The organism is Anaerophaga thermohalophila str. Valhall, assembly GCF_000250735.1.
GTDB lineage: Bacteria > Bacteroidota > Bacteroidia > Bacteroidales > Marinilabiliaceae > Anaerophaga > Anaerophaga thermohalophila_A.
The window spans coordinates 1-54,018 of sequence record NZ_AHZV01000132.1 but is presented as its reverse complement, the minus strand read 5'-3'; the positions used below and the strand labels follow the sequence as shown (position 1 = coordinate 54,018).

The window sequence follows — 54,018 nt, the reverse complement described above, 5'->3', positions numbered from 1 at the left end:
CAATGGAAAATAAATTTGAAAAAGGTCGCTGACTTTTTCAGCAACCTCTAAATACATTATTCCATGCTTGCAAGAGCCATCTTATATCTTGTATCTAAAAATCTAACGATCTAACGATCTATTAGTCGTTACAATAATAAAAAAAGAAAATGAAGTGCAACGAATTCCATAACCAACTGGCATCAATCCGGGAAAAAGGTCAGCTCACCCGGGAAATGATGCAACACATGGAGACCTGTTCTTCATGCAGCGAGATGTATGCCCGGACGCAGTCTCTGTTTGATGTTATAGCAGAAGAAAAAGCCGAAAAAGTATCTCCGTTTATCAATACCCGCATTTTGGCACAAATTGAAAAACAGGAGAAAAGAGTATGGCTGGCAAGACCTGCAATTGTGTCGTTAATGTCAGTATTTATAATGGTTTTAGGCTTTTTTACCGCCGGCATCTTCAACAACCAAAATCAGGTGGCATCCGATTCGACTGAGATTATTGCATCGGAATACTATTTTTCTGACAACCCGGGTTCTCAATTAGAAGAAATATGGCTTAATTCGTACGTGTATGAATAAAAAAACAACCATAGCAACCATTATCATTCTTGTTGCAGCTTTTGCTGCAGGATGGGGTTTATTCCAATGGTTTAACACAACATCCGGGCAGAAAGAAACTATTTTCAGGCAGGAAGTAACTTATTCCGATACTTCGTCTGCAAACAATACAACACCTGGCCCGGGATTTCTCCAAATGGTTAATATTCTGGACTTTTCGGAAGAACAAGCACGCGCTTTTTCCAAAATCGAAAGCAGGTATCGCCAAAAAATGGCAAAATATACGGCTCAACTCGACAGTATTGATCTGGCCATTCTTGAAGAAGTAAAAAAAGAAAAACCCGACCGTGAAAAACTCGATTCTCTGGCAGCCCGCGCCGGAGAAATACAATACGCACTGAAAAAGGCAACCAGCGAACATTTTCTCCAGGTCAGAAATTTATGTACACCAAAGCAACAGGAGCGATTTATGCAGGTTATTTCCGATCTTGATCGTTATCGCCGCGGGCGAGGCTTCGGAAACGGGCCCGTACAAGGCCGGGGACAAAGAGGGCAGAGAAGAGGATGGAGAAACAGGTAACGGAGTCTGAAAAGCGGCCGAATTAAATCAGATATTATAAAAATCGTCCCCCCGACGATATCAAACATTTCATCAAAAATCAAATAAAACATTACTTTTTAGTGCGTGTCTATAAACCAGCAAGAATTTTCACAATATGAGTGTCTGTTCAGAAAGTGTTGGTTGCAAGGCTTGCGAAGCCGCCAAAAACGGAGTTTACTTTTCGTAAATGAGGATTTTGGCGGCGAGCGTAACACAGCAAATGGTACTTTACGGGCAGACACTTTATAAAACCTTTGCGTCATAGCGTCTCTGCGTTTAAGCATTTAGGCTTTTAACTTTTTCAGCCCTGTCTTTTATTATCTTCAGCCGTTGTTGGTATCTTTGCGTGACGATTGATATAAAATGGAACATGAAGCCTTTAATACCACCGCGATAAATCTGCCAATTAATGAAATCATTCCCGATGTCAGAAAAACACTGACAAAGGAAAACACACTCATTATCGGGGCTCCCCCCGGGGCTGGTAAGAGTACCATACTTCCGCTTGCTCTTTATAATGAGTCGTGGCTTCAGGGCAAAAAGATCATCATGCTTGAGCCGCGCCGGATGGCAGCACGTGCCATTGCGACACGGATGGCCTCTCTCCTCAACGAAAAGGTTGGCGAAACCATCGGATACCGCATTCGTTTCGAAAATAAAATAAGCCGGGAAACACGCATTGAGGTAGTCACCGAAGGCATCCTTACACGTATGCTGCAATCCGACAATGCCCTGGAAGAAACAGGAATGGTAATATTCGATGAGTTTCACGAACGCAGCCTGTTTGCCGACCTTGCCCTGGTATTGACACGAGAATCGCAACAGGTTCTTCGCCCCGATTTGCGACTGATCGTTATGTCGGCAACACTCAATATGCCACAGCTCACGAAAATTCTCAACGCGCCGGTCATTGAGAGCAAAGGTAAACAGTACCCGGTAGAAATCGTTCACACCGGCGCACGGGATATTTCTTTAATTCCCGAAAATGTAGTTCAGGCTGTATCTGCCGCGATAAAAAATGACCAGGGTGATATTCTGGCATTTCTTCCCGGTGAAGCTGAAATACGACGGTGCGAAGAACTTTTAAAAAACAATCTTACAGGCGTATCCATTCATCCGCTTTACGGTCAGCTGCCACCAAAAGCACAGCTGGCCGCCATATTACCACATCCAAAAGGAAAAAGAAAAGTAGTACTGGCCACATCCATCGCCGAAACCAGCCTTACCATTGAAGGGGTATCTGTTGTTGTTGACAGCGGCTACGGCCGTACCCTGCGCTTTGATCCGGGGACAGGACTATCGCGCCTGACAACCATAGAGATCACACGTGATGCTGCCGATCAGCGGGCAGGACGTGCCGGTCGTCTGGGACCGGGGAAATGCTATCGTCTGTGGTCGATTGCGGATGACCACAAAATGAAAGAACACCGTTTGCCGGAAATTGAAGAATCCGATCTGGCGCCTGCAATGCTCGATCTTGCCCGCTGGGGTATTACCGATCCGTATACACTAAACTGGCCTACGCCACCCCCTGAAAATCACGTGAATGAAGCCATCGAAACTTTGCAAAATCTGGGTGCAACCGAAAACAAAAGGATTACATCACATGGCAAAGAAATGGCAGCCCTCCCCTGTCATCCACGCATTGCTCACATGTTGCTGACGGCTAAAGAATCGGGACATCTGCCGCTGGCAGCCGATCTGGCGGCCATCCTCGAAGAACGCGATCCAATGCCACGCGAAACAGGAATCGACATAACCCTTCGTATTGAAGAATTACGAAGGCAACGCCGGGAAAAATTCAATAACAAACGTTGGAATCAGATCATAAAAGTGGCCGAACAGTACAACAAAATGTTCGGTAGCAAACCCGATAATACCCCTTTCAATCCTTATGAAGCAGGGCTTCTATTGGTACATGCCTATCCGGAGCGAATCGCCTCCGCCCGGCCGGGAAATGAAGCCCGATTTCAGCTTTCAAACGGACATTATGCCATAGCCTCCCACAACGACGATCTGGCACACGAACAATGGCTTTCGGTAGCTCACCTGGATGCCCGCGACGGAATGGGTAAAATTTTCCTGGCCGCTCCGTTAAATCCCGCCGATTTACAACCTCTTGTAAAAACGTCATCTACCATTACCTGGGACTACCGTAAAGGCGGTTTGCTGGCAACTGAAGATATGCGCATCGGTAGTCTCGTTCTGAAATCGAAAGATATCAAAAACCCTGATCCCGAACTGGTTATAAGGGCCGTCTGCAAAGCAATTCAGAAAGACGGTGACAAATTGCTTGATTTTAACAGCGATGTAATTCAGTGGCAAAACCGGGTAATGAGTTTGCGTAAGTGGCGTCCCAAAGAAAACTGGCCGGATGTGTCCACCGAAAATCTTTTTGACACCTGTTATGATTGGCTTTCGCCTTACCTTTTAGGAATAAAACGCAATGAGGAGCTAAAAAAAATCGACCTTCTCAGCGTGTTACATCATCACCTTTCGCCTGATAAACAAACCGCACTGGAGCGCCTCGCCCCCCAAAGAATAAAAGTACCGAGCGGCTCTCATATAAAACTCAACTATCAGCCCGACGGTTCTGCACCGGTTCTGGCCGTTCGTCTTCAGGAAATGTTCGGACTGGCCGATACGCCAAGGATCAATGACGGGACAACACCCGTGTTGCTTCATCTTCTGTCTCCGGGCTTTAAACCGGTACAGGTAACATCCGATTTACAAAGTTTCTGGAACAACACTTATTACGAAGTTAGAAAAGAACTCAAAAACCGCTATCCAAAACATGTGTGGCCGGACGATCCCTGGAAAGAGTCGGCTGTTCGCGGAACCAGGCGGAAGAATAAGTGATGTTGCGGAACGTCTTTAAAAAACAACGCATTTTTCGAATAATTCCGTTGGTACGGCTTTCTGTGTAAGAAATTACCGCTCGCCTATGCAGATTTGCTCTGCAAAGAAATCCGCATCAACGGAGTAAAGACCCCTTACAGAAGGGGTAATGACCCCTTATGGAAGGGGTAACGACCCCTTATTGGAGGGGTAACGACCCCTTATGGAAGGGGTAACGACCCCCTATGGAAGGGGTAACGACCCCCTATGGAAGGGGTAACGACCCCCTATGGAAGGGGTAATGACCCCCTTTGGAAGGGGTAACGACCCCTTATGGAAGGGGTAATGACCCCCTTTGGAACGGGTAATCACCCCTTACAGAACGGGTATGACTCAACGTTAGTGCAAATAAATGAGTAATTAGGAACCAGGCTCAATACAGCATAAAACTCGTTGTGAGCAAATCCTTATTAAACATTTCCCCTTCATTTCAGGTTAAAAGAAAAAACAACCTGAGAAAAAATAAATATGGAATTAGGTATCGGAATGTTTGGTGATCTCACCTACAACGAAAAGCAAAAAAAATTTCAACCGGCCGGTGAACGACTAAAAGAAATGGTGGAACAGGTAAAACTGGCCGACGAAGCGGGTCTTGACAGTTTTGTTTTGGGAGAGCATCATCGCCCCGATTATGCGGTATCTTCAACCGAAATAGTTTTGTCGGCCTTATCTTCCGTGACTAAAAAAATTAAACTTGCCAGTGGTGTTACGGTACTAAGCTCGGCCGATCCGGTAAAAGTTTTCCAGGATTATGTTACACTCGATTTGCTTTCTGACGGCCGGGCAGAAATCATTGCCGGACGTGGCAGTTTTACCGAATCATTCCCTCTCTTTGGATATAATTTACAAGACTATAACGAACTGTTTGAAGAAAAACTGGATTTATTGCTCAAACTGAACCGGGAAGAAACCGTATCATGGAAAGGTAAATTCAGACCTCCGCTTGAGCAGCAAACCGTTTATCCAAGACCCGAAAGACAGCTGCCTGTATGGATTGCCGTTGGCGGTACTCCCGAGTCGGTATTACGGACAGCACGGCTGGGTTTGCCCATAATGTTTGCCATTATCGGGGGCAGACCTGTGCAATTTAAGCCTCTTATTGAATTCTACAAAGATGAATACAAGAAACACGGGCACGATCCTGAAAAGATGCAGGTTAGGGTTCATTCCCACACTTTTGTAGCAGATTCCGCAGACGATTTACTTGATAATTATTTCCCGGGTTATGCAGCACAAATGGATCGTATCGGTAGTTCCCGCGGCTGGATGCCTTATACCAAACGTCAGTTTATTGACGGACTCAGCCCTGAGGGTGCATTATACATGGGCGATGCTGCTGAAGTTACCGACAAAATTCTCAAAACCATTGAAATATTTGGCCTAACAAGGTTTATAGCTCATATCGATGTGGGCGGGCCTACTCATAAACAACTGATGAAAACAATTGAATTATTTGGAACCAAAGTTGTTCCGGAAATACGGAAAGCTTTAACCTGAATTATTCATAAATTTTCTATTACAATGTCCAACTATCGGCGAAATACAAGCGTCCTCAATAAAACCGGCTCGAAAATAATTCATTATTTCCTTCTCCGGTTTTATCTGTGGTTGATTCTATTTCTTGATATTTGAACATCTCATCACGAAAACGTATGAATAAATCAGCTTTAAAAAAATGAGTCATCTTCTAAAATCCGGTTGAGTCGATGAATTTAACCGGCTTTATTCCCATTCATTGTCTTCAGTCCGTCAATGGCATCCACATGAATGGTCACACCAATCGCATATTTTTCCTCCACCCGGGCTTCATATTCGCTCGCAATATTGTGCGCTTTTGACAAGCTGTAATTGCCCGGCAAACGAATATGAAAAACCAGCTCGGAGTGGTTGCCGTAATGATGAATCTTAAAATCGTGCGGGTCCAGAAACAAATTGCCATTAATATCGTGACCAATGGACTCAATTTCACGTCTCATATCCGTTTCAATATTTTCTCCCAACAAAACACTTATCGTCTCTTTCATTATCCCATAGGTGGTATAAAATATCATCAATGAAACGAAAACGCCCAGGACGCTGTCCACCCACCAAAGTTTTCCGCCGATGAATATCCCGGCCAATATTACGACACTGGATATAGCGTCTGATCTGTGATGCCAACCATCGGCTTTAAGCGAATTAGAATTTAATTTATTCCCGATGATTATTGAATAACGGGCCATTATTTCTTTTATCACAACCGAAGCCACAGTTACCCATATAGCTACGGGCCCGTAATTAAAAACAGCCCGTTCCCTGAATTTGATCACGGATTCGGATAAAAAATTAAACCCTACAACCGCCAGTAAAATACCAACGACAAGAGATGCTATAAGTTCGGCCCTGCCGTGACCAAAAGGATGCTTTTTGTCGGCCGGAATAATCGAAACCTTTAAACCCAAAAGAACTGCCAGCGAAGAAACAGAATCGAAAAGCGTATGCCAGGCATCGGCCAATAGTGCAACAGAGTTGGAAACAACACCAGCCCAGTATTTCACTGCAAACAAAGCAATATTTAAAAAAATGGATGCCCAGGTAGCAATGATGCCTTTTTTTGTCTTCATCAGTATAAAATATATCTGAATTATAGGTTTTCGCAGCTTTCCCAAACAGACGGGTCTTTCAGGAAGAACTCAACTTCAATAATTTATACATCCTTTGTTTTCGGATAGGAAACGTAACACAGTAAATGGTACTTTATGGACAGATACTATTTAGTACGTGTCTATAAACTCCCAAAAAATTTTTACAGTATGTGTGTCTGTTCAGAAAGTGTCATTTTCAAGGCTTGCGAAATCCGAAAATACGGAGTTTACTCATCGTAAATGAGTAATTTTCGGACGAGCATAACACAGTAACTGGCACTTTATGGACAGACACTATTTAGTGCTCGTCTTTTATCGGATTTTTATCAACCGGAAACCCTTCCTCACTCCACTCTTCATATCCTTTCTTTAAATGGAATAAATGAGTAAAGCCTCTTTTTTTAAGAATTTTCATGACCGTTTGGGAACGTTCCCCATACTCGCAATATATCAGCAGCGGGATATCCTTATCAAAATCTTTAACCAAATCAAGAAGCACTTCTTTTTCGCCGGCATAAACAGCTCCCGGAATGCGGTCTTTAACAAACTCTTCATAAATTCTCACATCCAGAACAACGGCATTGTTACATGTATCCAGGATGGAAAAGAACTCACTGCAAGATATATTTTGTTGACAAAACAAAGGTACACAACCTGTACTAATCAACAATATAAAAAACAAAGCTCGCCTCATCAGTAATAGATCGTTAGATTTTTAGACTTAAGATATGAGATGACTAATATAATATTGATATACTTAATTTTAGTAAGCAAAACTTCTCATTCTCAAACAGCTGGTTGATAGTAATTGCAGCGGAACTCGTTCATTAGTATATAATTTACTTAAGTTATTGGCCGAATGTAACCCGCATGTGAGTATTATACCTGTTCTTGTTGTGGTAAACCTTGTTATATTTGTTCATCTTAAATCTTAAATCTAAATATCTAATCATCTATTAAAGTAAACCTTGCCATGACTGTTTCATCATTCCAAAATAAAAAGGTCTTCAATTATTGCATCAATAACAAACCAGCCTTTGCGGGTACCGTAAATATATCCGTCGCTTTTTTCAAGAAATTCTTTTTGAATCCATTTATTAATATCGGGTTCAATTCGGTTCCAGTAACTTTCAAAATTCTTTTTAACTTCATCAACATTCATTCCTTTACTGGTTCTCAGGCGCAACATCAGGTATTCATTAAAACGGTCTTTAAGGGTTAAAGTTTCGCAAGATATTCCTGCAGAAAATCCTTGTTTTATATACTGATTTAAATCGGATTTGTTCCAGTATCTTTTTGTGCCGTCGAAGGAATGAGCTGCGGGACCGGCTCCAAGATAAGGTACATTATCCCAATACGCGGTATTATGCCTTGAGTAAAGACCATTTCTGCAAAAATTGGAAATTTCATAGTGTTCGAATCCCATTTCTGCAGCTTTGTCGTGCAGAGCCCAAAATATCTTTTCACTTTCCGAATCGTCGGGTTCCGAAAGTCTGTTTTGACGCTTAAGTTTACCGAATTGTGTTCCCGGCTCGATGGTAAGATGATAAGCCGAAAGATGCTGAACCGGATAGTTGCTTAATATATCCAGGTTGGATAAAAAAGTCGAGCCATCCGACCAGGGGAGACCATAAATTAAATCAATGCCTACATTTTCAAAACCGGTCTGGAAAACCCACTCAAGTGAACGCCGGCTCTGCATCGCATCATGTCGTCGCCCCATTTTCTGCAGATCAACATCGTAAAAACTCTGAACACCAATACTCAGACGGTTTATACCGGTTTTACGAAGTGCTTTTAAGTATTCGGGACTTAAATCATCGGGATTAACCTCTAAAGTAATCTCGGCATTGTCGGCTACAGGAAAATTTTTCGATATGGTATTTAAGATATTATCAATACTTTTCTCCGAAAAAAGACTTGGTGTTCCTCCTCCAAAATAAATGGTTTGCAAATTATTCTTTCTACTCCCGAAAAAATGCCTTCTGTCTCTTAATTCTTCCAAAAGCTTTTCAATATATTGTTCCCTGTAAAGAAGCTTTGTACTTTTGAAAAAATCACAATAACTGCAACGGGTTTTACAAAATGGAATATGTATATAAATTCCGGACATGATTGAAAACGAAATTATTGATAAGAAAAATCGCGAAAGCCGCGCCAACTCTTAAAATGTTCCACGTGAAACATTCTGAAACAGTAAGTTATCAACAATTATTAACCGGTTATCAACAATTTTATCAACATGAATAAAACGCTGAAACACATTGTAAATTATAAGTTTACAATAATCACCTTACTCACTATTCTGTTTTTAAGTCTTTCATCGGGCGAAAATATCAACAAACCCTGGTTTTTAAAATTTGAAAATTCCGACAAGATTGTTCATTTTGGTATGTATGGTTTTCTTACCCTCATCTATCTGATGGAACGTACCCGCTTTTTAAGAATAAGAACCAAAACCAAACAAACCCGATGGTACTTTGTTCTCTGGATATTTATTACCGGTGGCATTATAGAGGTATTACAGCCTTTACTTGCCGAACGGCAGAAGGATATATGGGACTTTCTGGCTAATACCGCGGGAATTATTTCAGCGTATCTGGTGTTTCTGTTAATACGGCAGTATATAAAAAATCAGTAACGTAAAAATTTTTTTCTAAACTGATTGTCAATATTCTGGAATCCACTCCTAATGGTCTCTTTTGCCAACCTCATTGTTGCAGGAAATTTTTAAATTCTCCTTAACAATTAGTTATTGTCGGTCCATAAAGTGCCATACCCTTCAACCTTCCAACCCTCCGACCCTTTTTACCATTGGAATAGATCAAAACCATGCCCCCGTGTTCTCAGCCCTATGCACAAATAATCTACAGCTTCAGTAAAATGTTTTCATCGTTGCCCATACGCTCAATAATTCCTCCGATGCTTTCACTTTTAAAATATTTCACCACTTCGCTTCTTATCGCGCTGTAACTGTCGTGAACGGGACAACGTTCTTTTTTGTGTGTTGAGCTCTGACACGGACCGGTACCAATAAGGCAAGTCTCAAAAAAACCCGGTCCGTCGATAATTTCAACAATATCGAACAAGGTAATATCATTTGAATCTTTAGCCAGATAGAACCCCCCGGTTGGACCTTTAAAACTTTTCAGCAGACCTTTTCGCACGAATATCTGCAATATTTTACTTAAAAACTGCATGGGAATTCCAAGCTCAGATGCAATAATGCGTGCATTGGCCCGGTTTTCTTTACTGCCTTTCATTCCTATGAAAATAATTGCCCTGACTGCATATTTACAAGTTGTTGACAACATAGCTTTTTATATAAATTAGTGTTTTTTGTTCTTCTTCCATTGTTTACTGAATGACGAATTGGCAAAATCCGGGAAAGCACGCTTCTCTCCTACCATAGAATCTGCACCTGAAAATCTGGTAAAGAAATTCTTAACAGGGCCGTTTGCCATGTCCATTAAACGGCGTGATTGCAGTCCTTTTTCCATACCCTTCATTACCATACCTTCAAAAACCGGTCTCAATCCTTTATTTACAGCATCGCGCCGGTTTTTCAACAACAGTTCGGGCAATGGTATTTTTACCGGGCAGACTTCACCACACTTTCCGCATAGTGAACTGGCAAAACTAAGATGCTGATATTCCTTTAGTCCGCGAAGATGTGGCGTGATAACAGAACCTATTGGCCCGCTGTAAACAGAATTATAGGTATATCCGCCTACATTTTTATAAATAGGACAAGCATTCAGGCAGGCTCCGCAGCGAATACACGACAAAGCTTCCGATTGTTCGGGTGTATTATAAAGATTAGTCCTTCCGTTATCAAGCAATATAACGATCATCCGGTCCGGTCCGTCTTTTTCAACCTGCTTTGCCGGTCCGAAAACCACCGAATTGTAAACGGTAACCTTTTGACCGGTTCCATGAACAGCAAGTAAAGGCCACATCACATCCAAATCTTTAAAGGAGGGTAATACTTTTTCAATTCCTGCCAAAACAATATGAACCTTTGGAAAAGAAAAAGAAAGCATTCCGTTTCCTTCATTTTCGGTAAGTGCAATGCCTCCCTCTTCAGCCAAAAGAAAATTGGCACCGGTAATTCCAACCTTAGCACTTTTAAATGCATCTCTTAGTTTTTTACGAACAAACCGTGTCATTTCTTCAGGTGTGGAGTCCTTTGGAATATTGAATTTCTCATGAAAAAGAGATGCAACGTCTTTTTTGGATTTGTGCATGGCAGGCGTTACAATATGGTAAGGTTTTTCACCCGCCACCTGTACAATAAATTCGCCAAGATCGGTTTCAATGGATTGAACACCCATGTTTTCCATGTGATGATTGATATCTACCTCTTCGGTAGTCATCGATTTACTTTTCACCAGCATCCGGGCGTCACATTCTCTGACAATAGAAGATATAATATCGACGGCTTCAGCACTGTCGGCAGCCCATTTAACCTCACACCCGTTGGCAGCAGCATTTTTTTCAAACGTTTCCAGATAGTCGGGAAGATATTTCAACACCTTACGTTTCAAAACAGCTGCCTTCTGCCTGGCCAGTTCAAGGTCTTTATACCGCTTCTGCCCTTTTTCCACAGCAGCATCATACCTCGAAATATTGAAACGTATGGTAGCTCTGTGCTTGTAATCGAAAGCAACCCGTTTAGCATCTTTCAAAAATTGTTTTTCCTCTCTTCCCGGCATAGATCACTGTTTCTTATATGGTATTTTATCAATTCTGCGTTTATGACGACCACCCTCGAAACCGGTAGTAAAAAAAGCATTTACTATCTTAATGGCTTCCTGTTGTTTAAGAAATCTTCCCGGCAGAGCACAAATATTGGCATCGTTATGAAGCCTCGCGAGATAAGCAATTTCAGTATTCCAGCATACTGCAGAACGAATTCCCTGGTGCTTGTTAACAGTCATGTTAATACCGTTACCACTTCCACAGATTGCAATACCTATCTCGCATTCACCATTTTCAACAGCTTCGGCTAAGGGATGTGCATAATCGGGATAATCGGTACTGTCATCCGAATCGGTACCAAAATCCACAACATCCAGGCCCCTTTTCAAAAGCTCCCCTTTAATGAAGGTTTTCAGACTGAAACCTGCATGATCACTTCCTATACCTATCTTCTTGAATAGCATATTTTTTTATTTTCAAATATAATAAATATTCGGGCTTTTTTATCCTTTTAATATCCTGTTGAAAAGTTGTTCCTTTTTGGCAACATCTTCTGAAAAAAAAGTCTTGACATTTTTAATATTTTATGTAATAGCAATACAACCCTTTGATATCAAAAAAATAAAACACCATTTTACGAATTAATTATTGACAGTTTTAACTACCTTAATTAACCGGTAGCGACTATTTATTTTTTAATTTTGTAGCATATTAACAGATGTTGAAAACGCAAAATAAGGAATTGAACTTTATGTATTTAGGTAATGTTATAACTGGTTGATAAGGGATGGTGGTTTGTTTATTTCGATATATTCCAACAAAAAGGCATAAATTTTTTAAACACTTTCAACAGGGTTATACCATCACCATATTTTTATAAAACTTTTATAAGTATGAATAATGATTGGTTGAAAAAGGGATTTGTTGACGAAACAATTCCTGAGGATTTGGATTTGGTTGAGGAGATTAAAACGCTGAAAAAAGAAAAGAATGCGCTGTTAATGGCGCATTACTATCAGAAGAATGAAATTCAGGATATTGCTGATTTTGTGGGAGATAGTCTTGCACTTGCATGGGAGGCATCCAAAACCAATGCTGATATTATTTTATTGTCGGGCGTTCTTTTTATGGGCGAAACGGCCAAAATATTATCTCCCGATAAAAAAGTTCTGGTTCCTGATTTAAATGCCGGATGTTCTTTGGCCGACAGCTGTCCGGCTGATGCTTTTGGCGAATTTATCAGACAACATCCAGGACACCTGGTGGTTACTTATGTCAATACTACAGCAGACGTTAAGGCCCTATCCGATATTGTTGTTACATCGACCAATGCAGTTAAGATTATTAACAGCATACCCAAAGACCGGAAAATTATTTTCGGGCCGGATAAGAATCTTGGTAATTATCTGCAGAGTATTTCGGGGCGTGAGATGGTAATATGGGATGGTGCTTGTCATGTGCATGAAAGATTTTCTGTTGAAAAGATTGTCGATTTAAAAAAACAAAACAGCGATGCTTTAATAATTGCTCATCCCGAATGCAAAAAGCCGGTTTTAACAATTTCTGATTTTATTGGTAGTACGGCCAGTTTATTAAAGTTTACACAGGAATCGAATGCGAATAAATTTATTGTTGCCACGGAATGGGGAATATTGCATCAAATGCAGAAGGCTTCTCCGGACAAAACATTTATAGCTGCTCCTCCCAGTGATTCTACGTGTGGATGTAACGATTGTGAATTTATGCGCCTCAATTCCCTTCAGAAGATATATTTAACTTTAAAATACGAATTCCCGGAAGTTGAAGTGCAAGAATCTGTACGACGCAAGGCTATTAAGCCCATTGAGAGAATGTTTGAATTGTCTGAAGGACTTATCAAAAAATGAACTCAGTTGTAATATCTGTTATTACTTGTATTCATTGATATTTGATTATCTCCTCACGAAAACTTATGAAACGGGTACCGTAACATGGGCATGAGTTTGATTCGATCTTAATAAATAAATTTTATGCGGAACGAGCATGACAAAGTTTGTTACTAAAGAACATGTATAACCTTCAATCATGCGTGTTCCATCAGACCAATAACTTAGACTAATTTTATACTGATGAATGCATATATCAGCTTAAATTTTTAACTTTAGCTTCATAAAATCCATTTTTTTCTTGTTTTGAAAAGCTTTTTCCATGGATGGCATTAAGTTACTACTTGTTGAAGATAATGTTTTGAATCAGAAATTGATATATTTGACCCTGTCAAAGTACGGATTCAAAATCGATATTGCCAACAATGGCCAGGAAGCTTTGAAATTACTGGGGGGTAAAAAGTACGATATCATTTTGATGGATCTGATGATGCCTGTTATGGATGGTTTGGAGGCTACAAGACAGATCAGAAAGAAAGAAAAGGAATCCGGGAGTGGTAATCGGAATATCATTATTGGTTTAACAGCTAATACATATGATGCTGACCGGGACAGATGCATTAAGGAAGGTATGGATGAATATATGGCGAAACCTTTTGATGTTGAACGTTTTGGAGAAATTGTAAATAATTTTGGTTTCGAAATGAGCACTGTTTAATATTTGGGATGGATTTTGATATACGTAATACCGGAGAAGAGCAGACCAGAGAACCTGATATAGAGAAGAACCTCAGACCTTTAACCTTTTCTGATTTCCGCGGCCAGTTTAAGGTTGTTGAGAATCTTGAAATTTTTGTTAAGGCGGCTTTAATGCGGGGTGATTCGCTTGATCATGTTCTGCTTCATGGTCCTCCGGGACTTGGAAAAACTACTCTTTCAAATATTATTTCACATGAACTTGGTGTAGGATTTAAACTTACCAGCGGTCCGGTCTTGGATAAACCGGGTGATTTGGCCGGCATTCTTACCTCTCTCGAACCAAATGATGTTCTGTTCATTGACGAAATTCACCGATTAAGTCCAATTGTTGAGGAATATCTGTATTCTGCCATGGAGGATTTCAGAATTGATATTGTTATTGATAAGGGACCCGGGGCAAAAAGTATTCAGATTGAATTAAATCCTTTTACTTTAATTGGAGCAACTACCAGAAGCGGATTGCTTACCAGTCCGTTGCGTGCAAGATTTGGAATTAATTGTCACCTGGAGTATTATGATGCTGATGTATTAATGAAAATTGTAAAAAGGTCTGCACGAATATTGAATATTCCTATTTTGGATGACGCTGCTGCCGAAATATCACGCCGAAGCAGAGGTACCCCACGAATTGCTAATTCTTTATTGAGGAGGGTGCGGGATTTTGCTTTAGTTAAAGGATTTGGTAAAATTGATATGGAAATTACCAAAATTAGTCTCGAAGCGCTTAATATTGATCAGCATGGCCTGGATCAGATGGATCATAAGATTTTATTAACGCTTATAGAAAAATTTGAAGGAGGTCCGGTAGGTATCTCCACAATTGCAACCGCTATTGGGGAAGACAGCGGAACTATAGAGGAGGTTTACGAGCCTTTTCTTATTAAGGAGGGTTTTTTGAAACGTACCCCGCGTGGAAGAGTTGTAACTCCCCTGGCTTATCATCACTTTGGACGGCAACCCGGTGCTTCGCAATCTACATTGTTTTGATATACGAAATTTAGGATACTTAGCTAATGTCTTTAAGCTTAAAAAAGTTAGCAGGGGAGACCGTTATTTACGGGGCTTCTACCATGATTGGACGTCTATTGAACTGGCTTTTAATGCCTTTTTATATACGTACTTTAAGTACTTATGAATATGGTGTTGTTGTTAATTTTTATGGAATTATAGCTGTTTTATTGGTTGTTCTTACTTATGGTCTGGAAACCGGATTTTTCAGGTTTTCCGGTAAATCCTACAATGAAAATTCTGTTTTTAAGACACTTCTTGCTCTGCTTGGGTTTACGAGTCGGTTTTTTTGTTTTACTTGGTTTGTTACTGCATGGAAGCGTTAGTGATATTTTTTATCAGGGTGAACATGATCTCTCCATACTTTTGGTTTTTATTATTTTAGGTCTTGATTCTTTTAGCGCATTGCCTTTTGCCAGGCTTCGGCTGCAAAACAAAGCTTTCTGGTTTGGCATTGTAAAACTTATAAATATTGGTGCCAACATTTTTTTCAATCTTCTTTTCCTGTTGATATTACCTTATTTGATTAAAGAGGGTTTTGTAAAAGGTTATATAGTTGATTTTTATACTCGTTTTGACGGAATTTTTTATGTGTTTTTGAGTAATGCTATCAGCAGTTTTATTACGCTTTTGTTATTATTACCACAGATTTTGCAACTTAAAAGTTTTGTAGATTTTTCTATTCTGAAACCAGTTCTGATTTATTCATTACCCGTTTTGTTTGTTGGAATTACCGGAATGATTACCCAAAATATTGATAAAATATTACTTCCTGCACTTTTAAAAGAAGATGGGTTTAGTCAGCTTGCTATCTATGGAGCCAATTTTAAGATTGGGGTGTTAATGAGTTTATTTACGCAGTCTTTCAGGTTTGCGTTTGAGCCTTTTTTCTTTATAAATAAGGACAAAGGAAAAGAGTCGTATGCCAAAGTAATGGATTATTTTATATTCTTTGGACTTGTTATTTTTTTGGGTGTTACATTGTTTCTTGATGTTGTTAACATTGTTCTTACCGAAGATTATATACGGGGCAATACTATTGTTCCTGTTGTGTTGCTTGCTTTACTTTTTTACGGAATCTATTTTAATTTGTCCTTATGGTACAAACTTACTGACAGAACCTGGATAGGAGCGGTTTTTGGTAGTATTGGTGCGGTTATTACTGTGGTTTTAAATATTGTTTTGGTTCCCGATATTGGTGTTTTCGGTTCTGCCATTGCTTTACTGACAGGGTATTTTGTGATGATGGTTGTTTCGGGTTTAACAGGACGTAAATATTATCCTGTACCTTACAAACCTTTTAAATACTTAATTTATTTTTTAGCAGCCGGTTTTGTTTATTTTTTGAATTTGAAAGTAAGCATTGAATCAGATTTTTTTTCCTATCTGTTTAAAGCAACTATATTTGTTTTCTTTATTGGTTCATTTTTTGTAATTCAGAAGTATGATAAAAGTAAAATTGGTTAACAGGAGTAGTAATGAAGTTCCTGAATTTGCCACTTCCGGCTCTGCAGGTGTTGATCTAAGAGCGTTTTTAGATGAACCCGTTATATTAAAACCGCTAGAAAGGGCGATGGTACCAACAGGTCTTTATTTAGAATTACCTGAGGGAACTGAAGCACAAATTCGGCCTCGAAGTGGTTTGGCAGCAAAAAGCGGGATAACTGTTTTGAATTCGCCCGGTACAATTGATAGCGATTATCGTGGTGAGGTAAAAGTTATTCTTGTTAATCTTTCTAATGATGAGTTTACTATCAATAACGGTGATCGTATTTGTCAAATGGTTATTCATAAATATGAGACCTTTGAATGGGATCATGTAGAGGAATTGAGTGACACTTTACGTGGTTCGGGAGGCTTTGGCCATACTGGGTTGTAAAACTTTTTACGAATGAGATATATTTTATTCATACCATTTTTTGTTTTTATATTTTCTTCTTGTTCAGTTCAAAGAAGAAGTCAGATGCATGATGATAAAGGAGATAGTGATATCTCCGGAGTGGCTATGAAATTGAGCGATGAGGAGCAAAGGAAATTCAATTATTATTTTTTTGAAGGTAACCGGTTTAAAGCAATTAATGAAACCAATAAAAGTTTCATGTATTTTGCTGAAGCCTTAAAAATTGATACTACTTGCGCTGCATGTGCTTATGAATTGTCCAGATTTCTCCTGGCCAATGAAAATATTGACGAAGCTGAGCAGTTGATGGAGAAGGCTGTTCGTTACAGTCCGGAAAATCGTTATTACGTTACTTTGCTCTCCAGAATTTATCAGAATAATGATAAAGGAAAAGATGCTGTTAAGATTGGTGAACGGTTGCTTGATTTTTCCGAACCGCCTTCTATAGATGATCTGTATTTTGTTGCTCAGCTACAGATCGAAAACGGGATTTACGATAAAGCTATTACCAATTTAAAGAGAATCGAGGAACGCGTCGGTATTAATGAAGGGCTTACAATCGAAATCTTTCAATTATATATTGAGAACGATGATTTTAAAAATGCACAAAAAGAATTGGAAGAGCTCATTGAGAAGTATCCTTCAAATGGAGATTATCGCGTTTATCTTGGTGATTTTTTTCTTCAGAATAAAGATTTAAAACGAGCTTTTGAAGAGTACAACAGAGTTTTGGAAATTCAACCCGATAACGGGAAAGTTCATTTTTCTCTGGCCAATTATTATTTAAATGCTGAGGATACCGTTTCTTTTAAGAATGAATTACTAAAGGGATTTGCCTCGAAGAATGTTGATTTCAGGGATAAGTTCAGACGTTTTATTCCGTTTGTTTCTCAACTGGGGAGCAATGAAAATCCCCTTAACGAGGATGATGTTGTTGAATTTTATGATGTTTTGCTGAAAATGCATCCATATCAGCCTGATCTTTACAGGAGTTATGGTAATTTTCTTGTTGATCAGGGGCAACGTGATGAGGCATTAAACATTTTTCAGAAGGGTATTGATAATGATGCTTCCAGACCTGATCTTTGGCAGGAGTACCTGATGTTGCTATCTCAAATAGGTGATAATGAGGAGCTTGAAGTAAAATCATCGTTAGCAATTACTTTTTTTCCTGAAGAACCGCTTTTCAGACTTTTTCATGGTGTTGCCCTTTTTCAGCTGGATGAGTTAGAGAAATCGGCTAAAACACTCGAAAAAGGTTTAGCGTATGTTGACGATAACATACAGCTTAAGGGGCAGTTTCATTCTTATTTAGGAGATATTTACCATTCTATGGGGAAAGTAGATAAAGCGTTTCAACACTATGAGGAAGCGCTAAATATTGATGAAAATAATATTATAGTTCTAAACAATTACAGTTATTACCTGGCCCTTGAAAGCCGTGATTTAGACAGGGCTGAAAGGATGAGTGCAAAAACTGTTGAATTGGAGCCTGGTAACGCCACTTATCTTGATACCTATGCATGGGTTTTGTTCAAAAAAGGGCGGTTTAACGAGGCTAAGTTTATTATAGAACGCGCCATTGATAATTTAAATGAACCAAGTGGTGTTATTTATGAACATTATGGTGACATTTTATATAATACAGGTGATATTGAAGGTGCTGTTATACAATGGAATAAAGCACTTGAATACGACGATCATTCGGAATTGCTTGAAGACAAGATAAAAAGGAAAACTTATATTGATGGTGAATAGAGGTGTTACAGTATTTTTTCTTTTTCTGTTCTTAATAGGGTGTAAAACCATTGAAAAAGTTTCTGAAAAAGAGGATATTCCAACCTTAAGTGAAAGAGAGATTTTAAAAAGCGTCAGAGATTTTGAAAGTAGCAAGGATATTAGTAGTGTTTTCTTTGGAAGAACCTCTGTTTCTGTTACCTCGGAAGATAAGCATCAAAGTTTCAGATGCAATATCTTTCTGAATGTGGATAGTTTTATAAGAATAAGCGTTTTAGCGCCCATGGGGATTGAAGCAGCCCGAATTTCTCTTGAAGAGGAGCGTGTCACTATTATTGACAGAATTAACAGACAGGTTGTTTATTCAGGATATGATGAACTATATCGAAAGTATCGAATTTATCTCGATTTTTATTTTTTACAGAATGTTCTTTTAAACAAGGTTTTTAGCTTTGATCACCATAAAAATAGTGGCCTTGATGATTATCATTATAGCGGGATAGATAATTCTTTGTATAAGTTTAGTTCAACCAGGGAGAGGCGATATAAACGAATGATAAGCGAGAATCATACAGAGGGGTTAGCATTTCATCAATTATGGATATACCCAGAGGATTTTTATTTGACAAGAAATTTTCTGCATTTTAACACGCAGGATGTGGATTTAAATATTTTATATAAAGATTTTACAAGAGAATTTTCAGGATTTTATTTTCCGTCTTCTATTGTTATGAAAGGACAATTTAATGACGAGGAATTTTCTTTGAAAGCTAAGTTTGGAAGTATTCGTTTCAACGATGATAAGGGTATTTCCTTTAGTATACCTGAGAAGTATGTTAAGATATATCGCTAAAATATTTATTCTTTTTTTGAGTTTTACCTGGTGTAGTCAGGTGAGCGGTCAGAGTATTGAAGAACTAAGGAAGGAAAGAGAGTCGCTTTTGGAGGAAATATCAAACACAAGCCGCTTGATTGAACAAAAGAGAGAAACGCGGCAGGATAATTTACGGGAACTTAATCTCATTGATCGTGAAATTGCTGCCCGGCGTAAGCTTATTGATAATTTTCAGAATGAAATTGATCAACTCGATAATCAAATAGAAGTTAACCAGATGTTGGTTAATGATCTGGAGAGCGATATAAAACAACTTAAGGAAGAATATGCAAGGTTGATCAGGGATTCCTATAAAAGAAAGGGACAATTGAACCAGTTGATGTTTCTTTTCAGTGCTGAAAGTTTTAGTGATGCCTATTTAAAATACCGACTTTTCAAAGAGTATAGCCGTTACCGTCAGAAGCAGGGAGAAAAGCTTGTAGAATCACAGAGCCGTGTTCAGGGCCTCTTAAAGGAAATTACAGAACAAAAGGAAGAGAAACAGAGAGTTTTAAATGAGATAGAGAATGAATTAAACCGGTTGGAAAATAACCGGATGCGTAAGGCCAGACTTGTACAAAGGTTAAAAACCGAACAGCAATGGTTACAACAAAGTTTGAAGGAAAAAGAGGCTGCAGCTAATGAGTTGGACCGAAAGATAAGGGATTTAATCGCGGCTGAAAAAGATGTTGATATTAATACGGAAGCCTCTGTTGAGTTTTCCGATATGATGGGCAAATTAACATGGCCGGTAGAGGATGGGGTAATTGTTAACTCCTTTGGTGAACATGCGCATCCCGTTCTTAAAAATGTTACCATAAAGAATAATGGTGTTGATATTCAGGTAGTAAAAAACACTGATGTATTTTGTGTTCATCCTGGCAAGGTTTCTACTGTTGTTGCAATTCCCGGTTTAAATAAAGCTGTTATTGTTCGTCATGGTAAATATCTGACTGTTTATGGTAATTTAGTTGATGTTTTCGTTTCAAAAGGCGAAATTGTAAGTGCCGGTCAAAAGCTTGGTACAGTTTTAACTAATGATGCTGAAATGAAGGACGTACTTCATTTCGAAATATGGGAAGAGAACACAAAGCTTGATCCTGAGCAATGGCTTTTACGTTAATTTTTTGAAAAATGTGATTAATTTAGAAACCCTTTTTGAGGTTGTAAGTATAAATTAGTGTAATTTAGTCTGATAAAAATTGTCGGCCATAATCAAAACTTGTGGTAGTGAATAAAATGGTTTTCAAATCTGAAATTAAGAATATCAACCTTGTTGAGAGGTTGATTGATGATATTTCTGCAAAATACCAGTTACATTCCGATATATACGGTAAATTATTACTTGCTGTTGTTGAGGGTGTAAATAATGCTATTGTACACGGTAATAAATTGGAAAGTGATAAAGATGTTATACTTCAATATCAGATTACCGATAAATATATTCAGTTTGTTATTACCGATAACGGGCCTGGTTTTGATTACAGGAATCTTCCTGATCCCACTAAACCTGAAAATATTGAAAAGACGCATGGGCGAGGTATTTTCTTAATGAAACATCTTGCCGATGAAGTTGAGTTCAACGATAAGGGTAATGAAGTTAAAGTTATTTTCAATTTAACGTAATTAACGTGGCTATATCGTATTCTTCGTATGATATTGAATACAATCTGCCAGGGAAGGAGCAAATTAGTAAGTGGATTACTCAAGTTATTGAGAATAAAAACTTTATAATTGGCGACATAAATTACATTTTTTGTTCAGACAATTATATTTTAGAGACCAACCGTAAATTTCTCTCTCACGATTATACTACTGATATTATTACCTTCGATTATTCTAAAAGACGAAGGATTTCCGGGGATGTTTTGATTAGTATTCCAACGGTAAGTTTTAATGCAGAACGTTTTGGCGTTACTTTTTTTAATGAGCTGCTCCGTGTGATGATTCATGGTGTACTTCATTTGATGGGGTACAAGGATTCTACTGATAAAGAAAAGGAAGAGATGAGAAGAGCTGAGGACATTTCCCTTCTTTTTTACGAAACAAATTTCGCGTAATACTGTTAACTTTGCGTTTCGTATTTCATATTTTTTTTGATTATGGTTTTCGATTACGATGTTATTGTAGTAGGTGGAGGACATGCAGGTTGCGAGGCAAGTTCTGCTGCGGCTAATTTGGGTGCAAGAACATTGTTAATAACAATGGATTTGACAAAATTAGCCCAGATGAGTTGTAATCCTGCTGTTGGAGGTATAGCTAAAGGGCAGATAGTTAGAGAGATAGATGCATTGGGTGGCAAAATTGGTATTGTTACCGATTTGTCTTCGATACAGTTTCGGATGCTCAATCGCTCAAAGGGACCCGCTATGTGGAGCCCCAGGTCGCAATGTGACAGAATGGTGTTTTCTGCTGAATGGAGAAAGCAGCTTGAGAATACTAATAATCTTTATTTTTGGCAGGATGTAGTTGTTGATGTTGATTTTTCTGAGCCTGGCATTTTCAAAGTTATTACTTCTCAGAATGTGACATTCACGGCGAAAAAAGTAATTCTAACTAACGGTACCTTTTTAAATGGTCTGATGCATATAGGAAAGGTACAGATTGAAGGCGGTCGAATTTCTGAACCTTCATCCAAAGGCCTTTCTGATAGATTTTTAAAGAGAGGATTTAAAACTGGAAGAATGAAGACAGGAACACCTGTTCGTGTTGACGGCCGCACGGTTGATTTTTCTAAATTGAAAGAACAACCTGGCGATGAAGATTTTTATAAGTTTTCATTTTTGCCTGTATCAAATAAAAGACTAAAGCAAAGAAGTTGTTATTTAACTTATACCAATCAAATTGTACATGATAGCATCCGAAGCCGTCTGGAAGAAAGCCCCATGTACAATGGCACCATACTGAGTATCGGACCGCGCTATTGTCCAAGTATTGAAACAAAAATTGTTACGTTTGAGGAAAAGAATGAACATCAGCTTCATTTGGAACCAGAGGGAGAGGATACAATTGAGTTTTATCTGAACGGTTTTAGTAGCTCCCTTCCGCTCGAAACCCAGGTAGAAGCTATGAAATCAATACCCGGGTTAGAGAATGCATATATTTTCCGACCGGGATATGCAATAGAGTATGATTTTTTTGATCCTACTCAGCTTCACCATACATTGGAGACCAAGAAAGTTAAAGGGCTATATTTTGCTGGTCAGATTAATGGTACTACCGGTTATGAAGAAGCCGCCGCGCAGGGTCTCATTGCAGGTATTAATGCCGTTTTAAGCCTTCAAAATAGAGATTCTTTTATTCTTAGCAGAGACGAAGCTTATATTGGAGTTCTCATTGATGATTTGGTTACCAAAGGTGTAGATGAACCTTACAGAATGTTTACTTCAAGAGCTGAATATAGAATTTTATTACGACAGGACGATGCAGACTTGAGACTTACTCCAAAAGGAAGAACTATTGGCCTGGTGGATGATTATCGCTACGGTTTATATCAGGAAAAGGTGAATTGGAGAAATAGAATTCAGGAATTTCTTGAATCTTACAGTATTAATCCTGATCAAATCAATTGCTGGTTAAAAGATAAAGGGACTAGCCCTTTGAAGCAAAAAGTTAAAATAAAAGACTTAATTACAAGGCCTCAGGTTAAATTAAATGAGTTGGTTGAGGAAGTTGAAGAATTGAAAAAACTTTGTCGTGATATTCCATTAGAAAGACGCCCTGAAATTTTAGACAGCGTTGAAATTTCCATTAAGTATGAAGGATATATTTCGCGTGAAAGGGTAATTGCTGACAAACTTAAAAGATTAGAAAATTTGAAGATTAAGGGAAAGTTTGATTATGGAACTATTAAAAATATTTCAACAGAGGGACGGCAAAAACTTCAGAAAATAGATCCTGAAACAATTGGTCAGGCTTCAAGAATTAGTGGTGTTTCTCCTAGCGATATTAATGTACTTTTAGTACTTATGGGAAGATGATGTTCCACGTGGAACAATTTGATCTAATTTCTGATGTATATGGGGGGGGGGAAACGACAATAATTCAATTGCAATTTCCAACAGGGAATTAGGCTTATGAGAGAATTCGCCACAGAGAACACAAAAAAGGCAGAAGATAGAAGTTGGAAACGCGAAACTTAAAACTCAACCGAAACTTAAATTCCTGAACCCGGGTCATGAAACATGAAACCCGGAACATGAAATCAATGCAAATTGAGGCTAAGGCTAAGGGTTACCTGTAAATTGAGCTAATTAAATACGGGCAAACAATATATTCAAAACCGTGCGCGGCGGTAGAGGTTGTCTGAAAAGATTATTTTTTGCTCTGTGGGACTCAGTGTCTGCTCCCTGAAACTCTGTGATACAAAAAATAAAGAGATCAGTATCAGATTCTTCACTTCTTTCGAAATGACAAACAGACCGGTGTCATTCTGAGGAGGTAACAACGAAGATTCTCCTTCAATAACCGAGTATTAATTGTTATACTAATAAAATGAGCATGGAGCTTTGATTTCTCTCCCGGATTTGCTGTTTTGTTTACGAAGAAATTTGTCACAAAAGGACATGTTTAAATGTTGCGGGTTCCATTAGACCTGTATTGTCTGAACAAAATAACTGTAATAGGCCCTGCTGAATAATACTTAAAAAATTATAGTAAATTATTTACATCGCATTGTTTCATCTAAGGTGCATGTTTTTGACGTAACTTTTTAAAAATGTTTGCACCTTTAAGTAATAATGGTCAAAATATCACTATTTAAACGGCGAAGTGGCCTGTCCGCTTCCAGGGGGGCGGATGACATGAATGCAAAATGGGCGAAGTTCATAGCCTTACTCAATGGCCGGAAATTTTGTCTTTCGCGTGGAGACAGGTTTTAGCGGATCTGATTTTTTGGTTCTTTTTGGGCAATGCCAAAAAGAATAATGGAAAATAAATTTGAACAGGCTACTGACTTTTTTAGCAACCACTAAATAAATTTTGTACGAAAAAAACGGACATGGCAAAATTTGTCCCAACTGTTCATTTAGCCTTATATATCAAATTTTATACTAATGGAAACTATTTCAGGAAACATAATCGATATTCACGAGAGAGAAATTTATCCTGGGACTGTCTTTTTTTCAGAAGGAAAAATTAAAAAAATTGAAAAGGGCAACAAGTTACACAACCAGTATATTTTACCTGGATTAATTGATTCTCATGTTCACATAGAGAGTAGTATGTTGGTGCCCTCCAGTTTTTCACGCCTTATTGTTCCACGTGGAACAATTGGTGTTGTTACTGATCCTCATGAAATTGGCAACGTTTTAGGGGTTAAAGGTGTGGAATATATGATTGACGATTCAAAGAAGACACCGCTTAAGTGTTTTTTTGGTGCACCCTCCTGTGTGCCGGCGACGAGCCTTGAATCTTCCGGAGCAATTATCAGTCCCGATGATATTGAATTTTTGCTGGATAAAGAGGAAGTATTATTTTTGAGTGAGATGATGAATTTCGTCGGGGTTATCAAAGGAGATAAGGAAGTGTTTCGTAAAATAGATGCTGCAAAAAGAAGAAACCTTCCTGTTGACGGACATGCTCCCGGATTAAGGGGAGAAGGGTTAGAAATATATGCCTCTGCCGGGATAACAACCGACCATGAATGTTTTACACTGGAAGAGGCGTTAGAAAAAATTGAAAACGGAATGAAAATTCAAGTCAGAGAGGGAAGTGCTGCCAAAAATTTTGAGGCCCTTTTCAGCTTATTTGAATCGCATCCCGATTCTTTAATGCTGTGTACAGACGATTCCCATCCGGATGAACTGATTCAAGAGGGGCATATAGACAAGCTTATTAAACTGGGCTTAAAAAAAGGCATTGATATTTTTAATCTGCTTAGAGCCGCATCCTTACATCCTGTAATGCATTATAATCTTCCTGTCGGATTGCTCCGGGAAGGAGATAATGCAGATTTTATTGTTATAGATCATCCCGATAAATTCAATGTCCTGGAAACTTATATTAACGGAGAAAAGGTTTTTGATTCTAAGCGGGGAGTTCTTTTTGAGAAGCAAAATGTTGAGATTGTAAATCATTTTGTTTCCAGGTCTGTTTCGGAGAACGATATTAGTATTAATGTTCCGGATGGGGCACGTAAACTAAAAGTGATTCGTTGCTTCGATGGAGAATTGGTAACAGATGCTTTTTTAAAGGAAATTGTAGAAAAAGAACATTTAAAGTCTGACACTGAAAATGACATCCTGAAAATAGTGGTTGTTGACCGTTATCAAAACAAACCGGCCTCAGTTGGGTTTATTCATGGCTTCGGCCTGAAGAGTGGTGCCATTGCTTCCTCTGTGGCACACGATAGTCATAATGTTGTGGCGGTTGGTGTCGAAGACCGTCACATTGCAAGAGCTGTTAATATGGTTATGGAGGCAAAGGGCGGACTTTCTGTATCGTCGGATGAGCATGAAGAAATACTTCCATTGCCGGTGGGAGGAATAATGAGTGATAAAGATGGAGAAGTTGTAGGAGAAAGTTATGCCCGTATTGATAGGGCAGCAAAAAAAATAGGGAACAAAACTAAAATCTCCTTTCATGACCTTATCCTTTATGTCGCTTTTGGTTATTCCCAAAATGAAGCTGGGAGATAAAGGATTGTTTGACGGAGAAAGATTTAAGTTTATTTCACTTTTTGAATAGACTTGATGGGAACAAATAAGGACAATAGAGAAAAATATCTGAAAGAATTAATAAAGGTTTTGCCGGATGATCCGGGCGTGTATCAGTATTTTGATGATTCCGGGAAAATAATTTATGTTGGCAAAGCAAAAAACTTAAGGAAAAGAGTCTCTTCCTATTTTCAGAAGGTACCCGATAATGCAAAAACCCGAATCCTCGTCAGGAAGATTAATGACATCCGGCATATTGTTGTGAATACAGAAGAAGATGCCCTTCTTCTGGAAAATAATTTAATAAAAAAATATCAGCCCCGATATAATGTCCTGCTAAAAGACGATAAAAGTTTCCCCTGGATAGTAATAAAAAAGGAGCCTTTTCCCAAGGTGTTTTCAACAAGACAAATCATTAAGGATGGCAGTGAATATTTTGGACCTTACACCAGCGCAATGATGGTGAAGACTCTTATCGATCTGTTTCGTCAGTTATATCCACTCCGAACTTGCCGGCTTGCACTCACGCAGGAAAATATTTCAAAAGGAAAGTTTAAGGTCTGCCTAGAATATCATCTTGGCAATTGCAAAGGGCCGTGTGAAGGTCTTCAGCCGGAGGAAGAATATTTGGAATACATTAATGAGATAAGAAGTATTTTAAAGGGGAATATCGCTTCGGTCATGAAGTACATGAAGAAAAAAATGATGATCCTGGCTGAAGAATATAAATTTGAAGAAGCTGAAGATATTCGGAAGAAACTGACAATACTTGAAGGATTCCAAAGTAAATCGACTGTTGTCAATCCTAAAATCAATAATGTTGATGTATTTTCTATCATCGATGACAAAAAAGCTGCCTATGTTAATTTTTTAAAGGTAGTAAACGGTGCCATCATTCAGGCACACACCATCGAATATAAAAAGAAAATGGATGAAGATATTGTTTCTTTACTTGCCCTTGCTATTGCTGACATTCGTGAAAGACTCCACAGCAATTCTCCCGAGATTATTGTACCATTTAAACCTGATGTAGAATTCAGGGATGTTAAATTTCTTATCCCCAAGATAGGAGATAAAAAGAAATTGCTCGAATTATCCGAAAGAAATGTAAAATATTATCGACTCGAAAAATTGAAGCAGCAAGCCAATCATGCGAAGGTTCCCCGTAATGTTCAACTGCTTGAAACGGTCAAAAAGGACTTGCGCATGGATAAATTACCCTTACATATTGAGTGCTTTGATAATTCCAACATTCAGGGACATCATCCGGTTGCCGCATGCGTGGTTTTTAAGAACGGCAAGCCTGCAAAAAAGGAATATCGCCATTTTAATATTAAAACAGTTGAGGGCCCTAATGATTTTGCCTCAATGCAGGAAGTGGTTTTTCGACGCTACAAACGCATCCTTGAAGAAAACCAACCAGTGCCACAACTAATTGTAATCGACGGAGGAAAAGGGCAATTGGGCTCTGCAGTTGAAGCATTACAAGAACTTGATCTCGACCGTAAAATAACCATTATTGGTATTGCCAAGCGGCTCGAAGAAATTTATTATCCCGGAGATTCGGTTCCTCTCTATCTGGATAAAAATTCTCCATCGCTGAAGCTAATTCAGAATCTGAGAAATGAAGCCCACCGGTTTGGGATTACGTTTCACAGGAATAAGAGAAGTAACTCCTTTTTGAAATCCCGCCTTGAAGAGATTCCCGGGATAGGGCCGGAAACAATTAAAAAGCTGATCAATCATTTTGGTTCTGCAAAAAACGTTGAGGATGCAACCAGAGAGCAAATAGCTAAAGTGGTTGGAGAAAGCAAAGCCGGCAAAATAACAGCCTTTTTTACGAAATAGTTTTAATCAACCCTGATTTGTGTCTGTCAATAACGGAGGGAAAGTACTTTTTCAATCCTGTTGGTTTGTATCACCCACGTGTGTCTTTAGATTGCTTAAAATGCCGTTTCCAGTATTCCTTCTGTCAATTCCGGCGAGAAACCGTCGAGTTTAGCTTTCAGGTGATTCTTTTCATGATAGGTTTCCTTTATGGCAAATTGTGCTTTTTGTATTTCATTCTGATCGGGATAATTACTTCGAATATCAATATTTTTGATTATTCCTTTTTCTACTTTCAAATTTATTGAGAATATGTAATTTTTTGATTTACTTCTTTTTCTGAATTCATAGACAGGGCTGTAACCATAGTTCCATTTCCAGGTTTCATATTTTTCCTTTTTCAATTCGTCTATTTGATGTATCGCTTCTTCAGTAAAACTATAAGGTGTTGCATTAAATTTTATTGCCAGTTTTTGGCCGAGTTCCAGCATAAATTCAGATGGCGACTTATCCGAGCCTTTTATCAGATATGTTGATAACTTCGCTTCTGACCGATTTCACCGATTTATCCTTGAATTTCACGATCCCGGTTTTTAAACTTTCAGTAAGATGCTGTAAATTGGTTCTATAAAGCAAGGTTCCGTGATGCATGGCCCTTGATTTGTAAACATGACAGGCATTGCCGGAAATTTTTTTATACCCGGCCAGCAGATCGTTTCTTTTGCCGTGCCTTGCCTCAATACCAAAGTCTTTAAGAGCCTCAACCACAGGAGTGGTTGCCCGTACAAAATCGACCAGCTTTCCGGGTTCGCCGTTTTCAATAAGGCAATAATTTATGTTGCCATGATCGTGGTATACGGTACCGCCGCCCGAAAGGCGCCTGTAAACAGGTATGTTGTTCTCTTCTAAATATTTAAGGTTGATTTCCGAGAGTGTATTTTGATGTTTCCCTACGATAACCGATTCCTTGTTTATATAAAGAAATATTATGTCTTCTGTGTGCTGTTTTAATAATACCTCTTCGGCAGCCAGGTTGAATGCCGGGTCATCTGTTTTACTTATTATATATAGCGTACGCTTGTCCATTGTGGTTGTATTTTTTAATATTGCAAAAATTGGCAACTTAAAAATTGAAGTTACACATTAATAAAAGCGCATAAAACAATTAATTACAATTATTAATGACATATATACTTTTGATTTTCCTTGTTGTATTCAAATATCAATACTGCGTTAAAATTTTACAGATGTCTTGTAATTAGTGTTCGTCTATAAACACGCAAAAGTTTTTACAATATGTGTGTCTTTTCAGAAAGTGTCATTTACAAGGCTTGCGAAGTCCAAAAATATGGAGTTTACTCGTCGTAAATGAGTAATTTTCGGACGAACGTAACACCGTAAATGGCATTTATAGACAGACACTAATTAGTTGTTTAAACAATTAATGACACAAACCACAACTCTCTCATAATAAAAAGCTTGCGCCATTGCGTTTATGTGTTTCGGCCTTTTTTAACAGACTATTGCCAATCTTAGAATTGTACAAAATCGTTATATAACGGCCATATGTGATCCGAAGATATCACTGTACTATTGTGATGAGCCATAAAAATAGTATTTTTATGAAGTTAGTGTCATCTCAAGTAAAAAATAACGTATCAAACATCTTTACACGGATGAAACGAGTCCGGTATGATCGGGACGAGTTCCATCAGACCTATAACTTAGACTAAATTTATACTGATGAAAGTTGTTATTCAGCGCGCGTCGCGGGCTTCTGTAACCATTAATGAAAAAGAAACCCGCAGTATCGGAAAAGGTTTACTGGTTTTTGTAGGAATTGTTGAAAGTGATGGTGAGGAAGACATCAATTGGCTTGTCAATAAAATAATTAATCTTCGTATTTTTGATGATGATCGTGGGGTTATGGATCGTTCTGTTAAAGATATAAACGGAGAGATTTTGGTTGTCAGCCAGTTTACACTTCATGCCAGGACAAAGAAAGGAAACCGGCCGTCTTATGTGGATGCAGCGAAACCAGACGTTTCTATTCCCTTGTACGAATCATTCAAAACAGCGCTTTCATCCGCGATGGGGCAGGAGGTGACCTCCGGGGAGTTTGGCACGTCTATGGCCGTTGAGGTTATTAACGACGGACCTGTAACCATTATTATTGATACCAAAAACAAACGTTGACGATCATGCATATACAGGAAGCACAAACCAGAGTTGATGAATGGATTAAAGAGCATGGGGTAAGATATTTTAACGAGCTTACCAATATGGCCATACTTACCGAGGAGGTTGGTGAGCTGGCCAGGGTGATGGCGCGAAAATATGGCGATCAATCTGTTAAAGCCGGCGAAGAACTTCACTTAGAGGAAGAAATGGCCGATGTTTTATGGGTTCTTATTTGTCTGGCCAACCAGACTGGCGTTGATCTTACTGCAGCGTTTGAGCAATCGGTGATAAAAAAGACGCAACGCGATAAAAACCGTCATAAAAACAATCCAAAACTAAAATAAAATGGAAGCAACGGAACACCTTCTCGGGAAATATGAAAAATATCTTCAGCAAATGCCAGCGTTTGAAGGCTCTTCAAATCTTGGTGAGTATATGATTCCCGATAATTTGAAGACCATATTTTCGTGTATTGACCTTACCAGTCTTAATACCACTGACAGTGCCAATTCTGTTCAGGAATTTTGTGACAATCTGGTTTCTTTTCACCGGCAATATCCTGATATGCCACTGGTTGGAGCGGTTTGTGTTTATCCTGTTTTTGCCAGCGTGCTGAAAGCCAGGCTTGGAAAACTTGATGTTAAAAGAGCAGTTGTTTCTGCCGGATTTCCTTCTTCCCAGACTTTTCTTGATTTGAAAGTTCAGGAGACAAGGAAGGCACTTGAACTGGGGGCCAATGAAATAGATATTGTCCTGTCGGTTGGAGAATTTCTGGAAGGCAACCACGAACTTATTATGGAAGAGATAAAAACCATTAAATCAGTAATGGGAGATGCTCATCTGAAAGTTATACTTGAAACAGGAGCTTTAGAAAGTACAGAGAATATTTGGGAAGCATCGATCTTATCAATGGCTGCCGGTGCCGATTTTATTAAGACCTCGACAGGAAAACTCAATCCTGCTGCTACTCCCGGGGCGGTGTGGATTATGGCTCATGCTGTCAAAGCCTGGTATCGTGAAACCGGCAAAGCTGTTGGCTTAAAACCTGCAGGAGGTATTTCAACCACCGACGATGCATTGGTATATTATAGTATTGTAAAAGAGGTTCTTGGAAATGAATGGCTTACTCCTGAGCGTTTCAGGATTGGTGCCAGCCGGCTGGCCAATAACTTGATGAGTGACCTTGCCGATCTTGAGGGAAGGTCATATTCGAAATGCTTTTAAAGCAAATACAAATTCGAGGGAGAGATACTATATTTTTCGGGTAGTCGTATAGTGAACCAACTCTTCCAAGCCATCGCGGGCATCACTCCCGGGAAATGTGCTCAGAATGGATAGCGCTTTATCCCTGTATTCCGTCATTTTTGTTCGGGCATAATCAATGCCTCCGTTCTCTTTGACAAATTCAACGATGGGTGCAATTTTTTTCCCGTTTTTATGATGCTTTTTTATGGTGCTGAGGATTTGTTTTCTTTTGGCTGGCGACTGTTGCGAAAGCACGTGGATGAGAGGAAGCGTCATTTTTTTCTCCTTCAGATCATTGCCTGATGGTTTTCCTGCCAGGTTGGTTTTTCGTAATCCAAAAGGTCGTCCCTAATCTGGAATGCAATGCCAAGATTCTGGCCGAAGTCATGCATCTTTGACACATCTTCATCCGTTGCACCTACCGAATATGCACCGGCAGAAGTACAGGCAGCAATAAGAGTAGCAGTCTTTTTTCGGATAATATCGTAGTAAATGTCCTCAGTAATATTTAATTTTCTTGATTTTTCAATTTGGAGTAGTTCACCCTCGCTCATTTCTTTCACTGCTTTTGATACAATTCTCAGTACTTCGGTTTGGTTCTCTTCAAGAGATTTAATAAGTCCCATGGCCAGGTAGTAGTCGCCAACCAGTACGGCAATTTTAGAACGCCATAAAGCATTGATGGAAAAAAAACCGCGACGCTGATAAGTTTCGTCCACCACGTCGTCATGAATCAATGTGGCATTATGAAGAAGTTCAATTAATCCGGCTGCAGTATAAGTGCCATCGCTTACTGTTCCATTCAGTTTTGCCGACAGGAAAACCAGCATCGGGCGCATCTGCTTTCCTTTACGGCGAATCAGGTAGTTAGTAATAATGTTGAGCAAAGGGATTTTTGTATCGAAGTTCTTCTTATAATACGGCTCGAACTTCTTCATTTCCTTTTCGATAGGAGATGTTATTTTGGATGATATCTTCATTGATATTGGTTTGCGTATCTGTGTTTTTTCATTTTTATCCGCAAGAGTAATGGTGGTTTCGCGTTTAATTTTTGATTCTGTGCTATTCAACTTTCAAAAATAACAAATTGATGCGTATTTGTGTTGTAACTGCTTTTAAATATCAATGTCATCTAAATATTTGGATATTTTAAACATTTAAATATCTAATAATCAAAATATCTTCATTATATTTGCCTGTTGGCAAATTGACAACTATTTCGTTTCCGGCGGTTGAAGACCAGACCATTACTGAATGGCTTTTAAAACATTCAAATGTTTCACAATAGTCAGTTAAAAAAAGCCAAAAAGACTAAACGCAAAGACGCAATGACGCAAAGGTTTTATTATGAGAGAGTTGCGATTTATGACAATAACTGTGTAAATAATTAATTAGTGTCTGTCCATAAAGTACCATTTGCTGTGTTACGCTTGCCACCAAAATACTCATTTACGAAAAGTAAACTGCGTTTTTGGCGGCTTCGCAAGCCTTGCAACCGGCACGTTCTGAACAGACACACATATTGCAAAAATTTATGCGAGTTTATAGACTCGCAGTAATTATCAGATATCTGTAAAATTTTAACAGAGTATTGGTTTAACGAACTATTGGCTTTCGAAAAGCAATAATTTATCCCGAAAAATTTATTGAAGTTTGCTATATGTAAATTATTAGATATAAGTAATCGACAGGCAGAAGTTTGCCAGGCAGAAGGCAGAAGTGTTAAATTTTGCAGATAAGAATTTTACCGTTAGTACCGAATATTGGCCTGATAAGCAAAAATTCAACTCCGCAAACAAATAATTGATATAGAGTGTTTTGTAATTTGAGTTAGATAAAAGATGTATCGTGAAATGAACATAGACAGGTTTACTACAGCAAGAAAATGTATAAGTTCTTGCATGCGAGTTCCATTCGACCTTAATAAATAAATTATGTACGAATGAAAATTATTGACAATGGAAGTACAAACAATGAAAATTAAAGACCTGGATGCTAACCAGCTCGACCGTGCCGCGAGTATGCTTAAGGCAATTGCACATCCCATGCGCATTGCCATTTTAAGTCATCTTGAAGACGGCAAAAAGTTAACTGTCACCGAAATTCACAACTTGTTGAATATCGAGCAAAGTACTACTTCTCATCATTTGGGCATACTTAAAGACAAAGGCGTTCTGGCCTCTCAAAGAGAAGGTAAAAACACTTATTATTTCCTGAAACACGACAGTTTACGGAATATTGTTGAGTGCGTCAGCCGTTGCTCGGTTGACTGAGATTTTTCTGATATTGTTTTGATGAAGGGCAGATAATGGTGAAGATCAGATTAACTAAAGAGTTCCGTTTCGAAATGGCCCACGCTTTGTGGAATTACGACGGATTGTGCAAAAACATTCACGGACACTCTTACATTCTGCAGGTAACGGTAATTGGTGAACCCTGCACTGACGAAAATAATCCCAGGTACGGAATGGTCATGGACTTTGGTGATTTGAAGAAGATTGTCAAAGAAGAAATCGTTGAAAAAATGGATCATTCTCTTGTTTTGAGTAACCGGGCTGATGTCGGCCAACTATTACAGATTCCGCAGCTCACCGATCGTCTTCACATCGTTGCGTATCAGCCTACCTGTGAAAACCTTCTGGTTGATTTTGTGCAGAGAATAAATGCCCGACTTCCACGGCATATCAAACTTTTCAGCCTGAAACTACACGAAACCGGCAATTCTTTTGCCGAATGGTATGCTTCCGATAATGAGTAGTTGTGCTTTTTTTCTTAATTTTCGGAAATAAAGCCTATACATCATGTCAGAAAAAACAAAAGAACTCTTTCTTCTTGATGCTTATGCGCTGATATTCAGAGCATATTATGCATTTATCCGAAATCCCCGTGTTAATTCCAAAGGTCTTAATACCTCAGCCATTTTTGGCTTTACCAATTCGTTGCTCGAAGTGCTGAACAAGGAAAATCCTTCTCACATTGCAGTGGCATTTGATCCGTCCGGGCCGACTTTTCGGAACGAACTTTATGAACCATATAAAGCCAACAGGGAAGCGACCCCGGAGGATATCAAAAAGGCTGTTCCTTACATTAAGAAAATATTGGAAGCCTTTAATATCAATACTATTCAGGTTGACGGGTTTGAGGCGGACGATGTGGTGGGAACCTTGTCGCGAAAGGCTGCAGACGAAGGGTTTAAAACTTTTATGGTAACCCCTGATAAAGACTATGCACAGCTCGTTACGGAACATACACGGATGTACAAACCCAAATCGGCAGGAAACGAAATTGAAGAATGGGGCATTGACGAAATACGCAAAAAATTTGGTGTCAAAAATCCCGCCCAGGTAATCGATCTCCTCGCACTCTGGGGCGATAGTGCCGATAACATCCCGGGATGTCCGGGTATTGGTGAAAAAAGAGCGAAGGATATCATCAGTAAATATGGTTCTATTGAAAATGTTTATGCTCACATCGATGATTTTTCCGGTAAACAGAAGGAAAATCTCATCAACTATAAAGATCAGGTCGAACTGTCCAAAAAGCTGGTAACCATTAACACCAGTGTTCCGATTGAATTCGATGAAAAATTATTCCTGCATGGCAGTCCCGATCTTGAAAAACTTCAACCTGTTTTTGAAGAGCTGGAGTTTAAAACACTGTGGGAGAAAATCGCAGGGAAACCCGGAAATTCGGCTACTCAGGGCTCTCTTTTCGGGGATGAAGAAGCGGCAAACATTCCATCCAGATCGTCAAAAAAAACAATTAAGGAAACCAGGCATCAATATTATCTGGTTGAATCGCAGCAGGCACTTGATGCATTAGCGGCCGACCTGAGCGTACAAAAAGAATTCTGTATTGATACGGAAACCTCGGCCATTGATGTATGGAAGAATGAACTCGTCGGTTTATCTTTTAGTTTTAAAAAAGGTGAAGCCTACTATGTTCCTGTTCCTAAGGACAAAAAGGAAGCTCAAAAAATTGTCGGAAGGTTTGCAAGTGTGTTTCAGGATAAAAAGATTTTAAAAATTGGTCAAAATATCAAATACGATTACCTGATGCTGAAACGTTACGGCGCAGATATGAAGGGCCCGTTTTTCGACACAATGGTTGCTCATCATCTGGTTCAGCCCGGACTGAAGCACAATATGGATTTTTTGGCCGAAACGTATTTGAATTATACACCGGTTTCGATTGAAGAACTCATTGGCGCCAAAGGGAAAAATCAGGGCAGTATGCGGAACATTGATAAACAAATCGTGACCGAATATGCCGGTGAAGACGCCGATATTACTTTCCAGCTCAAAGAACTACTCCTAAAAGAGCTTGAGAGATATAAAATGACCTCCCTTTTTCAGGAGGTGGAAATGCCGCTACTGAAAGTACTGGCGGAAATGGAATATACGGGTGTTTGTCTGGATACCGATGCCCTGAAAGAATATGCTAAAAAGCTCCAAAAGCGAATCAGTGAGTTGGAAAAAGAGATAGAACGTGAAGCGGGTACCGAATTCAACGTTTCCAGCCCGAAACAAGTGGGAGAAGTGCTTTTCGAAAAAATGAAAATCGACGATAAAGCAAAAAAAACCAAATCGGGCCAGTACAGCACAAACGAAGAAATTTTGCAGAAACTTCGCGACCGTCATCCTATCGTTGAGCATATACTTGAATATCGTGGGCTTAAAAAATTGTTAAACACCTATGTAGAGGCATTACCTAAATTAATAAATAAAGAAACGGGAAGATTACATACTTCCTTCAACCAGGCAGTAGTGGTCACAGGAAGACTCAGCAGTTCCAATCCTAATTTGCAGAACATACCCATCCGTGAAGAAGAAGGACGGGAGATGCGCAAAGCTTTTGTGGTTTCCGATGCTGATCATCTTTTCCTGAGCGCCGATTACTCCCAGGTGGAGCTTCGCCTGATGGCTCATCTGAGTGAAGACAAAAACCTACTGGATGCCTTCAACAAAGGGGAAGATATTCATGCTGCCACCGCGGCTAAAATTTTTAAAGTCGAAGTTGATAAAGTCACTCCGGACATGCGGAGAAAAGCAAAAACAGCTAATTTCGGCATTATCTATGGAATTTCAGCTTTCGGACTTTCTGAACGATTGAACATTCCTCGTGGAGAGGCCAAAGAAATCATTGATGAATATTTTCAAAGCTTCCCCGGTGTCAGGCAATATATGGATCGTGCCATCAGGCAGGCGCGAGACAAGGGCTATGTGGAAACCATGTTTGGACGCCGCCGCTATTTGCCCGACATCAATAGCCGCAATAGTGTAGTTAGGGGAGTAGCCGAACGAAATGCGATTAATGCGCCCATCCAGGGCGCTGCTGCCGATATCATTAAAAAAGCCATGGTTGCAGTGGACAGGGCTTTTGAAAAGGAAAACCTGAAAAGCAAGATGGTTATTCAGGTTCATGACGAATTGAACTTCGAAGTTTTAAAGTCTGAGGTCGATACTGTAAAGCAAATTGTTAAAAAAGAGATGGAATCGGCAGTATTACTAAAAGTCCCGCTTGAAGTAGATATGGGAATTGGCAAAAACTGGCTCGAGGCTCATTAGGGTCTGTACATAAAGTGCCATTTACTGTGTTATGCTCGTCCGAAAATTACTCATTTACAATGAGTAAACTCCGTATTTTCGGACTTTGCAAGCCTTGGAAATGACACTTTCTGAACAGACACATGATAAGTAGGAAATTTTTTCTACTTTATAGACAGGCACTCATTATCGGTACCGTGAAATTATCTGAACATTATTTCGAAAACCAAATGAAATGAGCCTGGCAAGGTTTCCCACAACAAGAAATATGTTTAAATGCTTACATGCCTGTTCCATTCGACCAATGACTTAAGTAAATTTTATACGAATAAAAAGGCTTCACGAGGCCTGTCAATTATTTTTTTGCTGTTAATTTACTTTCGCTGTAACTTTTCACAATCTTTTAGCGTCGCACCTCTACCAATTTACCTGAAACCGGATGACAGTAGAAGAATACAACGATTGTGTAAAACAGTATGCCGACAATGTTTACCGCTTTGTCCTGAAAAACATTCGCGATGAGGACAAAGCGGCAGATATTGTACAGGACGCCATTGTACAGGACGCCTATGAAAGAATGTGGAGACATCACAGAAATGTTCAGCCCGGCAAAGGAAAAAGCTACTTGTTTTCTACTGCCTATCATGTCCTTATTGACCATACACGCCGGGAAAAAAATTCGGTGAGAATTGAAGAGGCCGACCTTCGTGAATATACTCATTCAAAACAGTATTCGGATTTGCAGGAAATTCTGCACCAGGCGTTGGAACAGTTACCTTCCGACCAGAAAATGGTGGTTATGATGCGCGATTATGAAGGCTATTCGTATCAGGAAATTGGTGAAATGACAGGGTTGAGCGAAAGCCAGGTCAAAGTTTACATATACCGGGCCAGAGTATTTTTAAGAAAGTATATCGGGAAAATGGAGGTGGTGGTATGAGCAGAATTGACAGAAATAATTACGAGATATGGTTCATCGATTATATGGACGGAATACTGAGCGATGAATCTGAAAAGCAGCTGTTTGCTTTTCTTGAAAAAAATCCTGATTTGGCCGAAGAACTGGATAAGTTTGAAGAGTTAACGCTGCAACCCGCCGACATTTCCTTTGATGCTGCCAGCAGGCTTCAAAAGAGCGAAGCCGATGTGATGCAAATTGCCAGACCCGATTTCCTGATGATTAAACAGTTGGAAGATGGTTTGACGGAGGCTGAAGGACAGGAATTGGCTGAAGAAATTCGTAAAGACGAGTCGCTTATCAGAAAAGGAAGAGAATACCGGCTTACCAGACTGGCACCCGAGCTTATTGAATATGCCGGAAAACACTCTTTAATCCGGAAGGAAATTCGTCCGATGTTGATTCAGATTAGCAGAATTACGGCAGCGGCAGCCGCAGTTATATTTGTGATGATCTTCGGACTAAAGGTTTTTAACAGTGTCCCTGATGAAGACACGATCGCTCTGCATCCTCTGGAGCCTTTGCCGGCTGATATTAATGAAACTGTTGAGATAGAAAAAGATTTGAAGAATATAATAGAGCCGTATAATTCAGCTAAATTATTATCATCTCGACAAAAGGTTGAATATTCTGTGTCTGATATACAAGATGATATAAAGAGGCAGAATACAACCATAGAATCTTCTGGTACTATGGATGCTCCAATGGTTCCGCTTCCGTCACGCGGCTTTGATCAGACCTTGTTTGTGTCCGTGCCCAATGCCTACGAGGCAGGACTGCGTCACATGATGCCAATGTATCTTGATCTTAACCGCGAAAAACAAAATTTTATTGCAGAGAATAGAGAACCCGCATCGCCGGAAGAAACCAATAGTATTCTGGTTCGTGGAATCCAGTTTGTTGACAAAGTTTCGGGCGATCTGGTTAATTTTGATAAACTTTACGATGAAGATGGAAATTTTGTAGCCTACAACCTTAAAGCAGGCGGATTTGAGGTGGAAAAAAAGCTGAGAAAATAGAGGCGGTGTAAAAATGATGTATCGCTAAGTAATGCTTGTTCGTTAGCTCTCAAAAATTTTCACAATATGTGTGTCGGTTCAGAAAATGTCATTTACAAGGCTTGCGAAGCGGCCAAAAACGCAGTTTACTTTTCGTAAATGAGTATTTTGGCGGCAAGCGTAACACAGCAAATGGTACTTTATGGACAGACACTAAGTAGTGCTCGTCTAACTACTTTTCTATGCAATCCTGTAAAAGATTCCCCGTTCTCCGATCTCGGTTGAAATTTTACCGTTCGCCTGCAAAACATCCAGGTATTTATTAATTTCATTAACGTGTAAACCCAAAATGTTTCGAAGATCATAAACAGTGCAGGGACGCCGTGCAATGGTCTCAAGAATTGCGTATTCGGTGTCGTCGCGGTAAGCTTTGGAGTCTTGCCTTGTGGCAGCAGCTGCAACAACCTTCACATTTTCAAGCCCCAGTTTCTCGCGGATATTTTCCAGCTCCTCATTTGATGCCGCTCTTAAACCTTCTATGGCCCCGGGTCGATCCAGAGTGTTTAGTTGAACACGATGAGGCTGAATTTTTTCAATCGCATTTTTCAGCGCTTCAAGTTCTTCTGCGTTATCATTGTAACCTGGGAGGATAAATATTTCTAGCCATATTTTGCCTTTAAATTCTTTTCGAAACTGGATGAGGCCGTTAATGTGGTCATCAACCGACAGATGTTTTTCGGGGCGGTTCAATTTTTTAAAGGTACTGTTGGTTGCAGCATCCAAAGAGGGAAGCACAACATCGGCATCCATTAGTTCTTCTCTAACCTTCTTGTCTGAAAAGAGAGTACCATTGGTCAGCACAGCGACTTTTAAATCGGGATAGTTCTCCTTAATGAATTTAAGAACATCTCCTATTCTTGAATTGAGCGTTGGTTCTCCATAGCCCGAAAAGGTAATAAAATCCGGTGCAGGATGATTCTCAAGATAGGAAGTTAGCTCATTTATCACTTTCTGATAAGGAACATATTCCATCCGTTCGGTTGTCAGCTTAGTAGTTAGCCCTACTTCGCAATAAACACAATCGAGTGAGCAGACTTTTCGGGGAACCAGATCAATGCCCAACGACATCCCCAATCTTCTTGAAGGAACCGGGCCAAAAATGAATCTATACATAATTCTCTGGGCTGTTTTGATGAATTAGTACTACGTGCTAAGGAAGTGAGTTCAATATTTTTTCAAAGGTATAACTCTTGTTTAGAATTTGTACAAACAAGCCCGGTTTTAACATATTTTTCTTGTTTGACTGATCAAAGATGAACCGTGAATTGCTTTAACACTTTGTTTGATACTATGTCAAACTTCTGCCTGCCGGATGCTCTTATCTGACTCAAATTACAGAAAAATATTTATGAGCAAACTGTTGTACAGTTTTTGATGTTTTCTTATCAGACCAATTTTCGTAATAAGTTATTAACAATATTCCGTCATACATACAAAGCAATAGTCCGTTAATTTTTTGTAAGCTCCTTATATTCAACGGGTTATATTCAAGTGATTTGTTTTGATAAAATGCAGATTTTCAACAGGATACAAATCATCTTGTATCTTAAAACTAATAATCTAACGATCTATTGATAAAGATGTCTGGTATTAATTGTTTAAACAATTTATGGCACAAGTCACAACTCTCTCATAAAAAAACTTTGCATCAAATATGTCTGCGTTTAGGCTTTTTTCAACTGACTATTGATAAAAAATCCACCAAATTAAATACTTCTGCCTTCTGCCTTTTCCTGTCGAATACTTATATCGAATAGTCTGTTAAAATCTGACGATTTGTTAATTCCCTGTCATTTTTAATGGGTTGGCGCTTATTTCTGTTATATTTGCATTCTGATAGGGAAAATGTTTTACCCATGAGCAATACTGCCGCCAAACGAAAACTTAGAAGTTCTTATGTAACAACCGTGATAAGTATATCACTGGTACTTTTTCTTTTAGGTATTATCGGGCTTCTGATCCTGAACGCTCAAAGGTTGTCAACGTATGTAAAAGAAAATCTGGGATTTACCATTCTGGTAAACGACAATTCTCGAGAAGCTGAAGTTCAGAGGCTTCAAAAAATCCTGAATGCATCATCTTATGTACGCGAGGCTGTTTATGTGAGTAAAGCTGAGGCTGCTGCTATCATGGAGGATGAACTGGGAGAAGATTTTGTCGATTTTCTGGGATATAACCCACTGTTATCAAGCATCGAGGTTAAAGTTTTTGCCGAATATGCGAATCCTGACAGCATGGCGGTTATTGAAAATCAGGTTTTGAACTTTCCGCAGGTAAAAGAGGTTTATTACCAGAAGAATCTGCTTCATGCGGTCAACGAAAATATTGAAAAAATAGCCATAATACTGGGTGGGTTTGCCATCTTGCTGTTGGTTATAGCCATTGCTTTAATTAATAACACCATACGATTATCGGTTTATTCCAGGCGTTTTTTAATCAAAACCATGCAGTTGGTTGGTGCGACCAGAGGCTTTATACGGCGTCCTTTCCTGGCAAAGGGCATTTTGCATGGCCTGGCCGGCGCTACCGTGGCCATTGTTCTACTATCGGCGCTTATTTACGGGTTAACCAATGAAATGGAAGGGATGATTGGTTTTGACAATTTTTGGTTGCTTGGAACGCTTTTTGCAATTGTGATTGTTTTGGGGATATTAATTACACTGGTTTCCACGTTTTTTGCCGTAAACAAATATTTACGACTGAAGGCTGACGATTTGTATTTTTAGAAATTAAAAGAACGGTAATATGTCAAAAAAAACGACAGAAAAGAAATCGGAGATGGCGCTTGAAAAACAGAATTACCGGTTACTGGCCATCGCATTCATCATTGTCGTCATTGGCTTTTTGTTAATGACGGGCAGTAGTAATGAAGACCCGCAGATTTTTAACGAAGACATTTACAGCTTCCGGCGTATTACCCTTGCGCCTCTTGTTGTCTTATTCGGCTTTTTGTTTGGTATTTATGCCATAATGAAGAAACCCGCCGATGCCAAAAAAGCCGGAAAGCAAGGGGAAGAATAACTTTTTTAGCCACCTGAGTTCATACATATTTTTATGTCTGTTCCAGTGTCACCTGCTAAATTTTTGAATAAAGCAGGTTAAACACCATTCAACTATGTCTGCCCTGTTCGGGGTGGACATTTTTAACGTTAAATAGGAGTATTTGTTTGGTATATAATAAATTAGATGAATTGGTTTGAAGCTTTAATTTTAGGTTTGATTCAGGGGTTGACAGAATTTTTGCCGGTGAGCAGCAGCGGCCATCTTGAAATCGGAAAACACTTACTTGGTATTGATTCCCCGGATAGTTTGCGTTTTACTGTCGTAGTTCACGGAGCGACCGTTTTGAGTACCCTGGTGGTTTTCAGGCAGGATATTGTTTCGCTTCTCCTCGGTCTGTCGCGTTTTCGGTGGAATACTGAAACACAATATATTGCAAAAATCGCTGTTTCAATGATTCCCATTGCTGTTGTAGGGCTGTTTTTTAAGGATTATGTTGAAGAAATTTTCGATGCCGACAATATGTTACTCGTGGTTGGACTGATGTTATTGATAACCGCGGCGTTACTGGGTTTTACTTATTTCCGAAAATCGGGTGAGCGTGATATTGGTTTTTGGGATGCTTTAGTGATTGGTGTTGCTCAAACCATAGCTGTTTTGCCTGGAATTTCGCGTTCCGGGGCAACCATTGCAACCGGTTTATTGATAGGGAATAAACGTACCGAAGTGGCGCGTTTTTCATTCCTTATGGTATTGGTGCCGATTTTGGGCGAAAATATTCTTTCATTATTAAAAGCGGATGTTTCTCAAGCTCCTGTTGATGGAGCTATTGGCCCCTGGGTTCTTCTGACGGGATTTTTGGCTGCTTTTATCAGCGGTTTGCTGGCTTGCCGGTGGATGATCGAGATTGTCAAAAAAGGACGGTTGATCTATTTTGCTATCTATTGTGTCATCGTTGGAGGCTTGGCAATCGGGGGCTATTTGTGGTAATTTTGAATGAAGAACGGACTTAAATGAAAATAGAAATCACAACAGATATTTTACAGATTGCTCACCCAAAGACGTTTTCAGAGGGCCGGATTTTTTTGATTGATAAGCCTTACAGATGGACATCCTTTGATGTGGTGAAAAAAATACGCTCACGTCTGCAGCATGGATTAAAAATAAAGAAAATAAAGGTTGGTCATGCAGGCACACTGGATCCGCTGGCAACGGGCCTGGTTATTGTTTGCACCGGTAAAGCAACGAAGAACATTGACCAGCTGATGGCCAAAGAAAAACACTACTTTGCCAAAGTAAAATTCGGGGCTACAACCCCTTCTTTCGATCTTGAAACGGAAGTTGACAGGGAATATCCTTATGGACATATCGGGAAAGAAGAGATTGAGACAACCCTGAGTCAGTTTTTAGGCGAACAGCAGCAAATACCACCCGGATTCTCAGCCATCAGGATCAATGGGAAACGCGCTTTTCACATGGCCAGAAAAGGTGAAGAGGTGGAAATGAAGGCTCGCAAAGTGATATTTCACGAATTAAGGTTGTTGAACTATCAAAATAATGAAGCTGAAATATTTGTGCGCTGCAGTAAAGGGACCTATATACGTTCTTTTGCCCGCGATCTGGGGCTAGCCCTTGGTTCCGGAGCTTATTTATCCGGACTGAGGCGTACGGCAATCGGGAATTATAGTATTGATAAAGCTATGACTATTGAATATTTTGATAATCAGTTTAATATTTTAATTGAAAAATGGCGAAACAAAGGACTGATTTGATTTATGAGCGTGGTATAAAAAGACATTTTTTTGTCAAAACAGCACAGAGTTTGGCAACAAAGATGCTTTTTAGACCGAACTCATTTATATTGAGTATTGTTGAAAAAGGGCAGCAGATTCCTGAATCACAAGTTACTCCGGCAGGTAGATGAGTAAGAAAAAATAAAAAATTTTTTTGAAACAAATTGATTATTCCTGCGTATAAGTTACGCTTATTTTTGTGCAAAATTTTGAATTATAAACCATACAAAACTACAAGGCGGCATTATGAAATTGTCAAAGTTTAAATACAAATTGCCTGAAGAGCTTATTGCATTGCATCCCGTACCTAACCGCGACGAGTCGCGTTTGATGGTTGTACATAAGGACACCGGGAAAATTGAACACAAAATTTTTAAAGACATCATTGATTATTTTAATGAGAAAGATGTCCTTATTTTTAATAATACAAAAGTCTTTCCGGCACGATTGTATGGGAACAAAGAAAAAACAGGTGCCGAAATTGAAGTATTCCTGCTTCGTGAATTGAACAAAGAACAGAGATTGTGGGATGTATTGGTAGATCCGGCCAGAAAAATCCGGATCGGGAACAAACTTTATTTTGGAGAAAATGACACACTGGTAGCAGAAGTTATTGACAACACAACTTCACGTGGCCGTACGCTTCGTTTCCTTTTTGACGGCTCTTACGAAGAATTTAAGGAAACACTTTACAGCCTGGGAGAAACCCCTTTGCCCAAGTTTATTAACCGAAAAGTTGAACCAGAGGACAGGGAACGTTATCAGACCATTTTTGCGAAACACGAAGGAGCCGTGGCAGCCCCGACCGCCGGAATGCATTTTAGCCGTGAATTACTGAAACGTTTTGAAATAAAGGGGATCGATTTTTCTTATATCACTCTTCATGTTGGTCTTGGCAGTTTCAGGTCTGTCGATGTTGAAGACCTGACCAAACACAAAATGGATTCGGAACAAATTATTATTCCTGAAGAATCTGCCCGCATCATAAACAAGGCAAAGGACCAGCGCAAGAGAGTGTGTGCTGTTGGAACAACGGTAATGCGAACCATCGAGAGTTCTGTTTCTACCAACGGGCACGTGAATGCTTTTGAGGGATGGACCAATAAATTTATTTTTCCACCGTATGAATTCAGTGTTGCCGATGCTATGGTTTCCAATTTTCATCTGCCGTATTCCACATTACTCATGATGGTAGCAGCCTTTGGCGGTTATGACTTGATTATGAAAGCATACAAGACAGCCGTAAAAGAGAAATATCGTTTTGGAACTTATGGAGATGCAATGCTTATTATCTGATTGCAACAACAAAGAATTGTTTTTCCCGCATTCATCTTATTTTTGAATGTGGGTTTTTTTTATTTTTTCGTAACTTTTGCTGCATTAATCGGCAATTTGCTATAACCTGTTAAAGCTATGATAAACATCCTTGTTCCCGTTACATTTACCGATTATTCGGTCAATGCACTTACTTATGCTTTGACCCTCGCCGGTAAATTTCCGTCGACAGTAACTATTTTGCACAGTTTTCCCGAATATGAAGACCTTGAGGAAGAGGCCGCACCCGACATGCCGAACTCCGAGGAGAGCATACAACGAAGGGAACAAAATGCGAGAGACCGGCTGGCCGAGCTTTGCCAGGCTACCATCAACAAAATGACTACTATTCAGGATCGAAATATTGAGCTTCAAAACAGGTTTGAGTTTGGATATCCCGAAGATGTGATTACGGAAGTATGTAAGGAGATGAATTCTGATGTGGTCATTATGGGTACCAAAAGCAAAGGGGAAACCATAAAAGAACTGCTTGGAAGCATCACTGCTGATGTAATGAAGAGAGCTGAATCTCCCGTTCTTGCCGTGCCGGCAAATTCGAAAGTCGACCTCGAAAAACTCAGTAAGGTTTTGTTTATTACCGATTTTAGCGACAGCGATTATATTTCCATTCATAAGCTGGTTCGTCTTATTACTCCATTTCATACCGAAATACATGCCATCAGGTTTGTTAGTCATAAACCCGATAAAGCAGACATAAGAAAACAAGAGCAATTCAGAGACTATTGTAAAGCCACATACCGTAACCACCAGATGAAATTTGGTTTTGAAAAGGGCGAACCGTTTATTCCTGCTCTTGAAAAATATGTTGGTGAAGATAATATTGATTTGATCGCTATGACCAAACGAAAGCGCAATATGATTGCTCAATTGTTCAGCCCTGAAATTACCCGTAGAATTCTTTTTCATACCGATATACCTTTATTGGTATTCCATCCCTGAACCGGGATGGACCTTTACCTGTTTTTAAAGAAGACCCGGACGAACAGAGATATATACTGAGAACTAACAGCGCTAAACATGGGAACTAAAAAAATGAAAATCGGGATTCTTTCTGCCGGAGGCGATTGTCCCGGAATCAATGCCACCATCAGGGGCATCGGCAAAACTGCTATTGTTGAATACGGGATGGAGGTGATTGGTATCGCCAATGGTTTTACCGGCCTCCTGGAGAAAGATGTTATTCCGCTGAATGAACAGCTTTTGTCAGGGATTCTCACACTGGGAGGTACGATTCTGGGGACATCCAGAATGAAACCTTTTAAGCAACAGGAAGGGGACATCGTTTCTGATAAGCCGCAGCTTATTAAGCAAAACTATAAAGAACTTGGCCTGGATGCATTGGTTTGTATTGGTGGCAACGGCACCCAGGAAACAGCCAACCTCCTGAGTCGCGAAGGACTTAATGTGGTTGGTATTCCCAAAACTATTGATAACGATGTTTGGGGTACCGATGTTACTTTCGGATTCGATACTGCCCTGCATATTGCCACTGAGGCCATCGACCGGCTTCATACCACGGCCAATTCGCATAAACGGGTCATGGTGATTGAGGTGATGGGACACCATGCCGGATGGATCGCTTTACACTCCGGAATTGCAGGAGGTGGAGATGTTATTCTTATACCCGAACTGGAATATGACATGAACGTTGTTGCCAACTGCCTGATTGAACGCAACCGAAAAAAGAACCTTACTCTATTGTTGTTGTTGCTGAAGGAATTAAAACCGGCAAAAAGAAAAAAAACGCAGGGGCGTTTATTGCCAAGAAAATCCGAAAAATGACCGGTCTCGAAACAAGAGAAACGGTTCTCGGTTATATTCAGAGAGGAGGAAGTCCCACACCGGCCGACCGGATTCTTGCTACCCGTTATGGCGCTTATGCTGCTCAAATGATCTACGAGGAAAATTTTGGACAAATGGTTGCCATACGTGGAAACGAGATCATCAGTATACCGCTGGAAGAAGTTGGCGGTCGTCTGCGGCTGGTCGATCCTGAAAACGGGCTGGTGAACAAGGCCCGTCACATGGGTGTTTGTTTCGGTGATCAATGATGGATGGTTTTATTAAACGAGCATGGCAAAAAGAGATTTAAGACAGATTGTAAGATGTTTAGATTATCAGATATAAGATAACCCAGGTTAGACTAAATTTATACTGAACGGATGAGTAAAACTAAAATTGAAGAACTGAATAAACGATTTCCGGAGAAAGACCCCACAGAATTGCTTAGCTGGTTCCTTAATGAATATGGGGATAGGGTAGCACTCTCGTCAAGTATGGGGGCCGAAGACCAGGTGCTGACCGATATGGTGCTGAAAATTAAACCGGATGCCCGCATCTTCACGCTGGATACAGGAAGATTGTTCCCGGAAACTTACGACCTGATTGACCGCACCAATAAAAGATACAATACAAAGATTGAAGTACTGTTCCCTGATTACAAACAGGTGGAAGAAATGGTTAACACCAAAGGGATCAATCTTTTTTACGAAAGCATTGAAAACCGCAAGCTTTGTTGTCATATCCGAAAGATAGAACCGTTAAAACGCGTCTTTAAAACCCTTGATGCCTGGATTTGCGGGCTACGTGCCGGACAATCTGTGACACGCCAGAATATTCAGGTTGTTGAGTGGGACGATAACAACGGGCTTATCAAAGTTAACCCTTTGGCTCGTTGGTCAGAATCCGATGTATGGAACTATATCAAAGAAAACAAGGTGCCTTATAATCCGCTCCACGATAAAGGATATCCCAGCATTGGTTGCCTGCCATGTACCAGGGCCATTGAGCCATGGGAAGATGTGCGTGCCGGGCGGTGGTGGTGGGAAAATCCCGAAAGTAAGGAATGCGGGCTGCACAAACGTTAATCTATCGAATGATTTCTGTATGCGTTCCTGTATATAATGCTGATGTGCGAAATCTCGCGCTTATTCTTGACAAACAGGCCGGGCAGTTGGCTGTACCCGTTGAGCTGGTTTTTATCGATGATGCATCCGACGAAGATTTCAGGAAAACAAACCGTGAAGTTCATAAATTTGGGCGATTCATTGAGTTAGATGCCAATATCGGAAGAGCACGGATCAGGAACCTGTTTTTAAAATATACTGTGTATAACTATCTGTTGTTTCTGGATTGTGATGCACAAATTATTTCAAACGAGTTTTTGGATAATTATTTTTCGGCCATTCCATCCAATTATGCTGACGTGGTAATTTGCGGGGGCAAAATTTATCCGGAAGAAAAGCCGGAACGAAATCGTCGTTTGCGATGGAGATACGGAATTTTGAAAGAAAGCACTCCGGCTAAGGAACGAAGACGATTCCCGAACCGTTCTTTTATGAGCAATAATTTCTTGATCAGTCGTCAATTATTGATTAAATTCCCTTTTGATGAAAATTTATCGGGATATGGGCATGAGGATACACTCTTTGGGTTCAACCTGAAGAAGAATAACATCAACATTGTTCATACAGACAATCCTGTTATGAACGGGGAGCTGGAAACCAACAATGAATTTTTAAGTAAGGTTAATCAGAGTATTATCAATCTGAAGAAAACATTGGAAATAACCGGATATGATCAAAATTATATAAAGGATAACAAATTATTGCGGTTTTACTATCGCAACAGAAAATTACGATTTTTATTGACTCCGGTTCTCGGAATGATTCATCCGGTTATAAAATTTTTACTTGCCAGCGGATTTGTCAGCATTTGGTTGTTGAATATCTACAAATACAGGATGTTTGTTAAACAAATGCGATAAACAAAAAAGCAGAAACAAATGAAGCGGGTCAGAGTAATAATAAGCGGCAGAGTACAAGGCGTAGGCTTTCGCTATTTTGTTCAGGATAATGCACTTCGCTTTGGGATTAACGGATATAGTAAAAAATATGCCGGGAGGTAATGTGGAGGTCGATGCTGAAGGAGAGGCGGAGCCGTTAGACCGTTTTTTGATGGCATGCAGGCAGGGGCCTCCGCAGGCAAGAGTCGATGACTTTGTTATTCAGGATGTCCCGGTTTATGGATATACCCGGTTTCGCATACGGCATTGTGACGATATTTGAGGATTTTTAAGGCCCATTACCGGCAGATGGCACCATTACTCCTTTTCTTCATAAAAAGTCAGCAGGTCTTCAATTTGCTCGCAACTGTTATCGGGGGAGAATTCAATGATTTGATATTGGCCGATTCGTTTTTTGTAAAAAGGATCCTGATTTAGTAAAGCATGCAGACTCTCCATGTCTTGCAGGCAGGATAAAATTACTTCACCGGTATTAGGGGTTCGTGGGCCTGAGGTAATAATATTGCCCTGTTCCATTTGTTCTTTAAGGAAAGATTTATGTTGTTGTTTGACGGCATTGATCTGGGCATCAGAGCTCCGGTATTGAATCAGGATTACGAACATTGAGCAGGATTTTTTTAATTTAAAATTAAAATATACGAAAATGCATGATTAAAGTTTCAGCCGATAAGAAGGCTGCTTCGTAAACTTTATGTATATTTCAGACCCGAAATCACAAAGTATTGTTACGATGGAAATTCAAAAGCTAAAACCAACCTTCTATTTTGCCGGAACTATTGTTTTGTTTGCTATTCTGAGTTTCGTTTACTTCAGTCCCGTTCTGAAGGGATATGAGTTACCTCAAATGGACAACATTCACGCCATCGGGATGTCTCAGGAACTTGTTGAACATGAAGAGGCAACCGGTGAACATTCGTTCTGGACCAACTCCATGTTTGGAGGAATGCCTGCCTATCAGATTAAAGGAGATTCTTCGGCTAACATTTTCAGTTATATCAACAGAATCGTGCGTTTTGGATTGCCTTATTCTACGGTTGCTATTTTGTTTCTTTATCTTCTGGGCTTTTATGTCCTTCTTCGAAGTATGAAAATGGGGAAGTTATTATCTCTTCTGGGGGCTATAGCTTTCGCATTCGGATCCTATAACATTATCATTATCATCGCCGGGCACATCACCAAAGCTTATGCTATTGCAATGATGGCTCCTGTTATTGCCGGTATTTTGTATACCCTCAACAGCAATAAATGGAAGGGCGCATTTTTTACTGCTTTCACCCTCGGTTTGCATATCGCCTATAATCATGTGCAGATAACTTATTATCTTTTTATTCTGGTTTTGGTTTTAATGCTCAGCCGTTTCATCTATGCCTGGAAAGACGGTCAAATCAGGGATTTTCTCATCAGAGCTGCAATCCTGGTTGGAGCCGCACTTTTGGCGGTTTTGCCAAATTTACCGCACCTTTTGCCCACATACGAATACGGAAAATTCAGTATAAGGGGGCCTTCCGAATTGGAATCCTCTACGAAAGAGGGAGAACAGGATGCAGGCCTCGATCGTGATTATGCTTTCGACTGGAGCTACGGAAAAGCGGAAACACTGACGCTCTTGATCCCGAATGTTATGGGGGGTGCATCCGAACCTTTGTCAAAAGATCCACGGGCAATGGAAGAGGTGGACAACAGGTTGAGGGAAATTGTCGGAGGGCAATCGCAATACTGGGGAAGCAAGCCCTTTACATCAGGGCCGGTTTATGTAGGTGCGCTGATTTGTTTTTTCTTTGTTCTCTCATTGTTTTTCTACAAAGGCCGTGAAAAATGGTGGTTGGTTGCCGCAACTATACTTTCCATTATCCTGGCATGGGGGAAGAACCTGGAGTGGTTTAACTATTTTATGTTCGATCACTTCCCTCTCTATAATAAATTCCGGACTGTTGAGATGACTTTGGTTGTTGCAACTGTCACAATCCCTCTTTTAGGGATGATAGGTTTAAAAAAGGTTGTCGATAATCCTGCATATATTCGCGAGCAGAGTAGTAAGTTTCTTGCCGCCTTCGGGCTTACCGGTGGCGTTGCATTGATCCTGTATTTATTTCCCGATTTGTTTTTCAACTTCATGAGCCGGGAAGAAGTCACTGCCCTCGCGCAACAAAAGCAGGATATGCCTGATCAGGCTATCCTGATTGATCAGGTGATTATGAACATGAAACAGGCACGCATGGCCTTGCTGAAAACCGATGCATTAAGGTCATTCTTTTTTATTTTACTTGGAAGCGGCTCTCTTTGGTTGTACGCTACCAATCGTGTTTCGAAGAAATATATTCTTCCGGGATTAGTTTTGCTGGTACTTATTGATTTATGGGGTGTTGACAAACGATATCTGAACAGCGACGACTTTGAAGCTCCCCGGCAGATTTCCAGCCGGTTTGAGGAGACAAAAGCCGATGCATTTATTCTGGAAGACGATGATACCAATTTCAGGGTTTTTACCATTTATCGCAATCCTTTTACCGAGGTGAATACATCCTATTTTCATAAATCAATAGGCGGATATCATGGTGCTAAACTGAGGATATATCAGGACATTATTGATTATTATCTTCAAAACAACTGGCAGATGCTCATGGGACATTTCAGAAACGGGGGATCAAGGGAAGAGGCGTTGGACCTTTTAGACGGAATGCCGGTTTTGAATATGCTCAATACAAAGTATGTTGTTTATCATCCGGGACAAGAACCCGTCAAAAACATCCATAATTACGGAGATGCCTGGTTTGTTAATAATTTCAAAGTTGTCCTGTCTGCCGAAGAAGAGATATCCGGACTGAGAAATGTGGATTTGCAAAAAACAGCCCTCATCAGGCAGGACCGACTGGATGATTCCTGGAAGTCGTATCAGAATGACAGAGAAGGTGGAAACATTGAGTTAATAACTTATGCTCCCGATAGGCTGACCTACAAAGTAACATCTCCCGGAAAGAAAGTTGCTGTGTTCAGCGAGATTTATTATCCTGCCGGATGGAATGCATACATCGACGGGGAAAAGACCGAAATAAAAAGAGTTAATTATATCCTCCGGGCATTAATGGTTCCCGATGGGGAGCATACGGTTGAATTTCGTTTTGAGCCGTCATCAGTCCGCCTGGCCAACACCCTTGCCATTTTCGGAGGCATTTTAATACTTCTTTTTGCCGCTTTCCTGCTGTGGAAATATAAACCGGACTGGTTAAGAAAATCTTGATAATTGATGAAGAGAAGCATCCGGCATGGCATGATTTGTGTTTTTATTCGATCAAGGAATTATGATTTAATGTATACAACAATAAATAGTAACAGTAACAATGAAGAAATTAAGAGGAAAAAAATGGCTGGGATGGAGCACCGGAATAGCAATTGCGTTAATAATATCTCTGGGGTTTGTATCTGCGAATAATGAAGAGAGGAATTTTTCCATTGTAAAAAATCTTGATATTTTTTATTCGCTTTTTCGTGAACTGAATACTTATTACGTGGATGAAACCGACCCGGAAGAACTGATTGAAACGGGTATTGAAGCAATGCTCGAATCGCTGGACCCTTATACTACCTACATCTCCGAAACCGAAATGGATGATTTTAATTTTATGACCACCGGTGAGTATGCAGGTATCGGGGCACTCATTACCCGCCTGGACGACTATGTTTGTATTTCCGAACCCTATAAGGGCTTTCCGGCCGATGAAGCCGGACTCAAAGCCGGCGACAAAATCCTTTCCATCGATGGTTTTGATATGAAGGGCAAAAGTACGGAAGAGGTGAGTAATAAGCTTAAAGGACCGGCCAATACCGAGGTAAAAGTAGTTGTTGAACGTTACGGTGTAGAGGAACCACTGGAAGTCACCATCATCAGGGAGAACATCCAAATAAATCCGGTGCCGTATTATGGATTGTTAGAAAACAATACCGGAATTATTGTGCTGAATAACTTCACACATAATTGTGCCCGCGAGGTGGAAAATGCACTCAGCGATTTGAAAGAACAGGGCGCTACGAAAATTATTCTTGACTTAAGAGGCAACCCCGGCGGATTGTTAGATGAGGCGGTTAAGGTTGCCAACCTTTTTATTCCCCGGGGGTCGGAAGTTGTCAGCACCAAAGGAAGAATTAAACAGTGGGACAAAGTTTACCGGGCCACAAAAGCCCCTGTTGATACGCTTATTCCTCTCTCTATAATGATAAACAGAGGCTCTGCATCGGCGTCTGAAATTGTGGCAGGCGCTATTCAGGACCATGACCGGGGAGTAATTGTTGGAAACCGGTCATTCGGTAAAGGGCTGGTTCAGACAACCCGGAACCTCCCATATAATGCTAAGTTGAAAGTAACAACCGCAAAATATTACATCCCCAGCGGGCGGTGTATCCAGGCGCTCGATTATTCACACCGAAATGAGGACGGAAGTGTGGGATATGTTCCCGATTCTCTTGTCTCGGAATTTCAGACCGATAACGGGCGCACGGTATATGACGGTGGCGGAATTTCTCCCGATGTGGTAGTGCCCCGCGATACCCTTAGTAATATTGCTTATGCCCTGATGGCCCAGCAAACCATTTTCAAATATGCAAATGTCTTTGTTTCTGAGAATGTTTCCGTTGCAAAACCGGAAGCGTTTGTTGTCTCGGATGATTTATATAGCGACTTTACCGGTTTTGTGACCTCCCTTGATGATTTTAAATATACTTCTGCAAGTCGCGAACGTTTCAGAAAGTTGGTTGAGGCTGCCAAAGAAGAAGGATATTATGACATCCATCTGGATGAATTTAAAGCGCTTGAAGAGAAGCTCGATGTTGATGTTTCGTTTGACTTAAAAACATTCCGTGATGAAGTAGATGACCTTTTGGGAAATGAGCTCATGAAACGTTACTATTACCAGGAAGGCACCATTAAATATGCTTTGAGGCACGATAAGGTTCTCAAAAAAGCGCTTGAAGTGATGAATGACGAGGCGCAATACCGTGGCATTTTGAGCGGCGCTGTTTTAAGTCATGCAGGGGACCGGCTTCACAGATAGAAAAAATGAAACAAACTTGAAAACGATTTTAACCTGCTTTATTCATAAGTTTTC

General features: G+C 39.8%; 52 protein-coding genes and 1 pseudogene. 42 read left to right on the top strand and 11 right to left on the bottom strand.

Features of this window, described 5'->3' with window-relative positions:
• The first annotated feature begins 149 nt into the window (after window positions 1–149).
• The 4 genes from OQ5_RS0107205 (at window position 150) to OQ5_RS0107190 (ending at window position 5,544) form a co-directional block, all read left to right on the top strand.
• Entirely contained in the window at window positions 150–569 is a 420-nt protein-coding gene (locus tag OQ5_RS0107205; RefSeq protein ID WP_016776837.1) for an anti-sigma factor family protein, read from the top strand.
• Window positions 562–1,128: a Spy/CpxP family protein refolding chaperone gene (locus tag OQ5_RS0107200; RefSeq protein WP_016776836.1), complete on the top strand. Its 567-nt coding sequence runs from the start codon at window positions 562–564 to the stop codon at window positions 1,126–1,128. The genes OQ5_RS0107205 and OQ5_RS0107200 overlap by 8 nt, the downstream gene beginning before the upstream one ends.
• Window positions 1,129–1,512: 384 nt before the next feature.
• On the top strand, window positions 1,513–4,008 hold the full coding sequence (hrpB, locus tag OQ5_RS0107195; protein WP_016776835.1) for an ATP-dependent helicase HrpB: 2,496 nt from the start codon (window positions 1,513–1,515) through the stop codon (window positions 4,006–4,008).
• 507 nt (window positions 4,009–4,515) lie between these two features.
• Window positions 4,516–5,544, top strand: a complete 1,029-nt coding sequence (locus OQ5_RS0107190; RefSeq protein WP_016776834.1) for an Atu2307/SP_0267 family LLM class monooxygenase — start codon at window positions 4,516–4,518, stop codon at window positions 5,542–5,544.
• A gap of 215 nt (window positions 5,545–5,759) precedes the next feature.
• Here the strand turns inward: OQ5_RS0107190 and OQ5_RS0107180 are convergent, their stop codons facing one another.
• The 3 genes from OQ5_RS0107180 to hemW form a co-directional block, all read right to left on the bottom strand.
• Window positions 5,760–6,650 carry a cation diffusion facilitator family transporter gene (locus OQ5_RS0107180; protein WP_044107719.1) on the bottom strand — a complete coding sequence of 297 codons (891 nt, stop codon included), beginning with the start codon at window positions 6,648–6,650 and terminating at the stop codon, window positions 5,760–5,762.
• 319 nt (window positions 6,651–6,969) lie between these two features.
• A complete protein-coding gene (locus tag OQ5_RS0107175; protein ID WP_016776831.1) occupies window positions 6,970–7,365 on the bottom strand; it encodes a rhodanese-like domain-containing protein in 396 nt (131 codons plus the stop codon).
• A gap of 291 nt (window positions 7,366–7,656) precedes the next feature.
• A complete protein-coding gene (gene hemW / locus OQ5_RS0107170; RefSeq protein WP_016776830.1) occupies window positions 7,657–8,784 on the bottom strand; it encodes a radical SAM family heme chaperone HemW in 1,128 nt (375 codons plus the stop codon).
• Window positions 8,785–8,913: 129 nt separating this feature from the next.
• On the opposite strand from hemW, the gene OQ5_RS0107165 reads away from it, so the two are divergent.
• Window positions 8,914–9,312 carry a VanZ family protein gene (locus OQ5_RS0107165; protein WP_016776829.1) on the top strand — a complete coding sequence of 133 codons (399 nt, stop codon included), beginning with the start codon at window positions 8,914–8,916 and terminating at the stop codon, window positions 9,310–9,312.
• A gap of 226 nt (window positions 9,313–9,538) precedes the next feature.
• Here the strand turns inward: OQ5_RS0107165 and OQ5_RS0107160 are convergent, their stop codons facing one another.
• The 3 genes from OQ5_RS0107160 to rpiB are packed head-to-tail and all read right to left on the bottom strand — an operon-like array spanning window position 9,539 to window position 11,836.
• Window positions 9,539–9,985: an RrF2 family transcriptional regulator gene (locus OQ5_RS0107160; RefSeq protein ID WP_016776828.1), complete on the bottom strand. Its 447-nt coding sequence runs from the start codon at window positions 9,983–9,985 to the stop codon at window positions 9,539–9,541.
• 15 nt (window positions 9,986–10,000) lie between these two features.
• On the bottom strand, window positions 10,001–11,386 hold the full coding sequence (locus OQ5_RS0107155; RefSeq protein WP_016776827.1) for a LutB/LldF family L-lactate oxidation iron-sulfur protein: 1,386 nt from the start codon (window positions 11,384–11,386) through the stop codon (window positions 10,001–10,003).
• Window positions 11,387–11,389: 3 nt separating this feature from the next.
• Window positions 11,390–11,836 (bottom strand): ribose 5-phosphate isomerase B, encoded by a 447-nt coding sequence (rpiB, locus tag OQ5_RS0107150; RefSeq protein ID WP_016776826.1) that lies wholly within the window; start codon window positions 11,834–11,836, stop codon window positions 11,390–11,392.
• 429 nt (window positions 11,837–12,265) lie between these two features.
• Between rpiB and nadA the strand changes: the two genes are divergently transcribed.
• The 15 genes from nadA (at window position 12,266) to uvrC (ending at window position 28,019) form a co-directional block, all read left to right on the top strand.
• Entirely contained in the window at window positions 12,266–13,258 is a 993-nt protein-coding gene (gene nadA, locus OQ5_RS0107145) for a quinolinate synthase NadA (protein ID WP_016776825.1), read from the top strand.
• Window positions 13,259–13,559: 301 nt separating this feature from the next.
• Window positions 13,560–13,955, top strand: coding sequence for a response regulator (locus OQ5_RS0107140; RefSeq protein ID WP_016776824.1), 396 nt, complete (start codon window positions 13,560–13,562; stop codon window positions 13,953–13,955).
• A gap of 8 nt (window positions 13,956–13,963) precedes the next feature.
• On the top strand, window positions 13,964–14,983 hold the full coding sequence (gene ruvB / locus OQ5_RS0107135) for a Holliday junction branch migration DNA helicase RuvB (RefSeq protein ID WP_016776823.1): 1,020 nt from the start codon (window positions 13,964–13,966) through the stop codon (window positions 14,981–14,983).
• Between the two features lie 26 nt (window positions 14,984–15,009).
• Entirely contained in the window at window positions 15,010–15,330 is a 321-nt protein-coding gene (locus OQ5_RS24430; RefSeq protein ID WP_255297432.1) for a hypothetical protein, read from the top strand.
• The gene (locus OQ5_RS20515) at window positions 15,308–16,471 is read left to right on the top strand and encodes a lipopolysaccharide biosynthesis protein (RefSeq protein ID WP_255297431.1); all 1,164 of its coding nucleotides are present in this window, start codon (window positions 15,308–15,310) and stop codon (window positions 16,469–16,471) included. The genes OQ5_RS24430 and OQ5_RS20515 overlap by 23 nt, the downstream gene beginning before the upstream one ends.
• Window positions 16,449–16,883, top strand: coding sequence for a dUTP diphosphatase (gene dut / locus OQ5_RS0107125; protein ID WP_016776822.1), 435 nt, complete (start codon window positions 16,449–16,451; stop codon window positions 16,881–16,883). Before OQ5_RS20515 ends, dut begins: the two co-directional genes overlap by 23 nt.
• Before the next feature lie 84 nt (window positions 16,884–16,967).
• Entirely contained in the window at window positions 16,968–18,662 is a 1,695-nt protein-coding gene (locus OQ5_RS0107120; RefSeq protein WP_255297430.1) for a tetratricopeptide repeat protein, read from the top strand.
• Window positions 18,652–19,494, top strand: a complete 843-nt coding sequence (locus OQ5_RS0107115) for a DUF4292 domain-containing protein (RefSeq protein WP_016776820.1) — start codon at window positions 18,652–18,654, stop codon at window positions 19,492–19,494. The genes OQ5_RS0107120 and OQ5_RS0107115 overlap by 11 nt, the downstream gene beginning before the upstream one ends.
• The gene (locus OQ5_RS0107110) at window positions 19,475–20,638 is read left to right on the top strand and encodes a murein hydrolase activator EnvC family protein (RefSeq protein ID WP_016776819.1); all 1,164 of its coding nucleotides are present in this window, start codon (window positions 19,475–19,477) and stop codon (window positions 20,636–20,638) included. The genes OQ5_RS0107115 and OQ5_RS0107110 overlap by 20 nt, the downstream gene beginning before the upstream one ends.
• Window positions 20,639–20,754: 116 nt before the next feature.
• Window positions 20,755–21,141 (top strand): ATP-binding protein, encoded by a 387-nt coding sequence (locus OQ5_RS0107105; RefSeq protein ID WP_016776818.1) that lies wholly within the window; start codon window positions 20,755–20,757, stop codon window positions 21,139–21,141.
• A 5-nt stretch (window positions 21,142–21,146) separates the two neighbouring features.
• Window positions 21,147–21,575, top strand: a complete 429-nt coding sequence (gene ybeY / locus OQ5_RS0107100) for an rRNA maturation RNase YbeY (protein WP_016776817.1) — start codon at window positions 21,147–21,149, stop codon at window positions 21,573–21,575.
• A gap of 42 nt (window positions 21,576–21,617) precedes the next feature.
• Window positions 21,618–23,495 carry a tRNA uridine-5-carboxymethylaminomethyl(34) synthesis enzyme MnmG gene (gene mnmG, locus OQ5_RS0107095; RefSeq protein ID WP_016776816.1) on the top strand — a complete coding sequence of 626 codons (1,878 nt, stop codon included), beginning with the start codon at window positions 21,618–21,620 and terminating at the stop codon, window positions 23,493–23,495.
• A gap of 1,074 nt (window positions 23,496–24,569) precedes the next feature.
• Window positions 24,570–26,153, top strand: coding sequence for an adenine deaminase (gene ade / locus OQ5_RS20510; protein WP_255297429.1), 1,584 nt, complete (start codon window positions 24,570–24,572; stop codon window positions 26,151–26,153).
• The gene (locus OQ5_RS24425) at window positions 26,113–26,202 is read left to right on the top strand and encodes a hypothetical protein (RefSeq protein WP_255297434.1); all 90 of its coding nucleotides are present in this window, start codon (window positions 26,113–26,115) and stop codon (window positions 26,200–26,202) included. The genes ade and OQ5_RS24425 overlap by 41 nt, the downstream gene beginning before the upstream one ends.
• Before the next feature lie 5 nt (window positions 26,203–26,207).
• Window positions 26,208–28,019, top strand: a complete 1,812-nt coding sequence (gene uvrC, locus OQ5_RS0107085) for an excinuclease ABC subunit UvrC (protein ID WP_016776815.1) — start codon at window positions 26,208–26,210, stop codon at window positions 28,017–28,019.
• A gap of 95 nt (window positions 28,020–28,114) precedes the next feature.
• On the opposite strand, the gene OQ5_RS24420 is transcribed toward uvrC, so the two are convergent.
• Complete coding sequence (locus OQ5_RS24420) at window positions 28,115–28,489, bottom strand: lipoate protein ligase C-terminal domain-containing protein (RefSeq protein ID WP_044107715.1); 375 nt, start codon at window positions 28,487–28,489, stop codon at window positions 28,115–28,117.
• 16 nt (window positions 28,490–28,505) lie between these two features.
• A complete protein-coding gene (locus tag OQ5_RS24415) occupies window positions 28,506–29,084 on the bottom strand; it encodes a lipoate--protein ligase family protein (protein ID WP_255297428.1) in 579 nt (192 codons plus the stop codon).
• Between the two features lie 657 nt (window positions 29,085–29,741).
• Here OQ5_RS24415 and dtd point away from each other — a divergent pair.
• From dtd to deoC, 3 genes are read left to right on the top strand one after another with little or no spacing between them, the layout of a single operon-like run.
• The gene (gene dtd, locus OQ5_RS0107075) at window positions 29,742–30,194 is read left to right on the top strand and encodes a D-aminoacyl-tRNA deacylase (protein ID WP_016776814.1); all 453 of its coding nucleotides are present in this window, start codon (window positions 29,742–29,744) and stop codon (window positions 30,192–30,194) included.
• Window positions 30,195–30,199: 5 nt separating this feature from the next.
• On the top strand, window positions 30,200–30,523 hold the full coding sequence (locus OQ5_RS0107070; RefSeq protein WP_016776813.1) for a nucleotide pyrophosphohydrolase: 324 nt from the start codon (window positions 30,200–30,202) through the stop codon (window positions 30,521–30,523).
• Between the two features lies 1 nt (window position 30,524).
• On the top strand, window positions 30,525–31,403 hold the full coding sequence (gene deoC, locus OQ5_RS0107065; protein WP_016776812.1) for a deoxyribose-phosphate aldolase: 879 nt from the start codon (window positions 30,525–30,527) through the stop codon (window positions 31,401–31,403).
• A 27-nt stretch (window positions 31,404–31,430) separates the two neighbouring features.
• Here the strand turns inward: deoC and OQ5_RS25255 are convergent.
• Window positions 31,431–32,254, bottom strand: a pseudogene (locus OQ5_RS25255) (polyprenyl synthetase family protein).
• A gap of 1,128 nt (window positions 32,255–33,382) precedes the next feature.
• Between OQ5_RS25255 and OQ5_RS0107050 the strand changes: the two are divergent.
• The 5 genes from OQ5_RS0107050 (at window position 33,383) to OQ5_RS0107030 (ending at window position 38,947) form a co-directional block, all read left to right on the top strand.
• Entirely contained in the window at window positions 33,383–33,697 is a 315-nt protein-coding gene (locus tag OQ5_RS0107050; RefSeq protein ID WP_016776809.1) for an ArsR/SmtB family transcription factor, read from the top strand.
• Window positions 33,698–33,732: 35 nt separating this feature from the next.
• Window positions 33,733–34,182, top strand: a complete 450-nt coding sequence (locus OQ5_RS0107045) for a 6-pyruvoyl trahydropterin synthase family protein (RefSeq protein ID WP_016776808.1) — start codon at window positions 33,733–33,735, stop codon at window positions 34,180–34,182.
• 43 nt (window positions 34,183–34,225) lie between these two features.
• Entirely contained in the window at window positions 34,226–36,991 is a 2,766-nt protein-coding gene (gene polA, locus OQ5_RS0107040) for a DNA polymerase I (protein ID WP_016776807.1), read from the top strand.
• Window positions 36,992–37,409: 418 nt separating this feature from the next.
• Entirely contained in the window at window positions 37,410–37,910 is a 501-nt protein-coding gene (locus OQ5_RS0107035) for an RNA polymerase sigma factor (RefSeq protein WP_016776806.1), read from the top strand.
• Window positions 37,907–38,947: a hypothetical protein gene (locus OQ5_RS0107030; protein WP_016776805.1), complete on the top strand. Its 1,041-nt coding sequence runs from the start codon at window positions 37,907–37,909 to the stop codon at window positions 38,945–38,947. The genes OQ5_RS0107035 and OQ5_RS0107030 overlap by 4 nt, the downstream gene beginning before the upstream one ends.
• 219 nt (window positions 38,948–39,166) lie before the next feature.
• Here the strand turns inward: OQ5_RS0107030 and OQ5_RS0107025 are convergent, their stop codons facing one another.
• Entirely contained in the window at window positions 39,167–40,099 is a 933-nt protein-coding gene (locus OQ5_RS0107025) for a radical SAM protein (protein ID WP_016776804.1), read from the bottom strand.
• A 743-nt stretch (window positions 40,100–40,842) separates the two neighbouring features.
• Between OQ5_RS0107025 and OQ5_RS0107015 the strand changes: the two genes are divergently transcribed.
• The 12 genes from OQ5_RS0107015 (at window position 40,843) to OQ5_RS24395 (ending at window position 49,181) form a co-directional block, all read left to right on the top strand.
• Entirely contained in the window at window positions 40,843–41,712 is an 870-nt protein-coding gene (locus OQ5_RS0107015) for a cell division protein FtsX (RefSeq protein WP_026055156.1), read from the top strand.
• Window positions 41,713–41,731: 19 nt separating this feature from the next.
• Window positions 41,732–42,007 carry a DUF3098 domain-containing protein gene (locus OQ5_RS0107010; protein WP_016776801.1) on the top strand — a complete coding sequence of 92 codons (276 nt, stop codon included), beginning with the start codon at window positions 41,732–41,734 and terminating at the stop codon, window positions 42,005–42,007.
• 165 nt (window positions 42,008–42,172) lie between these two features.
• A complete protein-coding gene (locus OQ5_RS0107005; RefSeq protein ID WP_016776800.1) occupies window positions 42,173–42,976 on the top strand; it encodes an undecaprenyl-diphosphate phosphatase in 804 nt (267 codons plus the stop codon).
• A gap of 23 nt (window positions 42,977–42,999) precedes the next feature.
• Window positions 43,000–43,758 carry a tRNA pseudouridine(55) synthase TruB gene (gene truB, locus OQ5_RS0107000; RefSeq protein WP_016776799.1) on the top strand — a complete coding sequence of 253 codons (759 nt, stop codon included), beginning with the start codon at window positions 43,000–43,002 and terminating at the stop codon, window positions 43,756–43,758.
• Between the two features lie 267 nt (window positions 43,759–44,025).
• Complete coding sequence (gene queA, locus OQ5_RS0106990) at window positions 44,026–45,075, top strand: tRNA preQ1(34) S-adenosylmethionine ribosyltransferase-isomerase QueA (protein ID WP_016776797.1); 1,050 nt, start codon at window positions 44,026–44,028, stop codon at window positions 45,073–45,075.
• A gap of 117 nt (window positions 45,076–45,192) precedes the next feature.
• Entirely contained in the window at window positions 45,193–46,053 is an 861-nt protein-coding gene (locus OQ5_RS0106985) for a universal stress protein (protein ID WP_016776796.1), read from the top strand.
• A gap of 78 nt (window positions 46,054–46,131) precedes the next feature.
• Window positions 46,132–46,896: an ATP-dependent 6-phosphofructokinase gene (locus OQ5_RS20490; RefSeq protein WP_255297426.1), complete on the top strand. Its 765-nt coding sequence runs from the start codon at window positions 46,132–46,134 to the stop codon at window positions 46,894–46,896.
• Window positions 46,812–47,165: a 6-phosphofructokinase gene (locus tag OQ5_RS24405; RefSeq protein WP_369688186.1), complete on the top strand. Its 354-nt coding sequence runs from the start codon at window positions 46,812–46,814 to the stop codon at window positions 47,163–47,165. Before OQ5_RS20490 ends, OQ5_RS24405 begins: the two co-directional genes overlap by 85 nt.
• Before the next feature lie 111 nt (window positions 47,166–47,276).
• Complete coding sequence (locus tag OQ5_RS0106975; RefSeq protein WP_016776794.1) at window positions 47,277–47,981, top strand: phosphoadenylyl-sulfate reductase; 705 nt, start codon at window positions 47,277–47,279, stop codon at window positions 47,979–47,981.
• Between the two features lie 8 nt (window positions 47,982–47,989).
• Complete coding sequence (locus OQ5_RS0106970; protein WP_016776793.1) at window positions 47,990–48,880, top strand: glycosyltransferase family 2 protein; 891 nt, start codon at window positions 47,990–47,992, stop codon at window positions 48,878–48,880.
• A gap of 18 nt (window positions 48,881–48,898) precedes the next feature.
• A complete protein-coding gene (locus OQ5_RS24400; protein ID WP_255297425.1) occupies window positions 48,899–49,021 on the top strand; it encodes an acylphosphatase in 123 nt (40 codons plus the stop codon).
• Complete coding sequence (locus OQ5_RS24395) at window positions 49,008–49,181, top strand: acylphosphatase (RefSeq protein ID WP_016776792.1); 174 nt, start codon at window positions 49,008–49,010, stop codon at window positions 49,179–49,181. Before OQ5_RS24400 ends, OQ5_RS24395 begins: the two co-directional genes overlap by 14 nt.
• A gap of 35 nt (window positions 49,182–49,216) precedes the next feature.
• Here the strand turns inward: OQ5_RS24395 and OQ5_RS0106960 are convergent, their stop codons facing one another.
• Window positions 49,217–49,522, bottom strand: a complete 306-nt coding sequence (locus tag OQ5_RS0106960; RefSeq protein WP_016776791.1) for a YciI family protein — start codon at window positions 49,520–49,522, stop codon at window positions 49,217–49,219.
• A gap of 127 nt (window positions 49,523–49,649) precedes the next feature.
• Between OQ5_RS0106960 and OQ5_RS0106955 the strand changes: the two genes are divergently transcribed.
• Both OQ5_RS0106955 and OQ5_RS0106950 read left to right on the top strand, forming a co-directional pair.
• Entirely contained in the window at window positions 49,650–52,157 is a 2,508-nt protein-coding gene (locus OQ5_RS0106955; protein ID WP_016776790.1) for a YfhO family protein, read from the top strand.
• Between the two features lie 100 nt (window positions 52,158–52,257).
• Window positions 52,258–53,964, top strand: a complete 1,707-nt coding sequence (locus OQ5_RS0106950; protein ID WP_016776789.1) for a S41 family peptidase — start codon at window positions 52,258–52,260, stop codon at window positions 53,962–53,964.
• Window positions 53,965–54,018: the final 54 nt, after the last annotated feature.

Excerpts from the sequence above, each read along its gene's own strand:
- OQ5_RS0107205 (WP_016776837.1), top strand. The coding sequence starts at position 150 with ATGAAGTGCAACGAATTCCATAACCAACTGGCATCAATCCGGGAAAAA.
- OQ5_RS0107200 (WP_016776836.1), top strand. The coding sequence starts at position 562 with ATGAATAAAAAAACAACCATAGCAACCATTATCATTCTTGTTGCAGCT.
- hrpB (WP_016776835.1), top strand. The coding sequence starts at position 1,513 with ATGGAACATGAAGCCTTTAATACCACCGCGATAAATCTGCCAATTAAT.
- OQ5_RS0107190 (WP_016776834.1), top strand. The coding sequence starts at position 4,516 with ATGGAATTAGGTATCGGAATGTTTGGTGATCTCACCTACAACGAAAAG.
- OQ5_RS0107180 (WP_044107719.1), bottom strand. The coding sequence starts at position 6,650 with ATGAAGACAAAAAAAGGCATCATTGCTACCTGGGCATCCATTTTTTTA.
- OQ5_RS0107175 (WP_016776831.1), bottom strand. The coding sequence starts at position 7,365 with ATGAGGCGAGCTTTGTTTTTTATATTGTTGATTAGTACAGGTTGTGTA.
- hemW (WP_016776830.1), bottom strand. The coding sequence starts at position 8,784 with ATGTCCGGAATTTATATACATATTCCATTTTGTAAAACCCGTTGCAGT.
- OQ5_RS0107165 (WP_016776829.1), top strand. The coding sequence starts at position 8,914 with ATGAATAAAACGCTGAAACACATTGTAAATTATAAGTTTACAATAATC.
- OQ5_RS0107160 (WP_016776828.1), bottom strand. The coding sequence starts at position 9,985 with ATGTTGTCAACAACTTGTAAATATGCAGTCAGGGCAATTATTTTCATA.
- OQ5_RS0107155 (WP_016776827.1), bottom strand. The coding sequence starts at position 11,386 with ATGCCGGGAAGAGAGGAAAAACAATTTTTGAAAGATGCTAAACGGGTT.
- rpiB (WP_016776826.1), bottom strand. The coding sequence starts at position 11,836 with ATGCTATTCAAGAAGATAGGTATAGGAAGTGATCATGCAGGTTTCAGT.
- nadA (WP_016776825.1), top strand. The coding sequence starts at position 12,266 with ATGAATAATGATTGGTTGAAAAAGGGATTTGTTGACGAAACAATTCCT.
- OQ5_RS0107140 (WP_016776824.1), top strand. The coding sequence starts at position 13,560 with ATGGATGGCATTAAGTTACTACTTGTTGAAGATAATGTTTTGAATCAG.
- ruvB (WP_016776823.1), top strand. The coding sequence starts at position 13,964 with ATGGATTTTGATATACGTAATACCGGAGAAGAGCAGACCAGAGAACCT.
- OQ5_RS24430 (WP_255297432.1), top strand. The coding sequence starts at position 15,010 with ATGTCTTTAAGCTTAAAAAAGTTAGCAGGGGAGACCGTTATTTACGGG.
- dut (WP_016776822.1), top strand. The coding sequence starts at position 16,449 with ATGATAAAAGTAAAATTGGTTAACAGGAGTAGTAATGAAGTTCCTGAA.
- OQ5_RS0107120 (WP_255297430.1), top strand. The coding sequence starts at position 16,968 with ATGCATGATGATAAAGGAGATAGTGATATCTCCGGAGTGGCTATGAAA.
- OQ5_RS0107115 (WP_016776820.1), top strand. The coding sequence starts at position 18,652 with ATGGTGAATAGAGGTGTTACAGTATTTTTTCTTTTTCTGTTCTTAATA.
- OQ5_RS0107110 (WP_016776819.1), top strand. The coding sequence starts at position 19,475 with ATGTTAAGATATATCGCTAAAATATTTATTCTTTTTTTGAGTTTTACC.
- OQ5_RS0107105 (WP_016776818.1), top strand. The coding sequence starts at position 20,755 with ATGGTTTTCAAATCTGAAATTAAGAATATCAACCTTGTTGAGAGGTTG.
- mnmG (WP_016776816.1), top strand. The coding sequence starts at position 21,618 with ATGGTTTTCGATTACGATGTTATTGTAGTAGGTGGAGGACATGCAGGT.
- ade (WP_255297429.1), top strand. The coding sequence starts at position 24,570 with ATGGAAACTATTTCAGGAAACATAATCGATATTCACGAGAGAGAAATT.
- OQ5_RS24425 (WP_255297434.1), top strand. The coding sequence starts at position 26,113 with ATGTCGCTTTTGGTTATTCCCAAAATGAAGCTGGGAGATAAAGGATTG.
- uvrC (WP_016776815.1), top strand. The coding sequence starts at position 26,208 with ATGGGAACAAATAAGGACAATAGAGAAAAATATCTGAAAGAATTAATA.
- OQ5_RS24420 (WP_044107715.1), bottom strand. The coding sequence starts at position 28,489 with ATGCTGGAACTCGGCCAAAAACTGGCAATAAAATTTAATGCAACACCT.
- OQ5_RS24415 (WP_255297428.1), bottom strand. The coding sequence starts at position 29,084 with ATGGACAAGCGTACGCTATATATAATAAGTAAAACAGATGACCCGGCA.
- dtd (WP_016776814.1), top strand. The coding sequence starts at position 29,742 with ATGAAAGTTGTTATTCAGCGCGCGTCGCGGGCTTCTGTAACCATTAAT.
- OQ5_RS0107070 (WP_016776813.1), top strand. The coding sequence starts at position 30,200 with ATGCATATACAGGAAGCACAAACCAGAGTTGATGAATGGATTAAAGAG.
- deoC (WP_016776812.1), top strand. The coding sequence starts at position 30,525 with ATGGAAGCAACGGAACACCTTCTCGGGAAATATGAAAAATATCTTCAG.
- OQ5_RS0107050 (WP_016776809.1), top strand. The coding sequence starts at position 33,383 with ATGGAAGTACAAACAATGAAAATTAAAGACCTGGATGCTAACCAGCTC.
- OQ5_RS0107045 (WP_016776808.1), top strand. The coding sequence starts at position 33,733 with ATGGTGAAGATCAGATTAACTAAAGAGTTCCGTTTCGAAATGGCCCAC.
- polA (WP_016776807.1), top strand. The coding sequence starts at position 34,226 with ATGTCAGAAAAAACAAAAGAACTCTTTCTTCTTGATGCTTATGCGCTG.
- OQ5_RS0107035 (WP_016776806.1), top strand. The coding sequence starts at position 37,410 with ATGACAGTAGAAGAATACAACGATTGTGTAAAACAGTATGCCGACAAT.
- OQ5_RS0107030 (WP_016776805.1), top strand. The coding sequence starts at position 37,907 with ATGAGCAGAATTGACAGAAATAATTACGAGATATGGTTCATCGATTAT.
- OQ5_RS0107025 (WP_016776804.1), bottom strand. The coding sequence starts at position 40,099 with ATGTATAGATTCATTTTTGGCCCGGTTCCTTCAAGAAGATTGGGGATG.
- OQ5_RS0107015 (WP_026055156.1), top strand. The coding sequence starts at position 40,843 with ATGAGCAATACTGCCGCCAAACGAAAACTTAGAAGTTCTTATGTAACA.
- OQ5_RS0107010 (WP_016776801.1), top strand. The coding sequence starts at position 41,732 with ATGTCAAAAAAAACGACAGAAAAGAAATCGGAGATGGCGCTTGAAAAA.
- OQ5_RS0107005 (WP_016776800.1), top strand. The coding sequence starts at position 42,173 with ATGAATTGGTTTGAAGCTTTAATTTTAGGTTTGATTCAGGGGTTGACA.
- truB (WP_016776799.1), top strand. The coding sequence starts at position 43,000 with ATGAAAATAGAAATCACAACAGATATTTTACAGATTGCTCACCCAAAG.
- queA (WP_016776797.1), top strand. The coding sequence starts at position 44,026 with ATGAAATTGTCAAAGTTTAAATACAAATTGCCTGAAGAGCTTATTGCA.
- OQ5_RS0106985 (WP_016776796.1), top strand. The coding sequence starts at position 45,193 with ATGATAAACATCCTTGTTCCCGTTACATTTACCGATTATTCGGTCAAT.
- OQ5_RS20490 (WP_255297426.1), top strand. The coding sequence starts at position 46,132 with ATGGGAACTAAAAAAATGAAAATCGGGATTCTTTCTGCCGGAGGCGAT.
- OQ5_RS0106975 (WP_016776794.1), top strand. The coding sequence starts at position 47,277 with ATGAGTAAAACTAAAATTGAAGAACTGAATAAACGATTTCCGGAGAAA.
- OQ5_RS0106970 (WP_016776793.1), top strand. The coding sequence starts at position 47,990 with ATGATTTCTGTATGCGTTCCTGTATATAATGCTGATGTGCGAAATCTC.
- OQ5_RS24400 (WP_255297425.1), top strand. The coding sequence starts at position 48,899 with ATGAAGCGGGTCAGAGTAATAATAAGCGGCAGAGTACAAGGCGTAGGC.
- OQ5_RS24395 (WP_016776792.1), top strand. The coding sequence starts at position 49,008 with ATGCCGGGAGGTAATGTGGAGGTCGATGCTGAAGGAGAGGCGGAGCCG.
- OQ5_RS0106960 (WP_016776791.1), bottom strand. The coding sequence starts at position 49,522 with ATGTTCGTAATCCTGATTCAATACCGGAGCTCTGATGCCCAGATCAAT.
- OQ5_RS0106955 (WP_016776790.1), top strand. The coding sequence starts at position 49,650 with ATGGAAATTCAAAAGCTAAAACCAACCTTCTATTTTGCCGGAACTATT.
- OQ5_RS0106950 (WP_016776789.1), top strand. The coding sequence starts at position 52,258 with ATGAAGAAATTAAGAGGAAAAAAATGGCTGGGATGGAGCACCGGAATA.